This is a genomic window from Puia sp. P3, from assembly GCF_050632245.1.
Classification (GTDB): Bacteria; Bacteroidota; Bacteroidia; order Chitinophagales; family Chitinophagaceae; genus Puia.
On the sequence record NZ_CP192583.1, the window covers coordinates 6786898 to 6842242 of the forward strand.

Below are 55345 nucleotides of genomic sequence, written 5' to 3' on the forward strand. Positions count from 1 at the left end.
GCTGGTGACCCAGTTCTTCTCCAGGTAGTCGTTCGCATAGCCAGCCATGCTCCAGGTATGGCCATCCATGCTCACTTCCGCGTCGACGTAGAAGTTGTCGAACAGAACGAACTCCCGCGCTATCGCGTGCTGGTTCGGCGTAATATGCTCTCCGAACAGGACAAGACTGGTGTCGCCATTGCCTTCCTTCATATCCCCGAGTACCTGATCATAGGTCCTGTTCTCTTTGATAATATAAAATACGTGTTTGATCGGCGACGCGTCTCCGACCTTCATCGGTATCGGATTGCCCGCCTCTCCTTTTGCCTGCAGCTCGCCGTTCTTGGTATAGGGCGTGTTCTGATAGACCAGCGCCGAATAGTCTCCCAGCACCTTGTCGTCAGGTTCGGGGAAGATACTCATCGTGCCTTTGAATAGCCCGGCGATGTACTGAACCGGCTGAACCTTTCGCAGATCGCCCTGCTGATAGTTCACTTCCTGACGACGCCCCATCGGATTGGGGCCGAGCGGATTGGCCATAGAAGAAAAGCCCTTGCCGTTGGCGACCCAGACCTTACCACCGATGACCTTTACAGCGGTAGGATACCAGCCCACCGGGATAAATCCCTTCGAAGAGCCGGAGCCGGGATTGCTGACGTCAAATACCGCCAGACAGTTGTTGTCCGCGTTCGCCACATACAGGGTCTTGCTATCGGCGCTCAGCGCCAGTGCGTTGGTCGTAGATCCCGGAGGCGCGTCAGGGTACAGGGCCGCGTTCAGTGTTTCCACCACTTTTTGTTTCGGACGTCGATGACGGAGACGCTGTTGTCGTTGGCATTGGCCACATACATCCAGCGATCGTTGCCGGACAGACAGATATCGTTGGGATTATCCCCTACCGGGATCTCGCCCGAGAAACTGCGCGACTCCGTATTAAAGATCACCAGCTTGTCACAGCCCCAGCAGGTGATGTACAGCTCTTTTTGTCGCGCGACAACAGGCAGGTATAGCCTTCGCCTCCGAGTTCAAGGCGCTGGACCACCGACACTGGAGACCAGATCCACGATATAGAGGGAGTTGTTGTCTTTGGTCACGACATACAGCAGATGACGCTTGTCGTCGATCTCAAGGCCGGCGGGGGAGATCTTCTCCGGCCATCTTTTGCCCAGCACTATGCTGTCTGCCAGCACGAGGCCGCGATGTCCCTGAGAGGGCTGGCCGTTGACCGCGTATTTGAGGATCATGTTGTCGTTGCCTCCGGATGCATACAGGAACTTGTCGTCTGCGCTGAACTTCAGGCCCAGCCAGGACTTTGCAATGACCACGCTGTCGAGTAAGGACTCGTTCGCCACGTCGATGAGCTGCAGCGTCTGGGTGCTCTGGCCGTTATTGGTGACGGCGGCCCAGCGGCGCGAAGATGAGACGGCGATGTTCAGGGGAGGTCACCAAGCCGAAGACCATGACCGACCGGGGTCAGCGTCCATCCATTTGGTAACTGAACTTTTTTTGGAGAAGGGCTTCTTTCGTTTCCTGTGCATGAACGGTAGCAACCGTGCATCCTGCCGCCAGGAGAAATAAAAATAATCTGTTCATAAGCGTTAAAATTATTTATCCTGCCGCGCATGATCGTCCCCGCGTGAAAATTTAATGCATATATAATGTAGTCCCGGTTTCAGGGAAAAAGCGCTGCGGCCTTTTCGGCTGACTCCGGCCTGCCCACGTCGATAAGTCTGGACTGGCTGTGGTCGAAACCGCGGATCACGTGCCGGGAAGCCAGATCGAGGTACATATCTATCGTGGAAAACTTACCCGTTCGTGTTATAAGGGGGAAAATGGCGGGATCGATAATGTGAATGCCGCTGAAAGCCTTCTGAATGCTTCCTCCCTCGCGGCTAAGCCGCTCTTCGCCGGTGGTCACGTTCCGCCATCCGCAGAGTTCATCCCGCTGGTCAAATAAAAAATACCGGGAAGTGGTCCTGTTCGTCACCGCAAGCGTCGCCAGCGGATGGTGGTGGAAATGGTAGGCGATCATCGCACCAAGATCCATATCCGTCAGAATATCCACGTTCATCAGTACGAATGGGCCGTCGTCCATCAGGAGACTGGCCTTCAACAGCCCTCCGCCGGTCTCCAATACCATATCCGTCTCATCGCTGATGGTAAACCGGCTTCCCCAGCCCCGGTTCGATGTCAGGGCCTCGATGATCTGTCCGGCGTAGTGGTGGACATTGATGACGACGTCGTCGATACCATAGCTTTGGAGATATTCGACATTTCGCTGCAGCAGGCTTTTTCCGTTGACTGGCGCCAGCGCCTTGGGGTGCTGGTCTGTCCAGGGTTTGAAACGGGTACCCAGTCCGGCGGCAAGGATCATGGCTTTCTTAACAACCGTTTTGCTCATCAGAGAACGATATTTTGAAGTATTTCGCTTTTCCCGGTGTAATCGGTATTGTAGTGCAGTCCACGGCTTTCCTTGCGGAATGATGCTTCCTTCACGATCAGGTATCCGACGGTTATCAGGTTGCGCACCTCGCACAACTGAGGTGACACCGCCGTCGTCTCATACAGCGACTCTATCTCTTCGTGCAGCAGGTCCAGCCGTTTGCTCGCCCTCTGCAGACGGGTATTGGTCCGGACGATGCCGACATAGTCGCTCATCAATAGCTGCAGTTCCTTGAGACTCTGGGTGATAAGGATCATCTCCTGCGGCTCCATCGTGCCTTCCGCGTTCCATTCCGGTACTCCGTCCTTAAATTTGAGCTCCCCGACGGCCTTTATGCTGTCGAGGTAGCAGCGGTGGGAGAAGACCAGCGCCTCCAGCAGGGAATTGCTCGCCAGCCGGTTGGCGCCGTGCAGACCTGTAGAGGAACACTCGCCGCAAGCATACAGATTCCTGATAGACGTATGCCCCCATTCGTCGACCTTGATGCCGCCGCAGCTGTAGTGCGCGGCCGGCGCCACGGGTATCATATTCGCCGCTACGTCGATGCCGATGGACTTACACTTCTGGTAGATATTCGGGAAATGTTCGACGAACTTCACCTGATCCATATGCCTGCAGTCGAGAAAGACGTGCTCGGTACCCGCTTTCTTCATTTCGCTGTCGATGGCACGGGCTACGATATCGCGCGGGGCGAGGTCCTTGCGGGGATCGTATTTCTCCATAAATGCCTCCCCCTTGTCGTTGCGGAGTATGCCTCCGTCGCCCCGAACCGCTTCCGTGATCAGGAAGGAGGGGCTCACCCCGGGCTCGTACAGCGCCGTCGGATGAAACTGGATGAATTCCATATTCTCGATACGGCCTTTGGCCCGATAGACCATCGCCACGCCATCGCCGGTAGCGATCTTCGGATTGGTCGTCGTACGATAGGCCTGTCCGTTACCACCGGTGGCGAGCAGGGTGATCTTCGAAATTATGGTTACGATCTTATTGGTCTGGTGGTCCAGCGCATAAACCCCATAGCATTCGATATCGGGGGTCGACTTCGTGACGAGATAGCCGAGGTGGTGCTGGGTGATCAGGTCGAGGACAAACCAGTGCTTGACGACCTCGATATTCTTCTGCTTCCCTACCGTATCGAGCAGGGCCCGCTCGATCTCCTTGCCGGTGACGTCCTTGTGGTGGAGGATACGGAACTCGGAATGCCCGCCTTCCTTACCCAGCTTGTAGTCGCCGTCGGGGTCCTTGTCGAATCGGGTCCCCCATTCGATGATCTCCTGAATGCGCTCGGGGCCTTCCCTGACGACTATCTCTACCGTATGCGGATTGCATAGTCCGTCCCCCGCGATCAGGGTATCCTGTATATGCTTGTCATAGCTGTCGTGTTCGAAGTCTGTCACGCCGGCGATACCGCCCTGCGCGTATTTTGTATTGGTCTCGTCTGCCCTCGACTTGGTGATGACGAGTACCTTTTTGTCCGGGTGGCGCTGTGCAACCTTCAGCGCATAGCTGAGACCGGCAATGCCGGAGCCAATGACCAGGAAGTCTGTTTTAATCATAGCAACGGCAAATTTAACACAGGAAACGGATTTGAAGGGTAATAAAATTTTATACCTTTCGGGCAATACCATTCATCCATGAGACCCTTAATCCCCCTTTTCCTCCCACCCATCGTCCTGCTGGCCTGTCATTCGGCGCCGGCGCCCGTCGCGGGACTTACGTCAGCCTCTATGTATACCTTCGATTCCGTCAGGATCGCCGCCGTCGCGGGTGACGACAGAGATCAGGCCCTTGCCGAACTGGCCGGTATAGGTGCCCATTGTCTTTTGTGAAAGGGAGTCGGAAACGCCCGCAGGCAGGGCAGCGGCTGAAGAAGCCGGCCGCTCGTGACAGGCCCAGAATAAAAAAACCAGGAAAGAACTCCCTTCGGGTGGCCGCAGCGTTATTAGTATTCTATTTTATAGTTGAATTGTTTGGGATCCTTGAACACGTCGATGAGGTTGAATTTCATCGTGACGGTCTTCTTGTCGTCGGAGAGTTTGGCAAGCGGGTTGTCAACGTTTTTTACGGGGCGGGGCAGCACGATCATGGTCGTATAGTTGACTTCCATACCCATGTCCGCCGCCTGTTTGACCTGCGCCATCTGCGGATCGTTGGTCAGCGCTTTCCATTTTTCTTCGTTGACCTTTTTTGCCATCAGGCCGTCTTTGGCGGTAAAATCATAAATGCCGTTGAACTGGTCCATGCCTCCGGGGGTTGAGCCCTGGTCGCCGCCCAGTCCTCCGAACAGCTTGGCGTTGCCCAGGGTACCATCGCTCATCGCGCCATAGAGTTTCTGGAGATTGTCCTGGCTCGTGTAGGGGAACTGCATATGCGTCGTAAAGACCTTGGCGTCCATATCCATTTTAATATGGATCTGCCCCGGCCGAAGCAGCGCCTTCTTCTCCGCGCTGAGCGAGGAAACGGTATCGACAATATCTTTCATGTATACCGTCGTATCCATTTTTTGCATTCCCTTCTTGGCCATGTCTTCCTTGCTCATATAGTTTTGGAGCATTTCGAGCATCTGGCTCATGTCCATGTCCATGACCAGCTGACCGCTGCCGTCCTTTTTCACTTCAACATTCTCATTGATATCGAGACAGCCGGCAAAGCCAAATACGATAAGTACCGGCAGGATAAATTTCAGGAGCTTTTTCATTGATAGTCTTTTTTATTATGCGCCGGGAAATCCGGCGTGGCTGATAGCCTTTGGGGGGCAAATTACCGTTTTACTCGACAGAAACTTTATAACGTACAGTAAAAATTTGTGAATGGCCGGGGGCCGAGGATGAGCAGTCCCATTTTATTGTTAAAACAGTCCGGTGCAGCGCTGAGGTTCTCTATGGCAATGCTCTCACGAGTCGGAGGCGTGTAGATCTGCAGATAGGGATAGCTGGGGTCCGGGTAAAAGGAAACCCGCATTCCGGTTTCGGGATTGAAGATCTCGCAGGCCGCGCTGACGACCTCGGGCTTAACCGTAAAACAGTTGTCGAGAAAACTATCTCCTACCGGTTTGGGTGATTCGTATTCGCTGTATGGGGTCAGATGACCTGTCGGAATCAGGCGGTCATCGAAGTCGACGATCGCAGTAGAATGAAACTGCAACAGCCAGTCATTAACCTTTCCACCCAGCCTGAAATAGGGATGCCAGCCGTCGGCCATGGGAATGGCCTTCCCTCCGAGATTGGTCACGGTCGTCGACACTTCGAGTACGCTGTCTGCAAAGAGCATATATCTTATCTGGCAGCGGTAGTCGAAAGGATAGCCGTTGTCGTCCTTCCGGTAGACGTATTCCATTGAAACGATGCCCGTGGAGTCGTCGGCCTCCTCTTCCTTTACCACGAACGGTTTATTGTACAGCAACCCGTGTATTGCGTTGCCGTCTCCGAACAGTTGTTCGAAGCGATAGTCCTTGTTTTCGAATTCATATTTTCCGTAGGGGATCCTGCAGGGGAAGGGAGAAAGCTTGGGGCCTTTGAAGGATTTGTTCAGTTCGCTCTTCAGCTGGGCGAGGCTTTGGTAGCCGTCGATGACGTTGAATTTTTCGCCGTTCTTTTGGTTGACGGAAAAGCGGTGGAGGGTTGCCCCAAAATCCGGGATCAGGGCCACTTCGGTGCCATTGCTTTCATCTTTTATCACAACCAGCCGAAGCTCCTGTTCCGTGGTCTGCCGGATCGAGAATTTCATATGCGGATATATATTTTGTGCAAAATATCGAATATGTAGCGGAATCGCGCAGAAGAATGGACGTGAACCGCGCGGTTCACGGAACAGGGGATGGTTCACGGAAAGGGAATGGTTCACGGGTGGGGAAAGGTTCACGGAACGGATGATGGTTCACGGGTGGGAATGGTTCACGGGTGGGGGGTTTGTTCACGGGTGGGGTTGGTTCACAGGTGGCGAATGGTTCACGGAACGGGGCGGGTGACAGTATGTCAGTAGGCGGTATGGTGAGCCGCTAATTTTTCGGAAAGTTCGCGTATGTGTTCTTTCAGCGTTTCCGGCTGTTCCACGACGATCGCGTCGGTGTACATCAGCAGCCAGCGGGCAAAATAAACGAAGGAAGACGTGAGGAATTTCATCCGGAGACAGGTGCCCAGATCTTCTTCGGAGACAAAACCATTCAGGTATTTCTGCTCCACCAGATATTTTGCCGTATCCTTTCTTACGCAGACGATCGCCTCCTGCAGGTCTGAGCTTGCCCTTATCTGTCCGATGTATTGCTGTATCGAAGGGTGGGCGCCGGGGTCGAATGTGTTTTCGTCCAGTGTCACGCCCATCATCCGGCTCAACCGGAAATCGCGGTAGTCTTCGCGCAGCCGGCACCAGCCAATGAGATGCCAGGCCGACCCATAGTGCAGCAGCCCGATGGGTTCGACGGCCCTGCGCGTGACCTCTTCCTTCATATTCGACCGGTACTGCATGTGGACGATATTCTTGTGGACGACCGCCTGCTGCAGCTGCGAGAGGTATTGCTGGGGGGACTCCCTGTCGGGGTTACTGCGGGTCAGGATCTCGATGTGTTCGGTAAGAGAGTCGACGTATTCTTTGTCCGGCGAACGGAGGACCGCTTTTATCTTGAACAGCGCCGCGTTGAAGTGCCGCCTGACGGAGCCGTCCGTGAACTGTTCCGCCAGCTTGGCTCCAAGCAGCAGCGCGCTGGCCTCTTCCTGGGTAAACATGACGGGCGGAAGACGGTATCCTTCCATGATCGTATAGCCGGACCCCGCTTCGCCGATGACGGGCACGCCGGATTCGTCCAGGGCTTTTACGTCCCGGTATACCGTTCGCAGGCTGATATTGAAGCGGTCGGCCATCTCCTGCGCCGTCACCTTCTTCTTGCTCTGCAAATGGGTGAGGATGGCATGAAGTCTGTCAATGCGGTTCACCGGTAAAATTTTATTGAATTATATGTTCTCCTTCCGGCTAGTCGGCCTGCACCAGGGGGCTGGCGACCGGATCGATCCAGGCCCCGCTATCCTTCAGCAGAAGGATCAGTTCTTCCACCGCAATAGCGCTATCGACCCCTCTCTTTACGACTTCCTTTCCCCTGTAGAGGGTGATCTTCCCCGGACCGCTACCCACGTAGCCGAAGTCCGCGTCGGCCATCTCGCCGGGGCCGTTGACGATACAACCCATGATGGCGATCTTCACTCCCTTGAGGTGATGGGTCACGGCCCGAATTTTTGCAGTAGTCTCCTGCAGATCGAAAAGTGTTCTGCCGCAGGATGGACAGGAAATATATTCCGTCCGCGAGATTCGGGTACGGGTTGCCTGAAGGATCGAGAAAGACGTATTGTTGAGGAATTGATGATTGTTCTTTGTCTCCAGATAGGTGCGGCCGCTGACCCTGGTGTTGACGATCTTTTTCGGGTCGTTCATCAGCCATACTCCGTCACCCATGCCGTCGAGCAGCAGTGCCCCGGCTTCGGTCGAGAAATGGATCAGCTGTTCGTCGATGCTCGCGTCCTTGCTCTCAACCGCAAGGATAATGGGACAGCGCACGTCCCTTACGAACAGCTCCATGACCAGTCGCCGGACAGAAAGCATGGCGATGGGGTGCGTGGTGTATATACAGAGTACGATGGTCGCGTCGTCTTTGAGCGATTCGGCCAGGTCGGCCGATTCGTCGTCGGCGGCGTCCAGCGCGATAAAATTCAGCGTGTCCGAGCGCTCGCCGGCCCGGTCGTACTCTGTCCCCTGGTACAGGGGGATATATTTTTCCTGGTCGTCCAGTTCGAGCCATGCCGAATGGTCGCATACCGGCCTGAGCGTACCCGGCAGATCGAAGCCGATCGCTTTTTTGCCCGTGTAGATGAAGTCGGCGGCGGCGTCACCGATATTCCATTTGTCGCTGCCCGCGTCATAGCTGTAGCCGATGGCCCTGAGGTCGCCCCTTTCGATATGCCCAGCCTGCATGAAGTCGGCCATGACGACCGGTACGTGCTGGCCGCCGATGCCCGGAAGGGTCCGTGAAACGCGACGCCGGTATTCAAAGGGAGAATAGGGTATGTGCCCGATCGGGGGGATCTCCGCGGTGGGTGCCCCGATGGGGTGAACCGCCGAATTTTTCGGTCCGCCGTTCGCGTGAGGCGTCAGACTTCCGGCGTCATCCCGCCGGGTGTATCTTTTCACCAGGTCCTTACACACCGGTATCTCGAACTCGGGGTCCTCTGTCAGGGAAACGCGGATGGTATCCCCGATGCCGTCTTCCAGCAGCGTGCCGATGCCGATAGCGGACTTGATGCGACCGTCCTCTCCGTCACCCGCTTCCGTGACGCCGAGGTGCAGCGGGTAACAAATCCCAAACTCGTCCTCCATCTGACGGATCAGCAGACGGTAGGCCTGTACCATCACCTGCGGATTGCTGGACTTCATGCTGAGCACTATATTGTGATAGCTCTCGTCCCCTGGCTACCCGAAGGAATTCCATCGCGCTCTCCACCATGCCTATCGGCGTGTCGCCGTAGCGGCTCATGATGCGGTCGCTCAGCGAGCCGTGGTTCGTACCGATGCGCATGGCGGTTCCGTATTCCTTACAGATCTTCACCAGCGGCGTAAAGCGCTGACGGATGCGGTCGATCTCCTCGTTGTATTCCGCGTCGGTATATTCGATCAGCTCGAATTTCTTTTTGTCGACATAGTTTCCGGGATTGACCCTCACCTTCTCCACGATACGGGCCGCGATCTCGGCGGCGTTCGGCGTGAAGTGAATATCGGCCACCAGCGGGGTTTTGTATCCCCTGCGGTGAAGCTCGTTCTTTATATTCAGCAGGTTCTCGGCCTCTTTCTTACTCGGCGCGGTGATGCGCACGAGCTCGGCGCCAGCCTCGATACAACGGATGGACTGTTCCACCGTGGCAATGGTATCCATGGTATCCGTAGTGGTCATCGTCTGCACCCTGATGGGGTGGCCGGCGCCCAAATACAAGTCTCCGATCTTTACTTCGAGGGTCTTTAGCACTGGAGTACTTCGTCAGGGAATTACAATACAGCTGCATAAGGGGATAAAGGTACGATAAAGCGGCCAGCCAGGGAAGGGTTGCCGCCGAAACGCGGGGCCGGTGAACATCGTGATGGTGGGCCGGTGAACCGCGGGATTGTTACCAGTCCTTCTCGGGCTGATTCGGCGCCTTTATCTTGTTCTGATTGAGCTTGTTCTGCAGGTCGTTCTCCTTCTGCTGAAGCGCTTTCAGCAGCTGTTCCACCTGCTGCTTGTTCAGGCGGCTGGGCTGGGGCTTTGGTTCCTGCTGCTGTTGCTGGTCTTTCTTATCCTCTTTTTTATTCTTTTGCTCTTTCTTCTGCTGTTGCTGCTGCTGTTGCTGTTGTTGCTGCCGCTTCAGTTCCATCAGCGCCTTTTCCAGATTCTCTCTTGCGTCGGCGTCGGTTGCGTCCAGCTTGAGCGCGGACTTCCAGGCATCGATACCCTCCTGGAGCTTTTTTTGTTTGATCATCGCAACGCCCTTGTTGTACAGCCCCTTCTCCTGCATGGCCTTGTCGGTCGTGTGGGAGACGCTGGCGTCATAAGATTTGGCCGCGTCGTCAAAACTATTCTTCCTGAACTGTGCATTACCCAGATTGTAATTCGCGGCAGGGTTGTCCGGGGCCTTTTGTACCGCGGACTGATACTGCTGCAGCGACTGGTCCAGCTGTTTCTTTTTGTAGTATCTGTTTCCGCTGCGGACCTGGGGATTACCGTCCTGTGCATCTGCCTGGAGCGTAACGGCCAGACCTGCGACGACGAGCAGCAGCACCTGGACAGGGAATGCCGCGGGCCTCGTTCTTTTCGGCCGGTGGCGCTCGCCAAGGAAGAATTCCCCAGCAACAGCAGCAGCGCAGCCGCCATAAACCACTGGAAATAGCTCTTATAATCGATGAATTCGGCGTCGCTCATGGACTTCTTCTCGGCGCTCTCCAGCTGCTGCGTCATGGTGATCAGGGCGTCGTCGACGTTATCCAGCCGGAGATACTGGCCGTTGGTCGTGTTGGACAGCTGCTGCAGCTCGGCCTCATTCAGCCTGGACATCACCGTCTGCCCCTGGTCGTCCTTCTTCAGGTCGCCCGTCGCCGGGTCCACGATGGGCGAGCCCTCGGGCGAGCCGATACCGACGGTATTGATCATCACCCCGGCCTGCGCCAGCTGTTTCGCTACATCCTGCGCCTCCGGATCGTGGTCTTCCCCGTCCGAAACCAGCAGTATCGATTTATACTTTCGTTCCTTTGAATTAAAAGCGGTATTCGCCATCTTAAGCGCTTCTGCGATAACGGTGCCCTGCGTGGGAACGGCTTCGGGACCCGCCTGCTGGATATACATTTTCGCCGCGCCGTGGTCGGTCGTCAGCGGCATCTGCATATACGCGCGGCCCGCAAAAAGGATCAGGCCGATACGGTCGTTGTCCAGCCTGTCTGTCAGTCGCAGCAACAGCTGTTTGGCCTTTTCCAAACGGCTGGGTTTGATGTCCCTCGCCAGCATACTCTTGCTGACGTCCAGGACTAGCATGACGTCGACTCCCTTGCGCTTGACGTTCTCCATCGCGCCTGGCATCTGGAGATTCGAGGCGCCGAGCACAAGGAGAACGAATGCCACCAGTGCCAGTCCAACCTTGATCGTAAAACGAAGAGGAGAAAAATTGCCGGTCAGCTGACCCACCAGCACCGGATCGCCTATCCTGGCCCTTTGTCTTTTTTTCCAGGTCAGAAAGAGCCACAGCAGGAACAGGAGTAGGGGGAGGCCGGCCAGGCCGATGAGGAAATCAATATGTTCGATGCGGTATTTCACAGTTGGTGCAAGATAGCCATTCAAACCTGCAAAAAAAGCCAAATAACTGCCGCCGGTGGGTTGGCCCGGGGCAGCCCTACTTCTTCCCTTCAAAGAAACCCATCGGCCCAAGAATATTTTTTACAATATGTAAACCGATCGGACCTAAGTCTTTGTCGGAAGCTTCCGCTTCCATGTTGACCACAAAGAAGTACGGGTGTTTATTCTCCTCAACCCATCCAAGCACCCAGCCCAGGGCGTGTCCGTCCTCTTTTACGACCTGACCGGTCTTGTAGACCAGCCGGTAGTTCGAATTGGTTTCGGTTGGCATGATGCCGCGCACCAGTTGCTGGGGGCGGTTGAAGAAGGGCAGCTGATCGAAATAGAGCCGTTTGGTCAGTCCCAGCTGCTCGTCGGCGGTTACTTTGAGGTGGTTGTCGAGCCAGCAACTGTCGATCGGTCCGCTGATATCCTTGTTGCCGTAGCGAAGGCTGTCGATCCATTTTTTCAGCGTATCCTTTCCGATCCGCGCCGCAAGACCGACAAAATCGATATCGCCCAAACGCGCCGGATCCCGGAAGGCCGCTTTAAGGCTTCTCAATCCCTTCGCGCTGGTATCTCCTGCAATGCCCGGATAGGGAAGGGCAAAAAAAGATGTCCATACCAGTCCGGAGGTATCGTCCTTTATCACTCCGGTCTGCAGGGCCACCAGCGACTGTACGATATCAAAAGTTCTTCCCGGCGCATAGACGCTATCCTTATACCGCGGCAAATTATAGATCGTAAAATGCCCCTGGCCGTTGTCAAACAGCGCAAAGCTGCCTTTTACCCCGGCCGAATCAAAATACCGCTGAAGGCTGTTATCGACGGTTACGTTATTTGGCGAGCAGGCGGCAAAAAGAAGGGCCGCCGCAAAAAGGGCAACGAGGGTCCTGGACATTCTGTAAATTTTTGCAAAAATAGGGGACCGGGGTTAATCACCAGGCAGAACCTTTGACTTCTTCGATCACGGGGTAGTGTGTTACCCGCGGGACCTGGTCTATTCTTTCGGCAGATTGTACTGTCTGATCAGCCGGAGCAAGACCCCGTTGGTCCAGCCAAAGCCGTCCTGCGCCTGGGTATTCGCCGCCGCCGGCGTCCTGGTTGATATCGACGACGTTGTATTTCTCCATCAATTTGCCGGTTTCCTTATAGACCTTTTCATTGAGTTTCACCCAGCGCGCGGCAATATCCGCCGCCAGCTCTTTCTGCCCGCAGCGATCCAGCCCCCAGATGGTCATCCACTCCAGCGGCGCCCATCCATTGGGTGCGTCCCACTGTTCTCCCGTATTGAATTCCGAGGTGGAGATGCCTCCGGGCTTCAGCAGCTTGTCCCGGATGACGGCCGCGACCTGTCTGGCGAGGAGGCTCATATAGTCGGGGTGTTCGTTGATAAAACAAAAGGGATACATCCCACCCGGATTGATATGATTGCTTTGTTTCTGTGTCCTGAAATTATAGTCGGTATAGAAGCTGCGCATCTTGTTCCAGCAGTATTTGTCGATCAGTTCGCCCCTGCGTATGGCTTTGCGCCGGTAGTCGATATAGCTGCTGTCCTTGTTCATGAGCCTGGCCTTGGAAATGGCCCATTCGAGGTGATAGAGCAGCGCATTCAGATCGGGGGGAACCATATCGCTCGTACGGATGGTGATCAGGTTCTTTCCGTCCCCGAACCACCTGCTGGAAAAGTCGATCCCGCTCTCTGCCGCCGCCCTCAGCTGTTCATACATCTCAATTTTGTCCCTGCCGGACTTTTGCGCCGTCAGCACGTCTTCCCGCCAGCTCTCCTGCCGCGGTACGGTGGCGTCGTCCCAGTACCGGTTGAGGACCGCGCCGTCCTTCAGCCGCACTACCCTCCGGTAGGCTTGTCCCGGCTTGAGCTTGTCGCTGCCATCCATCCAGAACTGATATTCTTTCTCCATCGCAGGAAGGAATTCCTGGTAGATGCTATCGCCTTTGGCTTCCGCGAGCAGCGCCACCATCACGGAAAAGAAGGGCGGCTGACTCCTGCCCAGGTAATAGGTGCGGTTGCCATTCGGGATATGCCCGTAGTTCTCTATCAGGTAGGCGAAGTTCTTTACCATATTGTCGATCATTTCTATCTCTCCGCTCTCTTTGAGACCGAGCATGGTAAAATAGGAGTCCCAGTAGTAGACTTCGCGGAAGCGGCCGCCGGGAACGATATACGGATACGGGAGGGGCAGCAGCGAACTTCCCTCCACGGGCTTGTCGGGAGTACGTTTGAGTACCGCCCAGAGATTGCGGATATGGGTAACCACATCCTCGGAGGTATTGGTTTTGTAGTTGTCGGTGGGAGAGCCCGGAACTTCGAAGTTGTCCTGCACGAACTTCTTCAGGTCAAAGCCGGCCGCGGACTTCGCGGTCTCATAGTCCGCCAGTATCTCGGATGGTTTCCGCTTCGGTATACAATCGACAAATGTCTTTCCATCCTGGAAGACCCGGCCCATCTGGACGTCCACGAACAATTTTCCATAGATCTTGTCAGGGGGAGTTGTGACCGGGGGCTGTCCAAAAGAAAGGAGGGAGCTTACTACAAAGAGTAAAATTAATCCGGATCGGTTCATAATATGACAGGATATATATAAAAATAATGAAACCCCGCGAAGAGTCGCGGGGTTTTTGCTTGCTTTTGCTTATAACCAAGAAAAAAGTATCGTTACGGGCGGCGTCCGCCCGGACTTATGTCTTTTATTCGGCGCCGTCGGTCTTTGCCCTGTTGACGGCGGCATTACCTACGTTCTGTCCGACGGTCCGGCCCGCGTCGCAGTCGATCGCGTAGTGGATACCGGCATATACCCGCGAATTGGCCGCCTCCTGCGCCATGGCAGTATAGGCGCTGGCCCGATCGGGGATGATATGACCCAGGACGGTAGCCGCCGCAAAGCTGAACATGGAGTGTCCCGATACATAAGACGGAAAATTCGGGATGCCGGTTAACGTTTTTATCCGGGGATCCATCTGCGTTGGTCGTGGATTGAAATAATAGTATTTGATATCCCAGCAGGATATGGCGGCATCCATCTCCGCCATGTTCAGCAGCGCAAAATTCCGTGCCCACCTGACCTCGCTGAAGTTCCTGGTGACGAAGTCCTCGGCTGCAATGGCGTTCCAGTGCCCCGGAGGAGTATAGGTCCCGATCCCGTCCGCCCAGAACTGCACGATGCGCATCTGTTCGCGGCTGGGGTTCTTTATCGTATTGTAGGCATCCAGGGTCTGCTGTTTCAGCTGGTCGCTGCTGGTGGACGGAGGAGGTCCGGGACGCAGGGCGACGATCGCCGCCGAGTCGCACAGAAAGCCCTTTACCTTGCCGAACAACGGCAGCTGGGGCGGTCTGGCCGGCGCCTCAAGGCTGTACCAGGGCGTCTGACCCTTTGTCTGTGTGACTGTGACAAAATTATTCCAGTCCGTAGATGTCCCGATGGCCTTTCCGGCATTGTCGCCCCTTCCGCGGGCAATAAAGACCTCTGCGATCTGACGACCCAGGGTCTCACCCGCCAGGACGTCGCTGCGGGTCGATGTACCCGAAGCGATCAGGGCCAATTCCTGGTCCTGCAGCTTCTGCTGGATATTTGCGATCTCATCCGGGAAAAGCAGCTTCATCATTTCGGCGGTCACGCCGGCAAGAACGGCCCCTTCAGAGGGATAGGAAGGAAGGGTGCTCCTGCCAGCCATTGCTTTGATGGAGGAGTCCACTATATAGGGCGCGGGCCGGTTGTACTGGGTTTTGTAATGCCAGCACGCCACCAGCGCGTCGTACTGCGCCGCACTGACATAGGCGTACGCCCTCGCTGCATAAGGAGGGTTGGAGAAGGGGAACACCGGATAGGCGAAAGGATTGGCCGAGTTGGGAGCCGGATAGGTTCCGTCCGGATTCTGGTAGGGTGCGATGTTGTACTTCGCCATAAGCTCGCGCATCACCTCATTCCACCGCAAGACCCCGCCCGCGCTCCAGTATTTTATCTTACCCTGCATATCGCCGCTGAGGTTCTTCTGATAGCCCTTGATCTCGTTGAGGTCTGCCACGTATAAGGGAGAGGTCGTCGCCACAGGCGCAGCCACCGCAAAGCTATCGGGTCGGGAAAGCAGAACGAGCTTCCAGTTGCCGGCATTCAGGTCCTGGTTGGCGGGCTGCAGCGGAGGCAGATCGGCCGTGCGGTCGGAAACCTTTTTATCACAGGCGCTGGCCATTACCATAACACCAAGCGCCAGTATCAGTATGTGTCGCATAATTATTTCATTTTTTTGGAATATGTGCCGGTGATCCGCTTCACCAAAAACCAGCAGATCTCCGGCAAACCGCTAATGATTGTCTTTCGGACGAGTCCCCTTTGGGAGCTTCGAAAAGTCAAGCGTATAGAACAGGGCAATGTCAAAGGCCTTCGACTGGCCGACGTTGCGGCCGGCCACGGTATAGTTGCCACCGCCGGTAACGAGCAGTCCTTTCGGGGATTTGAACTCGTATTTGAAATGCGCTCCGACCATGGTGGCGTTCATCTTGTTGCTCGGGAAGGGCATGTCGTTCTTCCGGATATCGAAACCTCCCGCCGTGGTCATATTCGACGCGACGGCCTCGAATACCATGTTGTTGCTGCGGTAGCCGGTCCTGAAATTAAAGGACCAGAGATTGGGCATGTCCACTCTGTTGGTGGCATGCAGCGAGGTCGTATAGTAGGCACTGCGGTCGATGGTGATATCGCTGCGCAGGGTATAAGTGCCCGATCCCGTTGCAAAGAAATGCCCCAGTTGGTAGTCCAGTATGATCCGGCCGGAAGCGGTCCTGCTGCGCAGCCCGATCGACAGCGGAAGATAGTCGGCGATATAATTGGTCAGCGGCACCGAGCCGCCTGCCACCGCATAGACAGAAACCGCGCCCTTTCCGATATTCTGTTGTACCGGCAGCCATTTTACCCAGCCGGAAAGGTCCTGGACGCCGTGCTGACCGTGCAGAGTACCCGCGGAGGCGTTGGTCCATACATAGGGCAGATTGCCAACGATATTCAGCTTCTTGGTAATGCCATAGATCCCCATCACTCCAAGCATCTGCGTAGTGACGGTCCCAAGGTTCTGGTTGTCCCGTTTGAACGTGCCTTCCCAGTAGTGGTCCCAGCTGCTATGGCTGTACATGGGACCGATGCAGATCTGCTTTTTATTCATCATGATCCCGTCCTCGTCGGTCTGGGCCCTGAGCGCCATGGGCAGCAGCAGGATCAGTGAGGCGGCAAATGCTTTTAATATATTGGTCATAAAGGATTTTTTTGGGTTTAGAACCGAATATTCATACCGATGTTGACTACATAGTCTGCGAATGCGGCGTCGCCATGCGCCGTAACGCCCGTCAGCCGAGTAGTGATCTTATCCGGAACGCTTCTGCGTGCGGTTGCGCACCAGCGCCACCGGAACAAAAGCATACAGGGAAACTTTATTCAGCACATAGGTCACGCCGGGCTCGGCGGAGATGATATAGCCCGGCCTTCTGAAGCCGTTGCTGCCGCCGACAAGATCGTTGACCGGCAGGCACTCGTCGCGTACACCGGCGGAGAAGGCCCACCGACCGGCCATTACGTTGACGCCAAGACGGGCCATCATCTGGTCGGGAACGCTCATGACGTCGCTGCCATTTTTGACGGCAGAGGCCGAAGCCGTTCCGCCACGAGCTGTAGAGGTCCCGTTGACCTCGCGCGGATTGGCCATATAGTAGAAATTGCCATAGAAGCCTACGGCGCGGGAGATGTTGTAGAAGGCATTCAGCTCGAAGGTAATGCCCGTACCGCCGTCACCCAGCTGGACGGACTGGTCCACGGGGCCCAGTCTTTTCGTGCTGTCTGTCACATGAAAATAGTCGGAGTAGTTATAGCTTCCCGTAGGCAGCTTGAGCCCGAGCCCCACCTGCACGTTCGCTTTGGGCATCTTCACCGGGTCGACGACCCAGGCATAGGCCGCCAGCCGGATATCGCCGATGCCAAAGGAATGGGTGGTAAAGCGGCCAAGGTTGGCGTGCTCGTACAGGGATGACCGCGAGTTGGCCAGGATCGGAACGTCGATCATGAGGGACCAGCGGGGATTCAGCAGACGGTAGAGCGCCATGTCGAGGGTATACTGATGATTGATGACCTCGGTACCCAGCGTCTGCCGCTGTTTTTGTTCGTCGGTTCCTACAAAGTGACGGAAACTGCGGAAATAGCGGTTGTTGGTGCTGAGCTGCCATTTGCTGATGGTGTCGATGTGTTCCTCTCCGCCGGCAGCGCAAAAGCCGCCGGTACTGCGGATGGCTACGCAGCCCTGCGCATTCGAAGTGTGATAAGTTGTAAGGCCGATAAGCAGAAGCAATGCAAGAATAATCTTTTTCATTTTGTTAGTTAGTTTTGATTGATGTCCTATTTAGCCGGGGCAACTTTATGTTAACCCCTGATCCGATCCCAAAGAATAAGGCCAGCAGACAGCCGTAGCTGCCACCCCGCTCGATCCATTCGAACAGCTCGTAGTGCGGGTAGAACAACTCGGTGCCCATTTTCCAAAAAAGCAGTACAAATAGCAGTGGCCATACCGGCCTCACCAGAACCGCCACTGCAGCCAGAATTTCAAAAAGACCCACGAAAAAAGCAGTCTTTGCGGGTTCGGGAAAGCCGAGACCCGAGTACTGCTGGAGCAGGGCCTTCTTTTCGATAAGGTTCAGCCAGCCGTGACCAAGCAACAGTAAAAAGACGGCGATACGAAGACAAAGAACAGCGTTTGCCCTGGCGCGTTCATCAGACTGCGCCGGGACACCGAGCCGGGCCCAGAGACTCCCCTTCCCCCTCAGATATTAAAAGAAGAGCCAGCGGCGCACCGTAATTCCCGGCCCGCTCGATCATCTCGGCAAAAGGCTCGCCGGAAAGAGGCCGCATGGTCGCGGTCACGAATCCCCAGATGACGAGCCACAACGGTACGATCCGCAAAGGATAGAATAAAAGGATAAGGCCCATGGTAATGTCCATGGCGCCGACCACCGGCATGAGTCGATAGGCCATGTCATGGCCGATGCCGACGACGGCGAAATAGTTGCACCAGACAGGTTTGGTGACGATCCCGAAGATCCCGTGGCCGATAAAACACATGGCCGACGCGATTCGCAGTGTGATATACATTCTGGACGCAGGCTCAGTTAGCCAGTTCCGGATGGAATTGTTCATGTAAAAGAGATGGATTACGCGAAAACACAGACCCTTTCCGGGTCATCAGCTGTCTTACAGGGAAGACAGATCAGGAGGCATTTCGGCAGTTGGAGAATAGCTGGAAGGAAGCTGCGAGGCAATCATCACGGCCGTTTTTGGGGCCGGTGCCGCTGCCGGATGCGGCAGCTCTACAGACATCGAGGTCGCGCAGTAGTCCTGCGAAACGCTCTTGTACTGAGTCGGGTGTGGCGCTTTTTTCTGACCATTGCGGGACAGGTCGTTGACCAGCTGGAAATAGCCGTCCCTGGCGTCCTTCAGGCGCATGGCCATCTGGTTGGGGATGCAGCGGTATTCGATGGAGTCCTGCAGGATGCGGCGTTCTACGTATTTATATTGTACACCTCCAACGTCTATCTGTCCGTCGACCCGCTGAAAATCGGTAGTACTATTATAATAGGAGAGAGAGGTTACGGCGACTTTGATGGAGACGAGCTGGTTTTCGTCGTAGTCTTTTCGGTCGATACTGGCCTCCAGCCTGCGGTCCGCGCGGTCTTGCCAGTAATTGGTAATCAACTGGTAACCATACCAGTTGAAGAACAGGATGCCCATTAGCAGTATAGTGGCAAGTCGTTTCAAGTGGGTACAAATTAGTGATTTTTTGGATACTCAGGGATTTTTTTCGACTCGCCCAAACTAACAATTGTTAGTTTTTGAGTAATTTAGCCTATGAGTTACACCCCACAACACAAGGTAAGACTGGTCACCGCTGCTGCACTATTTGACGGACACGACGCGGCTATCAATATCATGCGCCGGATCCTGCAGTCGAAGGGAGCCGAGATCATCCACCTTGGCCACAACCGGTCGGTGGCCGAGATCGTAGAATGCGCTATTGAAGAGGACGTACAGGGCATCGCAATCACGTCCTATCAGGGCGGTCACCTGGAGTTCTTCAAATACATGAAGGACCTGCTCGATGAGAATGGGTGCGGGCATATCAAATTATTCGGCGGCGGCGGCGGCACTATCCTGCCCCGCGAGATTGAAGAGCTCCACCGGTACGGGATCACCCGGATCTATTCCCCGGATGACGGGCGGAAGATGGGGCTGGAAGGCATGATCGAAGACGTTATCCGGCAGTGCGACTTCCCGCTGAACGGCAATCCGGCCAATTTCAAGGGAGAACTCAGGCTTGACGAGTGGAAAGATGTAAGGAAGATTGCCAGAGCCATTTCAAATGCGGAGAATGGGGCCGCGGTTAACGGGAAGGCGGTGGGTGAAGCGGCCACGGGGACTCCGGACGGCGGAGCGGCCGCGGAAAAAGCCATCCCTGTCGTCGGAGTTACCGGCACGGGCGGGGCCGGCAAATCCTCGGTAACGGACGAGCTCGTCCGTCGTTATCTCAACAGTTTCCCGGACAAGACCCTTGCCGTCATATCGGTCGACCCTTCGAAAAAACGCACGGGCGGCGCGCTGCTCGGCGACCGGATCCGCATGAACGCTATCTCCAGTCCCCGCGCCTATATGCGGAGCCTCGCGACCCGCGAAAGCGACAGGGCGCTGAGCGCCCATGTGCAGGAAGCCATCGACATCTGCAAGGCAGCGGGATACGACCTCGTTATCCTCGAGTCGGCCGGTGTGGGGCAAAGCGATGCTTCTATCCTCGACCACGCGGACGTGAGCGTATATGTCATGACCCCGGAATACGGTGCGGCGTCACAGCTGGAAAAGATAAATATGCTGGACTATGCCGACCTTGTGGTCCTCAATAAATTCGACAAGGCTGGCGCGCTCGACGCCCTCCACGATATCCGCAAGCAATACAAACGGAACCATGCTCTCTGGACGGCCAAAGACGGCGATCTCCCGGTCGTCGGCACTATCGCCGCCCAGTTCAACGACGCCGGCGTCAACGAGCTGTTTGAAAAACTGGTCATTGCCATAGAAAAAAGACGGGCATCCGGTATGGCGACCTGCCCCTGCACGCCCATACAAATGATACTACCACGCGCTCACAGATAATGCCGCCGGCAAGGGTACGCTATTTGTCGGAGATCACCGCGGCCGTGCGGGACTACAACCGGAATACGGATGAACAGTCGGCTATCGCCACAAAGCTCTATCAGCTGGACGGTGTGCTCGGCGACCTGCCCGCCGATTCGAACGCAAGACCCGCGCTGGAACGACAGCAAAAGCAGCTGGAGCAACGGCTTCTCCCGCTGTGCAAAAAGCTCATCGATGAATGGCCGGCCACCAAAGAACTTTATCAGCAGGAATCCTTCGGCTACGACGTCCGGGGAAAAGAGATCCGTCAGCCGCTGTTCAGCCAGTCCCTTTCCGGCACCAATATTCCGCGCATCAGCGTACCCAGGTATAAGGACTGGGGTGACGTGCTCCGCTGGCGGCTCCAGGAGAACTTCCCCGGAAAATATCCCTATACCGCAGGCGTCTTCCCCCTGAAAAGGGCGGAGGAAGACCCCACCCGCATGTTCGCCGGTGAAGGCGGCCCTGAACGTACGAACAAAAGGTTCCACTATGTTTCGTCGGGTCAGCCGGCCAAGCGGCTGAGTACAGCTTTTGATTCGGTGACGCTGTATGGCGAAGATCCGGACAACCGCCCGGATATTTATGGGAAGATCGGCAATGCCGGGGTGAGCATCGCCACGGTAGACGACGCCAAAAAACTATACAGCGGGTTTGACCTCTGCGACCCGCGAACCTCGGTAAGTATGACGATCAACGGCCCGGCTTCTATTGTGCTTGCTTTCTTTATGAATGCGGCCATCGACCAGCAGTGCGAGAAATGGATGACGGCCAATGGGAAGGCGGCGCCGGGCGGTGGAACCAGGCCCGAGTACAATAATCCTTCTTTTCCTGGCGTACTCCCGGACGGTAACGACGGACTGGGACTCGCGCTGCTGGGATTGAGCGGCGACCAGGTATTGACCAGCGATGTCTATGAAAAAATAAAGGCCGACACTCTCTCCCAGGTAAGGGGGACGGTACAGGCTGATATATTAAAGGAGGACCAGGCCCAGAACACGTGCATCTTCAGCACCGAATTCGCGCTTCGTTTGATGGGCGACGTTCAGGAATACTTTATTAAGAACCAGGTACGAAATTTTTACAGCGTATCCATCAGCGGGTATCATATCGCGGAAGCCGGCGCGAACCCCATCACCCAGCTGGCCTTCACCCTGTCCAATGGGTTCACCTACGTGGAGTACTACCTGAGCCGGGGCATGGCGATCGACGATTTCGCGCCCAATCTCTCTTTCTTCTTCAGCAATGGCATGGATCCCGAATACAGCGTCATCGGCCGGGTCGCCCGCCGCATCTGGGCCAAGACGATCAGGCATGTCTATAAAGGAAACAGCCGGTCGCAAAAGCTGAAGTACCATATACAGACCAGCGGCCGCAGCCTCCACGCGCAGGAGATAGACTTCAACGATATCCGCACCACTCTGCAGGCGCTGTACGCGATCTATGACAACTGCAACAGCCTGCACACAAACGCCTACGACGAGGCGATAACGACGCCGACGGAAGAAAGCGTCCGCCGCGCCATGGCCATCCGGCTGATCATCAACCGCGAACTGGGCAGTGTAAGAACGGAGAATTTTGTCCAGGGAAGCTTTGCCCTGGAAGAGCTCACCGACCTGGTGGAAGAGGCCGTGCTCACGGAGTTCGACCGGCTGACCGAACGCGGCGGTGTGCTGGGCGCTATGGAGAGAATGTACCAGCGCAACAAGATACAGGAAGAAAGTCTCTACTATGAAAGCCTCAAACACAGCGGCGAGCTGCCGATAGTGGGCGTCAATACTTTCCTCGATAAGAAAGGGTCTCCCACGGTGCTGCCCGGCGAGGTGATACGGTCTACCACGGAAGAAAAGGACCAGCAGATCGCCAACCTGCGAGCCTTCCGGAAACGCAATTCCGGCGAGAGGGCTCAGCGTCTTGCCAGCCTGAAGGAAGTCGCTATCAGCAATGGCAATCTGTTCGAAGAACTGATGCAGACGGTAAAATACTGCACCCTTGGGGAAATAACCAATGCTTTATACGAAGTTGGCGGTCAGTACCGGCGCAACATGTAAATTTGTATATGCCAGTACCGATCGCGTTCAGACAAAAGCCCGGAGACTTCCAGGAGACGATCACCCTCCTCGCTGCCGATATCGGCGGCACGAAAACGAATATTGCCCTCTATCAGGCCGGCCCGGATGGCGTCGTCTCCCTGCGGGAGAAAAGATACGTTTCCAAAGACCATTCCTCCTTTATGGAGATCATCCGCGACTTCACGGAGACGATCCGCGAGCTCACTGCCGGAAGGGCGCCCGAACGCATCGCAGCTGCAGTGGCGGGTCCCGTCGTGGAAGGAAAGAGCAAACTCACCAACCTGCCCTGGATACTGGACAGCGAAGCCATGAGTAAAGAGCTGGGCGTTCCCGTGCGATTTATCAACGACCTCGAGGCCACGGCGTATGGTCTTGCCGGTCTGGGCGACGACGAGCTGGCCACGCTGGCTGCCGGTGACGCCCATGCGAAAGGGAATATCGCTATCATCGCGCCCGGCACCGGTCTGGGTGAAGCCGGCCTGTACTGGGACGGGCAGCACTACCATCCTTTTGCAACGGAAGGCGGGCACAGCGATTTCGCCCCAGGACAAAGACGGACGTAGACCTTTTCTGGTTCCTGCAAAAACAGTACGGTCACGTCAGCTGGGAACGCGTGGTATCCGGCATGGGTATCCGAAATATTTTTCATTTCCTGACTGAAGGACGGCAGCAGGATATACCCGAATGGCTGGCGCAACGTCTAAAGGATGAAGACCCCGCGGCGGTCATCAGCGAAGCCGCCATAAAACACGAAGACCTGCTTTGCGCGGAGACGATGGAGCTATTTGTCCGCTATCTGGCGACGGAAGCGTCGAGCCTCGTGCTCAAGCTGATGGCGACGGGCGGTCTCTATGTGGCAGGAGGTATTCCGCCCAAGATTCTTCCTTTACTGCAGTCTGACGGCTGGGAAAAAAATTTCGACAACAACGGCCGCATGCACGATCTCTCCGATAGGGTGCCCATACACGTTGTACTCAACGATAAAATGGCCTTGCAGGGTGCGGCATGGTATGGCGCCTACGATATGGTGATCAAAAATTAATTAGGGCCGTATCAAAAAAATACTACCTTTAGTACGCTTACTCACACCCCTTAGTTCAACCTTTTCTTCAAGGCCAAATTAGTACATCCATCTAAGGTCCGTCCAATCAACACTCTTATTACGTAGCTAGCTAGCACTGGACGCAATTTCCATTTCCAAACTTTTTTCGGGCTCACGCCCGAAGAGGGAACCTATATTTTTTAACTTTCTAAATCCAAACTAAAAATGGATCAGTATCTCGCCACCATTCTATTATGGCCTTGTAATTTTGCACCCAACGGCTGGGCATTCTGCGCCGGACAAATCCTTCCCATTGCACAAAACGCCGCCCTCTTCTCTCTTATAGGCACGTTCTACGGCGGAAACGGAACGACCACGTTCCAGCTGCCCGACTTCAGAAGCCGCGTGCCCATTGGCGTCGGACAGGGTCCCGGTCTCTCCAACTACGAGATCGGCCAGGTCGGCGGATCGGAGAGCGTATCGATCCTGACGAACAACATGCCAACTCACTCTCATACTTTTACCGTCTCGGCCAACAGCACCAATGCAACGGACAGCACGCCCAAAGCAGGCTATTCTCTCGCTGCACCCTATGACTCGGTGAACTTCCTTTCCATCGGAGGCTATGTCAACGCCGCCCCCGACACACAGCTGAATATTGGCACAGGCACCACCAGCACAGCCGGCAACAACATTCCGGTCGGTATCACCCAGCCCTATCTCGCCGTAAACTATATCATCGCCCTCACTGGTATTTTCCCTTCGCGCGGATAATCCCGGGAGCAAAAACAGAATGAAAAAGCTAAAACTAGGCTGGCTGATCCCTTATTCAGGGATTTTCAAAGAGCTTCGGAAAGACTTGCAACAGGGATTGGATACCGCTATTCAAATGGAAGGGGCCGGCGTCAGCATCGAATCATTTTCAGAATTCATACAGTCTGCTTCTGTAAAAAGCACGGAAGACGCGCTGAAGAAACTGCTGCTCTACAACCAGGTCGATCTGGTCATGGGCGTAGTAGGCACAAAGACGGCGACAGCCATCATTCCCGTGCTCGACAACCACAGGACGCCGGCCCTTCTCCTTAATCTCGGCGCTGACCTGCCCGGACAGCTTGCTGAGCTCGGACTATCTTTTCTACAACAGCCTCCACCTCTGGAAAAGCCAGTGGGCGATCGGTAAATGGATGCAGGACATCTACAAAGGCGAGCCTTCTGTCAACCTCTCTGTGTATGAAAGCGGATACGGCCTGCAGGATTCCTTCCGGATTGGCGCCGGCGCCTCTGGAGCGACGACGCTAAAAGTCAATCTGGTCCGCAATATCAGCGGTCCTCCGGATACCATGCCGTTGATACGGTACATCCAGGAACAACGATCTACCCATATCCACGCGCTGCTCTCAGGGAAAGAAGGCGAACAGTTCCTGCAGCTATACCAGGAGCATATCGGACCCAGCGGTGCCGGGATAAGCGTCAATCCTTTTATGGTGGAAGACGACTTCGACGTCTACACTGGCTCCCGGTCTCGACCTCTTCAATGCCAGTACCTGGACCCGCACCCTGAACACACCCGACAACAATATCTTTATCCGCGCATACAAGGCCGACTGGGATGAACTGCCCAACGTCTTTTCCATGCTCGCCTATGAGGCGGGATTGGTGCTGGCCACCGCGCTGGAAGGAAATGACCAAAAGATCAGCAGAGCATCTCTGACGGCAGCGCTCGGCAAAACCCATGCTGTAGGGCCACGCGGCGTCCTTTCCGTATCGACGCGTCCGCTGCGGACGACACTGCCGGTCTATATCCGCAAACCCATACCGTCATCCCATACGGGAAGACCGGAAAACGCCATTGTCACAACCTCTTCCGGAATAGAATGGGACGACCCCGCGCTGTCGCCAGCGCAGTCCTCTCTGGCCGGATGGCAAAATCCTTATTTATGCGTATAATTCTATTCTCGCTTCTGCTGCTGACTTTCGAACGGCTTTCCGCCACCGGCCCCGTCGTCGGGACCACCACCTTCAACAATAATTTTTCGGCGGCGGTGGGTATCCTTTCCCCCACGCCATCCCCGGGCACAGCTACGGACGTCGGCACCACATTGCATTCCGGTTGGGACTTCACGATCACCGCTCCCACCGCCACCGTAACCATATCCGCGATCGCGGGAGGCGCCAACCCCGGAGGTGCGACCGATTTCTGTGTACGGCTGGCCAGTACTACCGCGGGCGTCGGGGTGCAAACCGTTGCCGTAAAATCCAATGACGCCTCGACATTCAACCTTCAGTCGGTATTCCTTAGGCTAAATATAGTCAGTGGGTCCGCTGACATGACCATCGCCGGCTATCTCTCCGGCTCACCCGTAGCAGGAGCCACGAAGACGGTCACGGGCATAGCCACCGGCGTCTGGACCCAGTTCGACGTCAGCGCCATGTCGCAATTCGGGGGTATAGACGAGTTCCGATTTACACAGGCAGCCTCCAGCTTCCGCAACGATGACCTTTGAGGTCGTCGACCAGATCACCACTGTCGCGGGCAGCCTGCCTCTTACGCTCATCGATTTTAGCGCGCTCCATACCGGGAATGACGCCAAGCTCCAATGGACGACTGCGTCCGAACAAAATACGTCCGGCTTCGAGATCCAGCGTGGCGACAACAGCGGCGATTTTGCGACGGTCGGCCGCATGCCAGCAGCGGGTCATAGCGAAGCGACGCTCCACTACAACTACACCGACCGTCTGCCGGCGACGGCGACACCGGCCTGGTTCTACCGTCTGAAAATGGTCGACCTCGACGGCGCGTTCACGTATAGTCCAATTTTAAAATTCAATGTCTCGGGCCCGGGACCCGTGCTTTCTGCCTGGCCCAATCCTTTCCGCGGGCAGCTGACCGTGACGCTGGAAGCGGCAGAGGCCGACAAGGGCCGGCTCAGCATCCGCGATCCCGGCGGAAGACTGGTGATCGGCCAGGACCTGTCGATACAAAAAGGTACGAACAGCATACCGCTGAATTCCCTAGGCGGGCTCGCCAAAGGAGTGTATCTGTTGAATATTGCTACTTCGCGCGGGCAGGAGACTTTGCGGGTCTTGAAGAGCGACTAGGCCTGGCGGCGGTCGCCTTCTTCCGCGGCAACACATACAATTTCTGACAAACTTCACAATAAAAGGCCCGCCTGCGGGCCTTTCCCATATGTTTTACTTTTATCAGCGGCACGTGATCCCTCGGGCACTGTGTCTTCGTGTGCGCCAGCCAGTGCGCTCTCAGGACAAACTCTTTCTTCCATTTCAGGAAGTCAAAGCTATAGTTGCGGGCCTCGTTGATCATTTCGGTCAGTTTGCGGGGCGGCAGCGCACCGATCTGGCTTTCGGGATGAACCCTGATCCTAAACAACACCTCGTTCTTGATGATATTCCCGACTCCGGCGAATATGGCCTGGTCGAGCAGGGCGTCGCAGACTAGCGTTTCCGGGGCGGTCTTCAATTTTTTCCTGGCTTTTTTGGCGTCCCATGCGTCATTCATTACGTCCGCGCTCCAGTCGTAAAGCTCATCGATGTTTTCCTCCAGCAATTTAATGGAACAGGTATAAAAATAGAGGTCGCCGTTTTCGAATTTCAGGTGCAGGCGGGGGTTGGGCTTTGTCTGCTGGTTGATGCTGTAAGATCCGAATAGCAGGAAATGTATGCGTACGGTCAGCCCGGGGAGACGGATCAAAAAATGTTTTCCCCAGCTGCTGAAGGCGAGGACCTTCTGTCCGGTCATGATATCCTTGTCCACCTTTGTATTTCCTGTGGCGGACAGGATCAATTTTCCGCTGAAAGCGGCAACCTGTTCCTTTAATATGACTATGGATGGTCCCTCGGGCATAGTATCAGAATAGCAAATCCCGCACCTTCAGTCATGTTCTACATAGCCGGTAAAAGATCCGTAAGGATAAACTCTAAAGAAAACCATTAGCGTGGATAAAGATGGGTGCAATCCCATCGCGTTGCCAGTCCCGTTGCTGTATTTTTACCCTCTCTGAAATCACTTACAAGACTCCTTAAGGCACCCTGATTATGACCCAACCCACAAAAGAAAACATGGAAAAGGCGAAAGCCTTGAAGAAGCTCATGAAGAAATGGCTTACCACGCAGGAAACACAGGAAAAAGCTGACCTGCTCCTGGCGAAAAACCCGCACATCAAGGTCCGGAAGCCTGTTGCGGCGCGGAAGGCGTTGTAGAATCGCGTCCCGTGGTTCACGGTTCGCGAGTGCACCACTAGAACAGCATCATCTGTCGTCCTTTTGTCTGGTCCGCCGGAGGCTTCTCCCTGCCAAACACGGTTCGGCCTCCATATTTCCAGGAATCCCTTCTTTCCTTTTCGATATATTCTTCCAGCCCGCCGGCAGGCGTAAAATCCTTTTCCGCCTTCTGCGCCAGTGCCGACAGTTTGCGGACAGCGTCCAGCTTGTCGCTCTGGCCTATTTTGGCTTTCCGTACCGCAGTCTGAAGGATGCCGATCGTCTCGTCGTATACCGCCGTCGGGACGGGGAAAGGATGGCCGTCCTTGCCCCCATGCGCAAAGGCAAACCGCGCCGGGTCGCGAAAACGCGATGGCGTACCGTGGATGACCTCGCTGACCAGCGCCAGCGACTGCAGGGTCCGCGGACCCACGCCCTCCAGCATGATCAGCTCTTCAAAGTCGGATGGTTTCCGGTCGTGGGCGAGCCAAAGCACCGCCCCGAGCCGCCGCAGATCAACGTCCTCCGTTCGCACGTCGTGGTGTGCCGGCAGCACCAGACGCTGAATGTCCTGCATCATCAGCTCGGGCTTTTCGTGTGTCAGCGAAAGCACACCCTGCTGTGCCGGACCGGCCTCTTTGTCGGCAAGGTTGAGGATCGGCCCCTGGTTGACACCGCACACGGCGGTGTGCGGCTCGTCTACAAAGGATCGCAGGTCGGCAGAATGCCAGTGATACCTCCGGGCCATGGAATTGCCCGCGCTCATCCCCTGCTGAATAACGGTCCATTGCCCCTCGTCGCTGAGGACAAAACAGTGCATGTACAGCTGAAAACCGTCCTGGACGACGGTATTGTCGACCTTTGCGCTCAGCTTGCTGCTGCGCACCAGTTGAGCGGCATCCAGCCCCGTACTCTCGCAAACTTTTGTGATCTCCTCCGGCGCCTGCCGCGAAAATTTACCCTTCCCGCCGCAGATATAGATGCCCAGCTCCCGGGAATGCGGGTTGATCGCCCGCTTGAGCGCGCCCATGACGGAAGCTGGTGATCCCGGACGAATGCCAGTCCATTCCCATCACCGCACCAAGACTCTGAAACCAGAACGGATCGGCCAGCCGGCGGATGACCTCCAGCTTCCCATACTCGGCCAAAAGGACCTCCGTAACAGCCAGCCCGAGTTTGGCCATCCTTTCGGCCAGCCATTGCGGCACATAACCATAATGAAGGGGAAGATCAGCAGCACCGGATCGTTTCATACGCCTCTTGTTTGCTAACAAAGTTAGCGAATCCGCGTCATTTGATAAACGGCGCGACAAAACCTCCCGAAAAATATATCTTGTCGCCCACAAACTCTGATTATGAAGGCCTCTTTACTCGTCCTATCCCTGGTATTCTCCCTTGCCGGCAACTGCCAGGAGAACCTCCCCTCTGACTATCTTTCCAAATCTTTCCACGCCGGCAGAAGGGAAGCCCTTCGGGCCATCATGCCCGACAACTCGGTAGCCGTGATCTTCGCCTACCCCACCCGGACCTTCAGCAATGACGTGAGCTACCCTTATCATCCCAATCCCGATCTCTACTATTTCTCCGGATATAAAGAACCGCAGGCCGTTCTCCTCATCTTCAAGGAGCCCCAGAAGGCCCCGGGCGGCGGGACCTATAAAGAACTTTTCTTCATCCAGCAGCGCGACCCGCAGGCTGAACAGTGGACGGGACGCCGCCTTGGCGTGGAAAAGGTGAAGAGCGAGCTGGGTTTCGACAGCGTATACAACGGCAGCGCCTTCGCCGACTATCCCGTCGACCTCTCGGGCTTCAGCCGGATCCTCTTCGCTGGCCTGCCCGACGACGTGCACGACGACAACAGCGACCCCGCCGACCTTTATGACCTGATTCAGGCTTTTAAAAAGAAAGCGGCGCTGCCCGACAACTATGACGCGCCCACCTATGAACTGCTGGGCTCGCTCGCGGAAAGAGCCACGCCCGCCAACCTTAATTATGCGATCCGGTATTTCAACAAGCGCGTCGAGGCCAATCCCCGGATGCGCGACGACGAATACGTAAAGGCTTTCTCCGGCGTCAAAGACTCGGTGGGACTCTCCGCCTTCCGTCAGAAATTCTCCGCGCTCAAATGGAACACTTATCTCTATAATAAACTGGTGGCTTCGCTCAGGGAAATAAAAACGCCCGAGGAAATGGTGCTGATGCGCAAGACGGTCTCCGTTTCCTGTATGGCTCACGCCGAAGTAATGAAGGCCATCCATCCGGGTATTTCGGAAGGCGAGCTGCAGGGCCTGCAGGAATATGTCCACAAGAAACTGGGGGCGGAATGGGTCGGCTATCCATCGATCGTCGGCGGCGGCGCCAACGGATGCATCCTTCACTATGAAGAGAATAGCCGGCTCAACGTCGGCAACGATATGGTCCTGATGGACGTCGGCGCGGAATACCACGGCTACTCGGCCGACGTCACCCGCACGGTCCCGTCGACGGGCAAATTCAACCCGCAGCAAAAGGCGATATATGACCTCGTCTATGAGGCGCAGGAGGCCATTTTCCCGCTATGCCGGGAAGGAGTGCCTTTCGACTCGCTGAATAAAAAGTCGACGGAGGTCCTCGCCGCCGGACTGATCAAACTCGGCATCATAAAAGACAAGTCGGAAGTGCACACCTATTACCCCCATGGCTGTTCGCATTTTCTCGGCCTCGACGTCCACGATATGGGCAACTATGACCAGACCCTGAAGGAGAATATGGTGATCACGGTGGAACCGGGCATCTACATTCCCGCCGGCAGTCCCTGCGACAAAAAATGGTGGGACATCGGCGTCAGGATCGAAGACGACGTGCGTATCGGAAAAGACAAATTCGAACTCCTGTCATGGCAGGCGCCGCGCAAATCCGAGGACGTCGAAAAGATGCACGGGCGCCCTAATTATGCGCGGTAGTCGCGTGGCGCCCTTCCCCAATCTCTTCGATCATTTTTTTATTGAAGGCCTCGAGGTCTTTGGGTGACCGGCTCGTGACCAGGCCGTTGTCGGTGACGACCTCCCTGTCGGCCCATATCACTCCAGCGTTCTCCATATCGGTCTTCAGGGAAGGATATGACGTCATGTTACGGCCTTCTATCAGCCGCGTCTCGATCAGCAGCTGCGGGCCATGACAGATAGCCGCCACGGGTTTGCCCGATTCCATGAACTGTTGCGCAAATTCCACAGCTTTGCGGTTCGTCCGCAGTTTGTCGGGATTCAGCACGCCGCCGGGAAGCATCAGGGCGTCATAGTCATCGGAATCCGCGTCATCCAGCTGCTGGTCGACCGTCAGTTCGATCGACCAATGATCTTTATCCCATGCCTTCACCTTGTCCTTCTGCGGCGAAACGATCTTCACTTCCGCCCCGGCGTCTTCCAGTGCTTTCTTCGGGCTGGTCAGCTCAACTTCCTCAAAACCATTCTCGGTGAGGATCGCAATCTTCTTTCCGGCTAACGATGTCATAGATAGTTTTTTGATCAGTTCCTCAAAAACAATACCCCGAAGGCGGCTCCCCAACCGGCAAATATTAACTATTTTTATATGAATGGGTGAATCGAGGCCCACTGTGGCCTCACCTTTGTAACACTGGCGCAGTTAGGCATGACCTGCTGGATTTATATTACCTAAACCAGGAGCATATGTTTCTACGACTATCGGTGTTCACGATCTTCGGCCTTGGACTTCTCGCCACGACGGCATGCGCCCAGGACAGCGCTACCCGGCAGCTGCCTACCCGCTGGGACCTGCAGACCTGTCTGGACTACGCCAAAAAGAACAATATCCAGCTGAACAGCCTCCGGCTAACCGCGAGAACGGCCCAGCAGAATTATCTCCTGTCCCGCGCGCAGCGCGAACCCAATCTGCAGGCCGGAGCCGGGCTCACCTATACGCACAGCAAGAACGCCAACCCCGTGGTCGGCGGGTTCCAGACCCAGTCTTCCTTCAGCAATAGTCTCAGCCTCAGCTCGGGCATGACACTCTACAACGGCGGGTATATCAGCAACGATATCAAACAAAAGAACCTCGAGATCGAATCCGCCAACCTGAATATCTTACAGACAGAGAACGATATCACGCTCTCCATCACGCAGGCCTATCTGGCTATCCTGCTGGCGAAAGAGAACGTCGTGTACGTACAGGACCTCGTTACCACGTCCATGGCGCAGGTCGATCAGGGAAGAAAACAATACGAAGCCGGAAGCATCGCCCGCAATGCCTATATCGAGCTGCAGGCGCAGATGGCGACGGACAAATATAATTTCGTTACCGCCCAGAACGCGGTCCGGACCAACAAGATCACTCTCAAACAGCTGCTCCAGCTGTCGATCACGGACTCCTTCGATATCGTCACGCCGGATACCGTTATGTCCAAAGAGGCCGTACCGGCGCTGGATCAGGTAGTAGCAACGGCCCTGAGAGACCGGCCGGAAATAAAGAACGGCGAGCTCGGCATCGAGATCTCCCGATACGACCTGCTGAAGGCAAGGGCCGCCTATCTCCCGATACTAACGGCCTCGGCCAACCTCTCCAGCGGCTACTCCAACAACCAGCACGACGACTATTTCAAACAGCTGGACAATAATTTCTTTCAGCAGGCAGGGCTGTCGCTGTCCATCCCCATCTTCAACAGGCGGGTAGCAAAGACCAATGTAGAGAACGCGAAGATAGAGATCGAACAGTCGCAGCTGAACCTGAAGAACGTGCAGACCAGTCTGGCGCTGACGATAGAACAGGCGTATATCAACGTAGTAAACGCCCAGGGACAGTACGACGCCGCGGTCGAAGGCCTGCGGGCCAACCAGGAGAGCTTTCGCATCGCGGGCGAGCAGCTGAAAGTGGGTGCGGCCAATATCGTGGACTATCTGCAGCAGAAGACACAGTATACGCAGGCCTTCCAGGTGTATATTCAGGCCAAATACAACGCCGCGCTCAGTATCCGGATCTATGATTTCTATATGGGAATAGCAGTCAAACTATAAATGTCCTTCGTATGCCCAAACTCAGAGTGGTCATTATCATCGTGATCGTCCTTCTGGCAGGAACCGCCTTCTGGTATTTCCGGTTCAGGAAGGAGGAAAAGCCGTTGGTCCTTCAGACCGAGCAGCCCCACTATGGCTATATTTCGAAAAGCGTGACGGCAACGGGCACGGTCCAGCCCGTCGATACGGTGGCCGTCGGCTCTCAGGTATCGGGTACGATAAAAAATATCTATACGGATTTCAATGCCAAGGTCAGAAAGGGACAGCTCCTCGCCGAACTGGACAAGTCTCTCTTCGAAGCCCAGACCAACCAGTACAGGGCCAACCTCGAAGTGGCCAAAGCGTCGCTGGTCTATCAGAAAAGCACGTTTGACCGGCAGACGCTGCTGTATAATGCCGGAGCCATCAGCAAGGCGGATTTCGAGAACTCGCAGAATCAATACCTGGGAGCAAAGGCCAACGTCCAGAGCGTGCAGGCACAGCTGGATGCGGCCATTAAAAATCTTTCCTACGCCAGCATCTATTCGCCGGTGGACGGGGTTGTGATGACGCGTAATGTGAGCGTGGGGCAAACGGTCGCTGCCAGTTTCAATACGCCTACTCTTTTCATCATTGCAAAGGATATCACCAAAATGCAGGTGCAGGCGGCTGTCAGCGAGGCGGACATCGGCGACGTGCGCACGGGCCTTCGCGCAGCGTTTACGGTCGACGCCTATCCCGATATCTCGTTCAACGGTACGGTCAACCAGATCAGGCTCGAGCCCGTCGTCTCTGCCAATGTCGTCACCTATTCCACGCTCATCACCGCCCCCAACCAGGACCTGAAGCTAAAGCCCGGCATGACGGCCAATATCTTCATCTTTACCAGAGAGGTGGACAGCGCGATGTTAATTTCGGCGAAGGCCCTCAAATTCAAGCCGGACTCGTCCATGACCAAACAATTCAGGATCATACCCGATACCAATGCCGAACGCGAGCTTGCGGCGCGAAGCGCGCCGGGCTTCCAACGCTGGCCCCACTGCTCCTCCCCGCCACCGGCACGACTCGGCCTCGATACAGATAGACTCGGCGCCGAACACGGGCACGCCCGCCTTTGTATGGGTCAGAGTGGGAGACAGCCTGATGGAAAAAAGGTGACGACGGGACTTAACAACGATACACAGGTACAGATACTAAGCGGACTGGACAACGACGACGAGATCGTCGTTGCGGCGGAGGTCGAGACCAGGGCGGAGGCGAAGAGTGGTGCGGTGAGAAGCCCCTTCATGCCCGCACGACGCGGTGGTGGCAGCAGAGGCGGGGGAGGTGGTGGTGGCAGACCGGGAGGCGGCGGCAGATAAATCTAAACCCATGAGCAATCAAAAAATACTCGAATTAAAGGATATCAAAAGAGAGTTCCGCATGGGCTCCGAGATCGTCAGGGCCCTGAAAGGGGTCAGTTTCGACGTCGAGGCCGGTGAGTTCGTCACCATCATGGGAAGCAGCGGTTCCGGCAAGACGACTTTGCTGAATACCCTCGGTTGTCTGGACAAACCCACGGAAGGCACCTACCTGCTGGACGGGGTAGACATAAAGAAGCTGGGTCGCAACGAGCTGGCGCGCCTCAGGAATCATAAGATAGGTTTTGTCTTTCAGTCCTACAACCTTTTGCCCCGTACCTCGGCGCTGGAGAACGTCGAGCTGCCGCTGATGTACAACCCCGAGTTCAGCGCGAAAGAAAGAAAGGAGCGGGCCATAAAGGCGCTGGAAGCAGTAAATTTGGGTGACCGCCTCGACCATACTCCCAACCAGCTGTCCGGCGGCCAGCAGCAACGCGTAGCCATTGCCCGCGCCCTGGTGAACGAGCCGGTGATGATCCTCGCCGACGAGGCGACCGGAAATCTCGACTCCCGAACCTCGTACAGCATCATGGCCCTTTTCCAGGAACTGAACTCCCGGGGAAAGACCATCGTCTTCGTGACCCACGAACCGGATATCGCCTCCTTCAGCAGCAGGACTATCATGCTGCGCGACGGCAAAGTGATGAAGGATAGTGTTAATGAGAATAGGAAGTCGGCGAAAGAGGTGCTGGCATCACTACCGAAAACAGAGGATTATTAAATTCTTTTATTATGAGCCTGTTCAACCTTCTCCGGATCGCGTTGAAAGCCCTGCAAAGAAACAAGCTGAGGGCTTTTCTCACCATGCTGGGCATCATCATCGGCGTGGCGTCTGTCATCGCCATGGTAGCCATCGGACAGGGCTCGAAACAAAGCATCCAGCAGCAACTGTCGGGCATGGGCTCGAATATGATCATCATCCGGCCCAACAGCAATGTCTCCGCCGGCGCCCGTCTCGACGCCACTTCCGTCCAGACCCTCACCCTCGACGACGTAAAAGCGCTGCAGAAACAGGCCCCGCACCTCAGCGCGGTCACCCCGCTGGCGAGCTCCAAAGGACAGGCGATCTATGGCAACAACAACTGGCCGACCACCATTCAGGGCGTCAACCCGCAATACCTCGACGTCATCCGCCAGTGGCCCCTGAAAGACGGTATTGCCTTTACCGACCGTGACGTACAGTCCCAGAACAAGGTGTGCCTGCTCGGACAGACCGTCATCACCAACCTCTTCCCCAACGGCGAAAACCCTATCGGGAAATATATCCGCTTCGGAAAAGTACCCCTGCTGGTCATCGGCACCCTCAGCGCCAAAGGCGAAAGCGCATTCGGCCAGGACCAGGACGACGTGATACTCGCCCCTTTTACCACCGTGCAAAGACGCATTCTCTCGACCATCTACCTTCAGAATATCTATGCCTCCGCTACGGATGAAAAATCAACTACTGCTGCTACCGACGAGATCTCCGGGATCCTTCGCGCGACCCACCGCCTGAAATCCACCGACGAAGACGATTTCGCGGTGCGGACCATGCAGGAGCTGATCAATACCTTCAGTTCGACCAGCCAGCTGCTGACCGTACTGCTGGCGGTGATCTCAGGGATATCCCTGCTGGTCGGGGGTATCGGCATTATGAATATCATGTACGTCTCGGTCACGGAGCGGACGAAGGAAATAGGACTTCGCATGTCGATCGGGGCCCGCGGGATCGACATTCTCCTGCAGTTCCTGACCGAGGCGATCCTGATCAGCATTACCGGCGGGATCATCGGCGTCGTGCTGGGAATTACTTCCGCGCGGCTGGTCACGGCCTTCCTTTCGTGGCCGACCCTGGTGACGGAATACTCCATCATTCTGTCCTTTCTGGTATGTTTTATTACCGGTGTCTTTTTCGGGTATTATCCGGCGCAGAAGGCCTCGCGGCTGGATCCGATAGAGGCGCTACGCTATGAGTAGGGGGCGGGAAGCCGGCAGTCTGACCGCGAGAACCATGTGAACCGCGCATGGGGGAGGAAGACCGGTGTGAACCGGGGCGCGGGCGCGTGGGAGGTGACGCCGGCGCGTGGACCGACGGAAGGGATGGGCTCCTGGCGGGGCAACCCTTTTTCCCGATGTCGGAAACTACGTCGCGGCCGCACCACCCCAAAATGTGTTATCTTTGTCCCCCCATGAACAGAAAAGAAGAGATCCTTCAGGATGTCGTCATAAAATTCGCCGGGGACTCCGGCGATGGCATGCAGTTGACCGGAAGCCAGTTTACCAACAATACAGCCCTTCTGGGCATCGATCTGGCCACCTTCCCCGATTTCCCCGCCGAGATACGGGCCCCGCAGGGGACCCTTCCGGGCGTCAGCGGGTACCAGCTGCGCTTCTCGAGTGACAAAGTATATACCCCTGGGGATGAATGTGATGTACTGGTAGCCATGAACGCGGCCGCCCTCAGGGCCAACCTCAAAGGCCTGAAAAAAGGAGGAAAGATCATCGTCAATACCGAAGGCTTCGACGCCAAAAATCTCCGGCTGGCCAACTACCCCGACGGGGCGAATCCCCTTGAAGATTCTTCGCTCGGGAGCTACTCCGTCATCCGGATGGATGTGACAAAAATGACCCGGGAAGCGCTGAAGGATATCACCATGGGCACGAAGGAGAAAGACCGGGCCAAAAACATGTTCGTCCTCGGCTTCCTATACTGGATGTACAACCGGGACATGGGGAATACCATCCAGTTCCTGAAAGATAAATTCGGCAAGAAGCCGGAGATACTGGAAAGTAATATCAGGGCGCTCCAGGCCGGCTTCAACTTCGGGGATACCACCGAGACGTTTACCACTACCTACAAGGTGGAAAAGGCGAAAATGACCCCCGGTGTTTATCGCAGCATCATGGGCAACCAGGCGCTGGCCTATGGGCTGATCGCCGCATCACAGAAGAGCGGTCTTTCGCTCTTCCTCGGCACCTATCCTATCACGCCGGCCTCCGATGTTCTGCACGAGCTGAGCCGGCACAAGGCATTCGGCATCCGCACCTTCCAGGCAGAGGACGAGATAGCCGGCATCACCGCGGCCATCGGCGCCTCCTACGGCGGTTCCCTCGGCGTGACGACGACCTCGGGCCCAGGCATGGCACTCAAATCCGAGGCGATGGGTCTCGCCGTTATGCTCGAAATTCCTCTTCTGATCTGCGATATCCAGCGCGGCGGCCCCTCGACCGGCCTCCCGACAAAAACGGAACAGAGCGATCTCCTGCAGGCCTATTACGGACGCAACGGAGAATGCCCCATGCCCGTCGTCTCCGCATCGACGCCCAGCGACTGTTTCGACGCGGTCTATGAAGCCGTCCGCATAGCGGTTCAGCATATGACACCCGTCATCTTCCTGAGCGACGGTTATATCGCCAATGGCGCGGAGCCCTGGAAATTCCCTAAAAGCGCGGACCTCGCGCCTATCGAAGTAAAATTCAAGACCGAGCTAGGTCCCGACGAAGAGAAATTCCAGCCCTACCTGCGCGACGAGAAACTCGTCCGCCCCTGGGCCATACCCGGCACACCCGGACTGGAACACCGTATCGGCGGCCTCGAAAAACAGAATGTTACCGGCAACGTCAGCTACGACCCGGAGAACCACCAGATCATGGTGAGGATCCGCGAAGAGAAAGTTGCCCGCATCGCCGACCATATCCCACTCCAGGCCCTCGACAGCGGCCCCGAAAAAGGCGACCTGCTGGTACTCGGATGGGGAAGCACCTACGGCTCGATCAAAAGTGCCGTGGCCGAACTGCAGAAGGAAGGTTTTGCCATTGCCCACGCACATCTCCGCCACCTGCGCCCCTTCCCGGCCAACCTCGGCGAGCTGCTCCACAACTACAAGCACGTGCTGATCCCCGAGATCAACAACGGACAGCTGATCAAGATCATCCGCGACCAATTCCTGATCGACGCAAAAGGATATCATAAGGTGATGGGCGTCCCGATCACGAAGGGCGAGCTGGTGACGAAGATCAGAGAGGTGTTAAAATAACGGAGTATAGCCTACTTCCTGCGGCGTCGTGAGTGCCGAGTGCAGCGGAGCGCTCAGCTTTTCGATATCCGCGGCGACTTTGACGATGAAATTGAACTGATCCGCTATCGGCTTGAATTCCGATAGTTGCCTGCGCGTATCGGTCATAGCGAACTTCGTCGGAGCGTCGTCCCTCGCTCCTTCTCGTTCGTTCCCTTCGCTTCGCACTGGGAACGCCGGCGTCGAGTTCGTCCCTGCGCTGTTCCATCAGCCTGTTCAGTCGGTCGTTCAGCACGCGCAGCTCTTCTTTCGGCACCGCCGTTGCCTGAGGCAAGGCCTCGTCTTTCAACACCGCCACCGCGCACCGCAGCCTTCTGAACGATATCGTTTACCAGCGGCTCATAAGCCCCGTCGGCAAATTTTGCCGCAAAAGGATCGACATAGTAGGCCAGAGTGGCCGTATGCGACGTAAGCATGTGGTTGGAGACGACGAACTGGTGCATGTCCGTGATCCTTTTCTGCTGACGGCGAGGCTCCGAGAGCATTCGTCCGAATGCGTCCGAGAGATTGGCGAGCGCAACGAAGGCCTTTTTTCGCGAAAGTTTGTATTGGTGTACGGTCGAAGGCCGGCCGAGGAAAGCGCCAGCCACGTCCCTGAAATAGTCGATATTGGCTTCGATCGCCCCGGTCATATAGTCCGTTATCCGCTCGTGCTCCCAGGAAGGTATGATCAGGATATTCGCCAGAAAGGCAATGACAGAGCCGATCACGGTATCGATGACCCTGTCGGTCAGAATGGTCCTAAAATCGATCGGATACAACAGATGGAACAACAGCAGCACATAAGGTGTGGTAAATATCACGGCGGCCAGGTAGTTGGTCCGGAGAAAGACATAGGTGCCGATCATGAACAGGATCATCAGCACGAACAGGACGCGCGGGTCCTTTATGAAATACAGGATCACCAGCCCCACCAGCGCCCCGCCAAGGGTTCCCATCAGCCGCTCGAAATTGCGCTTCTTCGTCAGACTATGGACGGGTTTCAGTCATAACGATGATCGTTAGCAGCATCCAGTAGCCGTGTCCGAACGGAAGGAATCCGGAAATGATATAGCCCGTGATCGTCGCGATACTCACGCGCATGGAATGCCGGAACATATTGGACTTGATGGTCAGGTTTTCGAGCAGCAGCGGGGTCTATATCCTGATGCGAGACGAAGGCCTCGAAGTCGACCTCCGAATTGAAGTCCTTGCTCAGCTGGCGGTCAAAAGTGGTATATCCGTGTAAGGGTATGCAGCCGGTCGCTGATGTCCTGGATGCTGTCCAGTATGTTCTTCAGTCCGATAAATCCTTCGACGTTCTCGGCGGTCCGGTGCCTGTCCCTGTAGGCGTTTAGTTTTTCTCTTGTCTGCCGGATGCGGGCCGCGAGCTCTCCGTTCTCTTCGGAAGCGCTTGCCGCTCATAAGGGCAATTCCGATCTCGTCGAGCTCATCGGCCAGGCCGAGTATCAGCCGGTGAAAGTCTTCCATCAGGCCGCTTCCGTCGAAGATGCGGTGCAGCAGCTGATAGTCCTGCTGAGAGGTCATGATCCTTTCGAAAAGATCGATAATGTCAAGAAATATCATCACCAATACGCGTCCCGTATGGGTAGATTCCTGTACGATATTACGGCTCTTGAACAGCAGTTCCCGGACAAGGTCCTGTTTCTCGTGATTGGAGACCTGGCTCTCGACGAGCTGCCGGTAGCTTTTGTCGTAGTCGATGTCGGGCGAATAAAAAGACGCCTTGATCCGCAGGTATCCTGCGGTGGACTGAATGGATTCGCCAAGTACCTGCCGCACCAGCCGGTATGGCCTGAAGCTATACAGCGCCAGGCTCAGCACCGTATACCATATACCACCCGCCAGTACATAGGCGGCGTTGATGATCACGTCCCATCCGTGACGCTGCCGGTCGATATTCAACACCATGACCAGCAGGGCGTTGATACCGATGGAACTGGCCCTGGCGCCATAGATGCTCATAAAGGAGAAGACGAAACAGAATAGAAATACCAGGATCCCCGTCATCCATTCCGAGCCGGAAGCCCAGCCGGTAAGCAGGGTGACCAGAAAGATGATCAGCACGCAGGCGATCATTCCATTCCGACGGTGATGGATAGGGCCGGGATTATCGGTGTTGCCCACACACATCGCGCCGATGGAAAGTACGACGCCGGCAGACAGGTTGTGAAGCCAGCCCAGCAGGATGGAAGGAAGAAGAATGCCTGCAGTGATACGTATTGCGCCATTCAAATAATGGCTGTTTATAAAACTCTTATATTGCCTGATATAATCCATGTAGACCGACCCAATAAAATTTAATCCCTCAATTTTACAAACTAGTTTTGTGGCTTCGAAAAAAATCGCTTTTTTCGAATAAGGTATTTACAGGCAGGCCATCGAACCTTAAACGCCTATATCAAATGAGAATTCTTCTACCTTTGGTCCTATTGATCATCCTATCCTGTGAAAGCCTGAAGGCCCAGCAGATAAAAGGTTTGATCGCGGATACTCAGGGGAAACCATTAGCCGGCGCTTCCGTTGCCCTAAAGAAAAGTAAGGATTCTTCTGTAGTAAAGCTAAGCATTTCGGATAGCAATGGGCAATATGAATTTTTGACCGTTACGCCCGGAAACTACTTCATCTCGACTTCGCATATAGGTTATAGCCCGAGAAATTCCGCAGCATTCGATCTGGGCGCAGGCGCCGCGGTGCAGACGCCCGTGATCGGTCTCGTCCGCGACACCCGCGAACTGAGGACTGCGGAGGTAGCCGGCACCAGACCACTGGTAGAAGTCAAACCCGACAAGATCGTCCTCAATGTAGAAGGCACCATCAACGCGATAGGAGAGGACGCGCTCGGCCTGCTTCGGAAATCTCCCGGCGTCACAGCAGACAAGGACAACAATTTAAGCCTCAGCGGCAAGAACGGCGTACAGGTATACGTGGACGGACGCCCCACCTATCTTTCCGGCGCTTCCCTTGCCGGCTATCTCAGGACCATACAGTCCTCTTCGATAGAGTCGATCGAGATCATCGGCAACCCCGGAGCGAAATACGACGCAGCGGGTAACGCAGGCATCGTCAATATCCGGCTGAAGAAGAACAAGGCCTTCGGTACCAACGCAACGGTCAGCGCCGGATACAATATCGGGATCTACAGCAAATACAACGGCTCGCTGTCCTTCAACCACCGCAACGAACACCTCAACGTATTCGGCGACTACGCCTATAACCACTCGCTCAACGAAACCTATGCAACGATGTACAGGACCCAACTGGATACGCAGTTTCTCCAGAACACGGTGCTACAGTCCAGGTACAGTAACCCATAATTACAAGCTGGGGATGGACTATTTTATCGACAGGCAGAACACCATTGGCTTCGTCGTCACCGGGGTCTTTGCCGGCTATGGCTATCGCAGCAACAGCGCGACGCCGATCGTCTTTATCCCGACCAATGAGACGGACCGGGTGCTGCACGCCGACAACCATACCGAGGGCCGCAACGACAACATAAATGTCAACGGCAGCTACCGGATGGCCGATACCAGCGGCCACGAGCTGAATATCAACGCCGACTATGGATACTACCGCCTCCGCAGCGACCAGCAGCAGCCTAATAACTATTTCGACTCGACCGGCAAGAATCTCCTGTACAGCCATAATTACAATATTCTGTCGCCGACGGATATCCATATCTATAGTTTAAGGCTTGACTATGAGCAGAATTTTCTGAAAGGGAAGCTCGGCACTGGGCGGGAAGTCCCTCGTATGTCACCACGGCCAACGACTTCCGTGAGTACGATCTCGGCCAGTCGAGGATCCTCGACACGCAGAGCAGCAACAATTTCAGCTATGAAGGAGAACATCAACGCCGTCTACGCCAGCTATACCCGAAGCCTGAAAGGCTGGATACTGCAGGGCGGCCTCAGGGCAGAGAACACCAACTCGAAAGGCGTTTCCGACGATTCGACTTTTACGCGCCACTATACCGATCTGTTCCCAAGCGCCTCCGTCACCTCGGAACAGGAACCCGGCGAAACAGTGGACCCTCAATTACAGCCGCAGGATCGACCGCCCGGCTTACCAGGACCTGAACCCTTTCGAGTTCAAGCTGGATGACTACACCTTCTCAAAGGGGAATACGCTGCTGCGACCACAGTATACGCACAGCGCCGGTCTAACCTTTATGTATAATTACAAACTGACCGCGACCCTGAACTATAGCCATATCAAAGACCTGTCCACGACCCTCGTTGACACGACCCAGCAGTCGAAGGCGATCGTTTATAAGAAGAACCTGGCCACCCAGGACATCACAAGCCTGAACATCAGCTATCCCTTTCAGTACCGGCGGTGACAGCGCCTTTTTCAATATCAACGCGTCGTATTCTTTTAAACAGGGCGGATTTCGGTGTTGGCCGGGTCATCGACCTGAACGTCTTCAATACGACGATCTACAGCCAGCACAGCTATAGTTTTGGCAAGGGGTGGACGACTCAAGCTGACCGGGTAGCTTTGTCTCCCCCAATATCTGGCAGGCCACCCTCCGGAGCCGGTCCATCGTGAGAGCCTCGACGCCGGTCTGCAAAGACCATCCTGAAAGGGAACGCCACGCTGAAGGCCTCGGTCACGGATATCTTCAGGACCCTGCACTGGACGGCCACCAGCGATTTCGCCGGGCGAGTATATACGGACCACCCGGAGGGTACTGAGAGCCGCCAGCTGCAAGCTGTATTTCACCTGGCGCCTCGGCAACAAGCAGGTGAAGGCTGCGCGCAAACACCAGCTGGGAGCAGAGGAGGAGAACAAGCGCGTGGGCGGGTCCGGAGGCTCCGGCGTGACTCCCTAGTTACCCCGTTTTCCAGTATCTTTGCCGGCCATGCAATCCATTCTAGACAGCATCAGGATGCTATTCGCCTCCTACAACGCCGCGGTAGTCATTACGTCGATCGACAAGCTTCCCCAGTCGGGCAGCAACCGTATCTATTTCCGGGTCCATACCGCGGGCGGCTCGTATATCGCTACCTACAATGACAATGTTCGGGAGAACCGCACGCTCTTCTACTATTCCCGCCATTTCCGCCGCGCGGGCAGTCCTGTCCCGGAAGTCCCGGCCGTCAACGAAGAGGAGACCATCTATATTCAGGAAGACTTCGGAGACGTCTCTCTCCTTAATGAGCTGGAAAAGCAGGGGCGCAACGACTCCGTCTACTCCCTTTTTCAAAATAGCCTGGACGAGCTGGCGCGTCTGCAGATCCGCGGAGACCACGAGCTGGACTATAACTGGGCCATCACCAGCAAGGAGTTCGGAAAGCAGGCTATCCTCAGTGACCTGCTCTATTTTAAATACTATTTCCTCGACACCCTGCAGATCCCCTATGACAAGGAAAGGCTGATCGACGATTTTGAAGCGCTGAGCACCTATCTCACCCATGTGGACCATAAATATTTTATGTTCCGGGACTTCCAGAGCCGGAATATCATGATCCGCGACGGGAAGCCGCATTTCATCGACTACCAGGGCGGGATGAAAGGCGCGCTGCAGTACGACGTTGCCTCTCTGCTATGGCAGGCCAAGGCGGAGCTTCCCATCGAATGGAAGGACGGACTGCTGGAATACTATATGGACAGGGTGGAGACCATCCTCGACAAGACGATCGACAGGACCAGATTTATCAGTCAGTACAACGGCTATGTACTGATACGCCTGCTGCAGGTACTGGGCGCGTACGGTTTTCGCGGGCTCTTTGAAAGGAAGGCCCATTTTTTGATCAGCATTCCGCTGGCGCTGCGCAACTTCAGTGGTTCATGAGCAACAAGCAGGTGGGTATCGTGCTCCCGGAATTCGAGCGGCTGCTCGGACTGATGGTGCACGAGGAAGTCATCAACAGATTTGAGCCGGTACAGGCCGACGAGGGAACTCCGCTGGTCGTGCACATCAAAAGTTTTTCCTATCGCAAACAGATACCCGAAGACCATAGCGGCAACGGCGGCGGCTTCGTATTCGACTGCCGCGGCATCCTCAACCCCGGCCGGATCACGGAATTCAAGACGCAGACCGGCCGCGACAAGGAAGTGAAGGACTTTCTCGAGCAGCAGACCCGCATGCCCGAATACCTCAACAGCATTTACAATATCGTCGACATCTCCGTGGAAGACTATATCAAAAGAGGTTTTGACAGTCTGTCGGTCAATTTCGGCTGCACCGGCGGACAGCACCGCAGTGTATATGCCGCCGACGCCCTGGCAAGACATCTTCGAAACAAATTTCATGTAAAGATCGACCTGCATCATGTCGAGCAGGAAGCAAAAAACTGGATCAACTGAAAAACCGGATCAACTGACGGGTATTATGTATTATTTGATCTACCCTTTATTATACCCTCGCCTCGCTGCTGCCGATGTGGCTGCTCTACGGCCTGTCGGATGTGCTTGCGCTGCTGCTGTATGGCGTATTCCGATACCGGCGGGGCGTGGTCATGACCAATCTAACAATCGCGTTTCCCGAAAAGACCGACCGCGAACGTGCGGCGATTGCAAAATCGTTCTATCGCAATTTCACCGACAGCTTCATGGAGACCATGAAGTTGCTTTCCGCCAGCCCGGAATATCTGCGCGAACATTTTGTCCTCGATAACCCCGGGGTCCTGGAACAGTACTATGAGAAGGGGCAGAAGGTACAGCTGCACCTGGGTCATCTGTTCAACTGGGAAATACCCGGCGCCGCGATGCCGCTCTGGACGCGCTTTACTTTTATCGTGATCTATATGCCGCTGGATAATAAAGCGTTTAACCGGCTGTTCCTCCATCTCCGCGGCCGGTTCGGCACTGTCCTGCTGCCCGCGACCAATATGCAACGGGCTGTCCTTCCCTACAGAAAGAAACAATACCTGATCACTCTCGTTGCGGATCAGGCACCGGCGGGGCCGGACCGCTCATACTGGCTGAATTTCTTCGGTCAGCCTACGCCTTTCTTCAAGACGCCCGAGCGGGGAGCGCGTATCGCAAACATCCCGGCGGTATTCGTAAGGGATATACAAGGCTTCGCGGGGCCACTACAGGGCGGAGTTGACGACTATTTCCGACCAGCCCGCCAGCCTGCCGGAAGGAGAGCTGACCCGGCGCTACCGGGATATGCTCGAAGACGCCATTCGCCGGCAGCCTGATTCTTACCTGTGGAGTCACAAACGGTGGAAGAGAGTCTGGAAGGACGAATATGCCTCGCTGTGGATAGAAGAATCCCATTAAAAAGTATACTGATTTATGGCTTTCGGGAAAATTGTAATACATTTACTATAACCCGAAAGACGCCTCCTCCTATCCGTTACTTTTTGGATCTTACTCGCATAAGCCGTTACTCTTCCAAGGCCCCGGAAGGGCCTGTCCTAAGGACAATAGTTAACATTGATCGTCCCTGGTAGTTACATAACCCCAAACCTCATCAGATGATACCTATTAAACCTGGAGTCGTGCTGGTCGACGACCACGTCCTACTTCGCAACGGGCTTGCCGCGCTGATCCGCAGTTTTGGACAATACGATGTACTTTTCGAAGCTGGTGGAGGCAAGGACCTCATCAGACAACTCAAGAACTTTCGCCGCCCCGACGTTATCCTCCTCGACATCAATATGCCGGAAATGGACGGTTATGAGACCGCCTGCTGGCTCAAACGCCACTATCCCGAGATCAGGGTTCTGGCGCTATCCATGTACGATACCGACAGTGCCATTGTACGCATGCTGAAGAACGGCGCCAAGGGTTATATCCTGAAGGACATCGACCCGGGCGAGCTCAGGCTGGCGTTGGAATCCATTATAGAAAAAGGGTACTACTATTCAGACCTCGTCACCGGCAAGCTCATACATACGGTCAGCCATATGGACGAGCCGGAGCACCGCGTGCACCACCTGATGACGCTCAACGAGCGCGAGCTTGAATTTATGAAGCTGGTCTGCACGGAATGGACGTACAAGGAGATCGCCGACCGGATGTATCTCAGTCCCCGGACCATCGACGGCTACCGGGATGCTCTATTCGAAAAGTTGAACGTGAAGACGAGGGTTGGGCTCGCCATGTACGCCGTCCGCAACGGCATCGTCAATCTCGACACCATCGGTACGCTCGCCCGGGAGAGCCAGGCGGAGCCGATGAGGCTACGCAAGCCGAGTCTGGTCAAGCGGTGACGGGGTTGTCGGGCGGGGCCAGAGACCCCGGGGTCGGGCGGCGGTTACCGTTGGGGGTTAGTTCAGTATACTTTTTCTTTTACGGTCTCTATGCCTTTCTGGTCTTTGATCTTTCCCCATCCTCCGGTGACATTCCTCAGGTTGTGAATTCCCTGCCGTTTGAGCATAGACGCTGCGATGACGCTGCGATAGCCGCCGCCGCAGTGGACGTATATATTGTAGTTCTCCTCGAGGTTGGCCATATTGCCGGGATCGGTGAGGTCCTGAAGAGGAATATTGAGGGCGTCTTTTACGTGTCCGTCCGCGAATTCTGTTTCGCGCCTAACGTCGAGTACGACGAGATTTTTATCAAAGGGTATATCCATCGCCAGCTCGTCGGGTTCGACGTCGATGATCATATCGATGGGCTCGCCGGCGGTCAGCCAGGCTTCATAGCTTCCTTCCAGATAGCCTTTCATCTTGTCAAAGCCAACGCGTGCCAGGCGGATCACGCTTTCCTCTCTTCGCCGGGGGCGGTCACCAGGACGATGGGCTTGTCGAAAGGCAGGAGACTGCCGGCCCATTCCGCAAACCGTCCGTTGAGACCGATGCCGATCGACCCGGGAACAAAACCCAAAACAAAAGACTCGGGCTTGCGGGTATCGAGCAGGATGGCACCGTTGTCGATCAGCTCTTTCAGCGATGCAATATTCAATGGTTGCATCCCCGCCTCGAGCACGCCTTCGAGGCTTTCGTATCCTTCTTTATTGATACGGGCATTGATAGAAAAGTAGCTTGGTGGCGCGTCCAGACCGTCGGTCACGGCCTTTACGAACTCTTCGCGGGTCTGTTCTTTCAGTGCGTAGTTGGTTTCCTTCTCCTGGCCGAGCGTGCTGAACGTACTCGGACCGAGATTTTTGCCGCAGCTGCTGCCGGGGCCGTGCGCGGGATAGACGACCAGGTCGTTAGGGAGGGGAAGTATTTTGGAATGTAAGGAATCATAGAGCATGCTCGCCAGTTCTTCCCGGCTGAGGTTACCGCTGCTGAGGTCGGGACGGCCGACGTCCCCTACGAAGAGCGTATCGCCCGTGAACAGGGCCTCGGGCTTCCCGTCTGCTGAGCGCACGAGATAGCAGGAAGACTCTACCGTATGGCCCGGTGTATGCAGGACCTCGATAGTGCTTTCACCCAGCCGGAATTTCTCGCCATCCTCCGCCTTGTGTATTGGAAAATTCGTCTCCGTCTTCGGACCATAAACTATCGGCGCACCGGTTGCCTTCGCCAGATCGAGATGGCCGCTGACGAAATCTGCGTGAAAGTGAGTTTCAAAAATATACTTGATCGACGCGCCCCTCTCCTTTGCCAGAGCGGTATACGCGTCGATGTCGCGGAGGGGGTCGATGATAGCCGCTTCCCCTTCACTTTCAATATAATATGCTGCTTCGCTGAGACAGCCGGTATATAATTGCTTAATGAACATTGCCTTGCATTTTGTGCAAGGTAGTCATTATTCCCGACCGGTCTTCGTCAGCATGCCGACAAATGGATCAATCAATTATCAATTAGTCGATCAGCTCGTCGACACATTTCATGATCTCGCTGAGGCGATCATGGTTGATGATGTAGTAAATAAATTTTCCGTCGCGCTGGGTCTTTACAATTCCAGCTCGCCGCAGGATAGCCAAATGCTGTGAAGCGACGGACTGTTCGAGGCGAAGATGTACGTAGATCTCAGTTACCGTGAGTTTCTTATTCTCATCCAGCAGACGGATGATCTGCTGACGAAGTTTGTGATTCAGTGCTCTCAGGATCAGTGCGCCTTTCTTAAGATTCAAAAAATCAACCTTCACAGGGGCGCCTTCGGAGCCCTCTGCGTTTACTACCATCCAATAGCTATTATTGTTCATCGTTAAGCTCATGAGCGATTACCGTTTTAAGGATTTCAAGAAGATACGTGACAGGTTAGAGCAAATTTATAATCACTATTTGAAAAAAAGTGAGCAAATTTTGCTAATATGATGATATAGTCATTTTCTTGTATGAGTGTAGAATTCTTTGGTATAAACGGGCTCACTGTAAGCCAGACCGGTGAATTCCTTTCGCAAATATCGTAAAAAAGATAAGATACCCAGATACCCGGCATGATCCTTGACCTGAATGAAACTCGCATTGGCTGAGGATATTATGGGTTTACACTTATCGGCACCAGAGCCAAAGAACGACATACGACGAGTTGTCAGGTAGCCGGTGAACGGATTTTGGTCCATTATCATTGCTGTGGAAGGAAGAAGGACGGACAGGTCTTTTTGATATACGGCGGTGAAAACCTCCATGCGGCGGGCGTCCAGCATGGGGCATAAAAGGTCCGCATCCGGACACTGCTCGCTAGCGGCAAATGCCATCATTTTTAGCTTGTCCTCTGTGAGCAGGGGCAGGTTGAGAGCATAGCAAAACCCTTTGGCAGCGGCCATTCCCACTCGCAGGCCCGTATAGGATCCTGGCCCCGAGACGACAGCTATGGCCTGCAGGTCGGATAGCCCGTAGCCTGTTTCTGCGAGCATTTTTTCGATGGCCGGATGCAGCCAGGACGCATGGTCTTTTTGCTCTTTGTTCTCCGCCAGCGCAAGGGTCTTTCCGTCTTTCGCCAGGCAAATTCCCGCCTCTTCCGTCGCCGTGTCAATATTCAGTATCAATGCCATGTTATCACCTTCTTACATTTATAATTTTAATCATATTTTAACGATTTAGCCGCCTCAAGGAGCCGTTCGGAAGGGGTATATCGCTCGTTTTCCCTGCCCAGAACGGTCAGCAGCCCTGCGATCTTATCCAGCCCGATCCGCTGTCCCCATTCGAACGGACCCATCGGATAATTGGTTCCCAACTTCATCGCGGTGTCGATCTCTTCCTTTGTGCTGACCTCTTCTTCCCATGTATACCAGGCCTCGTTGATGATCGTCGCGAGTATGCGTGCGCCGATCATACCTGGCGTGTCCGGCACGATTTGGTATTCGCGCCCCAGTTGCGTGTAGAGCTCTTTTATCTGGTCGGGTTTGTTTGTGACCAGCTCGTGGACGGACCGTTCGGGAAAGCCCGGCCAGCCGTTGATCCGCGTAAATGGATACCCCAGCTGCTCAAGCGTTTCGGTCACTGCGTTTACTATTACCGGTTTTGGCAGCAGGCCGCTCAGTGATAGTATGCGGGCCGTGTCGTTGGTAAAGTCCAGGTCGATGTATAGCTCCGCATCTGGATGGCCTTTTGCCTGGTCTACGGTCTTTACGCCGATCAGTTGATTGTTCGGGGCGGGGTACAACGCCCGGAGGCTTTCTTTGTTGCGGTCGCGGAGATAACAACGATCGTCATGTATCTGGTTGCAATTATTTGCGGCAAAGTTAACTTTAAGCAATATATATTTACCCCATGGAAAAAAGATCATCAATACGCCCAACGCTCCCGCCCCCATCGGACCGTACAGCCAGTGCCGTACAGACCGGCAATCTGTTATTCCTTTCCGGACAGATCGCCATCGACCCGGCCACGGGCAAGATCGAAGCTACCGATATCATCGGAGAGGCCCACCAGGTCATGCAGAACCTTCGCGCGATCCTCACGGCCGCCCATATCACCTTCGATCATGTGGTGAAGACGACCATCCTGCTGAGCGACATGTCGCTGTTCGGCGACGTCAACGAGGTGTATGGAAAATATTTTTCCGGCGACTTCCCGGCGCGAGAGACCTATGCGGTGAAGACGCTGCCGAAGAACGTGAATCTGGAGATCAGTATGGTTGCGTGTATCACCCTTTAGGCGAGCATGTAGATCAGCAGATTGGGTAAGCCGACAGCTACACCCACGCCATACATTAAGTCCAGCCAGAAAAAGCTGCCCAGAGAACCGAGATAGATCAATCCTACGATCGGGTAGGCAATGAACTTGACCAGCGGTGAGGTACCCGGATCTTTAACCGAGTTCCAGATGACATTGGCGTCCCCCTGCTCGGGAAAGCGTGCATCGCAATAGACACCCCAAGATAGATAAGCACATAGTCGAGCGGCGTGGCCGTATGAAAACGAAATATCGGCAATACAGCCGGCATTGAGACCAATGCCCCGATCACTGTATTTACGATGAAAGGCCCGATGCTGATCATGATCCCCCTGGGCCTTATTCTTCACCGCCTCATGCATCACGTAGCCGGCCGGGTTGCCCAGCTGAAAATAGACCACTTCGAAAACGGGCACTTTATATAAACGGCAGAACAGCTGGTGAGCAAACTCATGTACGATCACGCCGGGAAAAGTGAGCAATGTAATGACGAAGCCGGGTATAAACATGTCGGGTGTTTTTGTAGTGAAGACTAGTCTCTGAATTTTTCTTTGTTGGTAACTACATCTATTGCGTAGCGAAAGATCTCCCGATCGGATGAATCCGCAGTCGCAGCGGCAATAGTCGCTTTTTTGATCAGGTCGTCCCTGTCTGTAGCGAGACCATTGAAGTGATACGCCAGGATCAGCGTAGTCTGCGAATAGAGGTCTTTATTTCCGAGCTCATACCCTTCCCTTGCAAGCGAAAGTGCTTCCTTGTCCCGCCGCAGCAGCAGGAGGGTCCTTGCCTTGGATTCCAGGCCATCAGGCAGCTCTTTATTGATCGCCAGAAGCCGCTCATTGTAGTATAGTGCGCTATCCAGCTTGTGCTGCTTTCGTTTGACCGCGCTCAACATCCCGAAGGCTCCCCCATTTTCTCTATCCAGCAGAAGTATTTGGCGCATACAGCTGTCGCAAAGCTCATACCTGCCCGATTCATAAAGAATATTCCCATAGAACGACAATGCAAGAATGTCATGCGGATTCCTTCCCATATAATTCTTCCAGCTGGTATCCGGCAACAGCTGCAGATCCGGGTGAGCCTTTCGGAATTTAGGAAAGGAATCTGTGCTGTCTACAAAAAAGAGGGAAGATTTGCTCATCACGTAGTCGATCTGGCCCACCAGTTCATGATCGTCAAAACCGGAATAACGGACATACTCATACTGTTCACCCATAGCATCATAGTCGCGATTGTAAAACGCATCGATGATCAAATGTCCGCGAGCCTCCACATTACGGGGGATCTTTTCAAGGACGTCTTCCATTTCCCGCTGGGCAGTGACGTACTTTTTTTCCTTCTCCGCCTTTTTTCCCTTCTCAAGCGAGATAGCCGCGGAAATGTTTTTCGGAAACGTATAAAGGGAGAATAGAACGAGAATGACGACAGCGCCCGCAAACGCTCTGACCCAGTGGGGGATAGGAAAGCGGACAAAATGGTCGCGGCAGTCCGCGCACAATGGCGTAGGATGGTCTCCCGGCATTGCAGACTGGCCACAACTGGCGCAGTTCCTGCCAGGGAAAAAGTCTCTTCCATGGTCTGGTTAGGGTCACCGGGTTTTGTCCGGCGGGGTCACAAGATGCCACTAATTCTTCAGAACACCAAGGTCCTTTCCGACCCTGGTGAACGCCGCGATCGCCTTGTCGAGGTGCTGCTGTTCGTGTCCGGCGCTGAGCTGCACACGGATGCGTGCCTGTCCCTTCGCAACGACGGGGAAGAAAAACCCGATCACATAGATCTCTTCGTCCAGCAATTTAGCGGCGAAGTTCTGCGCGACTACCGCATCGTAGAGCATGATGGGGACTATCGGGTGCTCGCCGGGCTTGATATCGAAACCGGCGGCGGTCATCTTTGACCGGAAGTATTTGGTGTTGTATTCCAGTTTGTCCCTCAGCTCGGTGGTCTCGCTCAGCATATCCAGAACCGCGATGGATGCGCCGGTTATCGAAGGCGCGAGACTGTTGGAGAAAAGATAGGGCCGGCTCCGCTGGCGCAGCATTTCGATGATCTCCTTTTTCCGCTGGTAAATCCGCCGCTCGCTCCGCCGAGCGCTTTGCCCAGCGTGCCGGTGATGATATCGATCCGTCCCATCACGCCACGGTACTCGTGCGTCCCTCGCCCCGTCTTTCCCAGAAAACCTGAGGAGTGAGACTCGTCGATCATGACGATGGCGTCATAGCGATCCGCCAGGTCGCAGATCTTGTCCAGCTGTGCGATGGTGCCGTCCATGCTGAACGAACCGTCGGTGACGATGATCCGGCTGCGGGCCCCGGCGGCGGCTTTGAGCTGCTCTTCCAGGTCGGACATGTTGTTGTGTTTATAGCGGAAGCGCTGTGCCTTGCAAAGTCGGACGCCGTCGATGATGGACGCGTGGTTCAGCTCGTCGGAGATGATGGCGTCCTGATCACCGAACAGTGGTTCGAAGACACCACCGTTAGCATCAAACGCAGCGGCATACAGTATGCTGTCTTCCGTGCCGAGGAAGGTGGCTATTTTTTGTTCCAGTTCTTTGTGAATGTCCTGCGTTCCGCAGATGAAGCGGACGCTGCTCATGCCGTAGCCTCTCGAGTCCACCGCCTTGTGCGCCGCTTCGATGACCCTGGGGTGGGAAGAAAGACCGAGGTAGTTGTTCGCGCAGAAATTGAGCACTTTCCGGCCGTTGACTTCGATCTCAGCGCCCTGTGCGCTGGTGATGATTCGTTCGGTTTTGAAAAGGCCGGCGGCTTTTATCTCTTCCAGCTCGGCGGCGATGCGTTTCACAAAGGAGGAATTCATAGATAAAAAATTTGAGTTTTTATGAGGACCGGATTCCTGGTCCGGTTTGGGGGCCCAAAGGTAAGTAGTTGAACCATCACCTGTTAGGTTGATCGGCTAAATTTTTGCCTTTCTGTAACAAATAATTTATAACTTCGCGCTATAATAGGAGAAGCCCTAGCTGTCATGCCACGTAAACTCATCATACGCCTATCAGCCCTGGTACTTGCCGTCTCGGTAAGCCTGATGCTTTTCTCCTATGTCCGTGCGCGGGCATCCCACCAGGACGATCCCAACAACGAATGCGGTAACAAATGCGGCAAGAAGGCCCAGACCGAGTACATCCTTTGGGAGTCTATTACTCATAATTTATTGATGGTCAAGAGGTAAATACCTCTTTTTCGTTTTTTCCACGGAATTGTAACTTTCCCGTCTATCCATCGTATTACCGTGAACCATTGGCCGCGGCAGTATCCTGCTTTATGACAGAAAAAGAATACAATGAATGTGTGCGACAATATGCGGACAACGTATACCGCTTCATCCTGAAGAACCTTCGGCAGGAGGAGGACGCCCGGGACGTGGTGCAGTCGTCGTTCGAGAAGCTTTGGAGCAACCGGCATAGTGTGGATACGGAGAAAAGCAAGTCCTATCTCTTTACGATTGCCTATCACCAGATGATCGACCATTTGAGGAAGAGCAAACGGGTGCAGCTGCGCGACGAGTTTCGGGAGGAAATGCGCATTGCGGACAGGCCGGTCCACCAGTTGAAGAGAACGTTGGAAAATGCGCTGTCGAGGCTGAATGAAACGCAGCGCTCGCTGGTCCTGCTGAAGGACTACGAGGGCTATTCCTATAATGAGATAGGACAGATCACCGGGCTCAACGAGAGTCAGGTAAAAGTTTATTTACACCGGGCGCGGATCCAGTTAAGGAACTATCTGGTCAGCCTGGAAAATATAATCTGACATGATCACGAGAGAAAATTATCAGGAATTCTTTCTGCTCTACGTCGACAACGAGCTTTCGGCTGCCGACGCAAGTGCTTTGGAAGAATGGGTTGCCGCCAACCCCGACCTGATGGAGGAATGGGAATCCCTGCAGTTTTGCCGGGTCGACCCGGACGAGAAGGTGATCTTCCCCGGGAAGGAGGGTTTGCTGCGCGCGGGAGATGATGGGATCGCGGGGATCGGAGAGGATGAGGTCGAGGGGATCGGAGAGGATCGGGTCGAGAGGATCGGAGAGGACCGGGTCGCGGGGATCGGAGAGGATGGCCTGTTGTGGGAGGCTTCGCCGACGAGCGCTGGCGGCTACCCCGGGTATCTGCTTTCCTATATCGACGGAGAGCTCGGCCCTGCCGAAAGAGAGCAGGCGGAAGCCCGGATCGCAGCCAGAGCGTCGGATGCCGCCGAATTGCAGCAGTTGTTGATGACCGTTAGTAAGCCCGACATTTCGGTCATTTTCCCGGATAAGAGTAGTCTCTACAGGAAAGAGAAGGACCGTCGGGTCATCGAACTTCGTCGGAGCGTCGTCCCTCGCCCCTTCCCGTTCGTTCCCTTCGGGCCTTCGGTCCCCTCAGGAATACTACGTGCGGTGGCGGGTGCGGCGGCTGTTATATTGATCGCGGTGCCGCTGCTGATAAAAAAACCAGCGCATCCTGTAACTCCGGGTGGTGCTGTAGCGTTACAAGATAAGAAGGCCGGGGGCAGCAGCGTGAAGCCAATAGTCAGGACCCCGGGGTGGTGCGTGAACCGCAGATACAACGTGGTTCGCAGACGCAGAATGACCCTAAAGTCATCGCGAAGATTCAGGACACACGTTCCATGCGGGAAGCAGGCGTGCGGCAGGAAGCAGGGGCGCGGCGGGAAGCACGGGTGCGGCGGGATCCGGGGCTGCGGCCGGAAACAGGGCTGCGGCGGGAAACAGGAATACGGCGGGATCCGGGAGCGAAACGTGAACCAGGGTCACAACGTGAACCGCAGATGCAGCGTGACCTTCAGGGGAGGCGTGAAGCACCCGTCTCACATGAACCACGGCCTGCGACGGGCGTCGCCGAGACTGCGGCTCCGCCCGATCAGGCAGCAGAAGCGAAATCAACCGGTATGGCGATAGCAGCCCGGCAGGTGGATATCCCCAAAGATCAATCCTCTTTTGCCACCCAGGCCCTGCTTCGGGAAGACGATGAAAAAGCGCTGGCCACCGCCAACCAGCCTGCTCCGCCGGGTAAAAGCAAACTCCGGGGGTTCTTCAGAAAGGTAACCCGCACCTTTGGTTCGACGGCGGAACGCGACGGCGACGGGCGACAGGAAGTGCTCATCAGCGCCTTCCAGGTGGC

The 55345-nt window shown here is 55.3% G+C and carries 62 protein-coding genes and 5 pseudogenes (2 of these 67 running past the window's edge); 30 read left to right on the plus strand and 37 right to left on the minus strand.

Translation table 11 applies throughout. The features are described 5' to 3' along the window. The 5 genes from ACQ86N_RS42855 to nadB all read right to left on the minus strand — a co-directional run. On the minus strand, positions 1-768 hold the 5' end (the start) of the coding sequence (locus ACQ86N_RS42855) for a bifunctional YncE family protein/alkaline phosphatase family protein (RefSeq protein WP_431212389.1). Its footprint begins 879 nt before the window's first position; only the first 768 of its 1647 coding nucleotides appear in the window; the start codon lies at positions 766-768; the stop codon falls past the left edge of the window. Beyond that, on the minus strand, positions 756-923 hold the full coding sequence (locus ACQ86N_RS42860) for a hypothetical protein (RefSeq protein WP_431212390.1): 168 nt from the start codon (positions 921-923) through the stop codon (positions 756-758). The genes ACQ86N_RS42855 and ACQ86N_RS42860 overlap by 13 nt, the downstream gene beginning before the upstream one ends. Positions 924-1004: 81 nt before the next feature. Continuing rightward, the gene (locus ACQ86N_RS42865; protein ID WP_431212391.1) at positions 1005-1331 is read right to left on the minus strand and encodes a hypothetical protein; all 327 of its coding nucleotides are present in this window, start codon (positions 1329-1331) and stop codon (positions 1005-1007) included. A gap of 320 nt (positions 1332-1651) precedes the next feature. Continuing rightward, a complete protein-coding gene (locus tag ACQ86N_RS42870) occupies positions 1652-2380 on the minus strand; it encodes a sugar phosphate nucleotidyltransferase (protein ID WP_431212392.1) in 729 nt (242 codons plus the stop codon). Next, the gene (gene nadB / locus ACQ86N_RS42875) at positions 2380-3978 is read right to left on the minus strand and encodes an L-aspartate oxidase (protein WP_431212393.1); all 1599 of its coding nucleotides are present in this window, start codon (positions 3976-3978) and stop codon (positions 2380-2382) included. The genes ACQ86N_RS42870 and nadB overlap by 1 nt, the downstream gene beginning before the upstream one ends. Before the next feature lie 78 nt (positions 3979-4056). Between nadB and ACQ86N_RS42880 the strand changes: the two genes are divergently transcribed. Beyond that, positions 4057-4251: a hypothetical protein gene (locus tag ACQ86N_RS42880; protein ID WP_431212394.1), complete on the plus strand. Its 195-nt coding sequence runs from the start codon at positions 4057-4059 to the stop codon at positions 4249-4251. A 113-nt stretch (positions 4252-4364) separates the two neighbouring features. Here ACQ86N_RS42880 and ACQ86N_RS42885 read toward each other — a convergent pair whose 3' ends face one another. From ACQ86N_RS42885 to ACQ86N_RS42960, 16 genes and pseudogenes are all read right to left on the minus strand, one after another. Then, positions 4365-5120, minus strand: coding sequence for a hypothetical protein (locus tag ACQ86N_RS42885; RefSeq protein ID WP_431212395.1), 756 nt, complete (start codon positions 5118-5120; stop codon positions 4365-4367). A gap of 86 nt (positions 5121-5206) precedes the next feature. Beyond that, the gene (locus ACQ86N_RS42890; RefSeq protein ID WP_431212396.1) at positions 5207-6148 is read right to left on the minus strand and encodes an aldose 1-epimerase; all 942 of its coding nucleotides are present in this window, start codon (positions 6146-6148) and stop codon (positions 5207-5209) included. A 248-nt stretch (positions 6149-6396) separates the two neighbouring features. Then, a complete protein-coding gene (locus ACQ86N_RS42895) occupies positions 6397-7350 on the minus strand; it encodes a helix-turn-helix transcriptional regulator (RefSeq protein ID WP_431212397.1) in 954 nt (317 codons plus the stop codon). Between the two features lie 37 nt (positions 7351-7387). Beyond that, positions 7388-8839, minus strand: coding sequence for a flavodoxin-dependent (E)-4-hydroxy-3-methylbut-2-enyl-diphosphate synthase (locus tag ACQ86N_RS42900; protein ID WP_431212398.1), 1452 nt, complete (start codon positions 8837-8839; stop codon positions 7388-7390). Further along, on the minus strand, positions 8724-9425 hold the full coding sequence (locus ACQ86N_RS42905) for a flavodoxin-dependent (E)-4-hydroxy-3-methylbut-2-enyl-diphosphate synthase (protein WP_431212399.1): 702 nt from the start codon (positions 9423-9425) through the stop codon (positions 8724-8726). The genes ACQ86N_RS42900 and ACQ86N_RS42905 overlap by 116 nt, the downstream gene beginning before the upstream one ends. A gap of 139 nt (positions 9426-9564) precedes the next feature. Next, positions 9565-9951: a hypothetical protein gene (locus ACQ86N_RS42910; RefSeq protein WP_431218042.1), complete on the minus strand. Its 387-nt coding sequence runs from the start codon at positions 9949-9951 to the stop codon at positions 9565-9567. A gap of 81 nt (positions 9952-10032) precedes the next feature. Beyond that, positions 10033-10314 (minus strand): annotated as a pseudogene (locus tag ACQ86N_RS42915) (tetratricopeptide repeat protein); the annotation flags it as partial. Between the two features lie 290 nt (positions 10315-10604). Next, positions 10605-11006, minus strand: a pseudogene (locus tag ACQ86N_RS42920) (VWA domain-containing protein); the annotation flags it as partial. 310 nt (positions 11007-11316) lie between these two features. Further along, positions 11317-12159 carry a penicillin-binding transpeptidase domain-containing protein gene (locus tag ACQ86N_RS42925; RefSeq protein WP_431212400.1) on the minus strand — a complete coding sequence of 281 codons (843 nt, stop codon included), beginning with the start codon at positions 12157-12159 and terminating at the stop codon, positions 11317-11319. 37 nt (positions 12160-12196) lie between these two features. Next, positions 12197-13738, minus strand: coding sequence for an alpha,alpha-trehalase TreF (gene treF, locus ACQ86N_RS42930; RefSeq protein ID WP_431217829.1), 1542 nt, complete (start codon positions 13736-13738; stop codon positions 12197-12199). 229 nt (positions 13739-13967) lie between these two features. Next, positions 13968-15506 carry a phosphatase PAP2 family protein gene (locus ACQ86N_RS42935; RefSeq protein ID WP_431212401.1) on the minus strand — a complete coding sequence of 513 codons (1539 nt, stop codon included), beginning with the start codon at positions 15504-15506 and terminating at the stop codon, positions 13968-13970. Positions 15507-15578: 72 nt separating this feature from the next. Further along, complete coding sequence (locus tag ACQ86N_RS42940; RefSeq protein WP_431212402.1) at positions 15579-16523, minus strand: hypothetical protein; 945 nt, start codon at positions 16521-16523, stop codon at positions 15579-15581. A 108-nt stretch (positions 16524-16631) separates the two neighbouring features. Beyond that, positions 16632-17627: a hypothetical protein gene (locus tag ACQ86N_RS42945; RefSeq protein WP_431212403.1), complete on the minus strand. Its 996-nt coding sequence runs from the start codon at positions 17625-17627 to the stop codon at positions 16632-16634. A 4-nt stretch (positions 17628-17631) separates the two neighbouring features. Then, positions 17632-18078 carry a DoxX family membrane protein gene (locus ACQ86N_RS42950; protein WP_431217830.1) on the minus strand — a complete coding sequence of 149 codons (447 nt, stop codon included), beginning with the start codon at positions 18076-18078 and terminating at the stop codon, positions 17632-17634. Further along, positions 18026-18448 (minus strand): hypothetical protein, encoded by a 423-nt coding sequence (locus ACQ86N_RS42955; RefSeq protein ID WP_431212404.1) that lies wholly within the window; start codon positions 18446-18448, stop codon positions 18026-18028. Before ACQ86N_RS42955 ends, ACQ86N_RS42950 begins: the two co-directional genes overlap by 53 nt. A gap of 54 nt (positions 18449-18502) precedes the next feature. Continuing rightward, a complete protein-coding gene (locus ACQ86N_RS42960; protein WP_431212405.1) occupies positions 18503-19066 on the minus strand; it encodes a hypothetical protein in 564 nt (187 codons plus the stop codon). Positions 19067-19156: 90 nt separating this feature from the next. On the opposite strand from ACQ86N_RS42960, the gene ACQ86N_RS42965 reads away from it, so the two are divergent. From ACQ86N_RS42965 to ACQ86N_RS43005, 9 genes and pseudogenes are all read left to right on the plus strand, one after another. Next, complete coding sequence (locus ACQ86N_RS42965) at positions 19157-20452, plus strand: cobalamin-dependent protein (RefSeq protein WP_431212406.1); 1296 nt, start codon at positions 19157-19159, stop codon at positions 20450-20452. Further along, complete coding sequence (locus ACQ86N_RS42970) at positions 20452-22524, plus strand: methylmalonyl-CoA mutase family protein (protein WP_431212407.1); 2073 nt, start codon at positions 20452-20454, stop codon at positions 22522-22524. Before ACQ86N_RS42965 ends, ACQ86N_RS42970 begins: the two co-directional genes overlap by 1 nt. A gap of 8 nt (positions 22525-22532) precedes the next feature. Next, a pseudogene (gene glk / locus ACQ86N_RS42975) lies at positions 22533-23587 on the plus strand (glucokinase). Between the two features lie 225 nt (positions 23588-23812). Then, positions 23813-24361, plus strand: a complete 549-nt coding sequence (locus tag ACQ86N_RS42980) for a phage tail protein (protein WP_431212408.1) — start codon at positions 23813-23815, stop codon at positions 24359-24361. Between the two features lie 19 nt (positions 24362-24380). Continuing rightward, on the plus strand, positions 24381-24767 hold the full coding sequence (locus tag ACQ86N_RS42985; protein WP_431212409.1) for a hypothetical protein: 387 nt from the start codon (positions 24381-24383) through the stop codon (positions 24765-24767). Next, on the plus strand, positions 24700-25200 hold the full coding sequence (locus ACQ86N_RS42990; protein WP_431212410.1) for a hypothetical protein: 501 nt from the start codon (positions 24700-24702) through the stop codon (positions 25198-25200). Before ACQ86N_RS42985 ends, ACQ86N_RS42990 begins: the two co-directional genes overlap by 68 nt. A gap of 19 nt (positions 25201-25219) precedes the next feature. Then, positions 25220-25534, plus strand: a complete 315-nt coding sequence (locus ACQ86N_RS42995; protein ID WP_431212411.1) for a hypothetical protein — start codon at positions 25220-25222, stop codon at positions 25532-25534. Further along, a complete protein-coding gene (locus tag ACQ86N_RS43000) occupies positions 25525-26091 on the plus strand; it encodes a hypothetical protein (RefSeq protein WP_431212412.1) in 567 nt (188 codons plus the stop codon). Before ACQ86N_RS42995 ends, ACQ86N_RS43000 begins: the two co-directional genes overlap by 10 nt. Beyond that, positions 26081-26686 (plus strand): T9SS type A sorting domain-containing protein, encoded by a 606-nt coding sequence (locus ACQ86N_RS43005; RefSeq protein ID WP_431212413.1) that lies wholly within the window; start codon positions 26081-26083, stop codon positions 26684-26686. Before ACQ86N_RS43000 ends, ACQ86N_RS43005 begins: the two co-directional genes overlap by 11 nt. On the opposite strand, the gene ACQ86N_RS43010 is transcribed toward ACQ86N_RS43005, so the two are convergent. Next, positions 26640-27449, minus strand: a complete 810-nt coding sequence (locus tag ACQ86N_RS43010) for a DNA-formamidopyrimidine glycosylase family protein (protein ID WP_431212414.1) — start codon at positions 27447-27449, stop codon at positions 26640-26642. The two genes, ACQ86N_RS43005 and ACQ86N_RS43010, sit on opposite strands and share 47 nt — an antisense overlap. Before the next feature lie 215 nt (positions 27450-27664). On the opposite strand from ACQ86N_RS43010, the gene ACQ86N_RS43015 reads away from it, so the two are divergent. After that, positions 27665-27805, plus strand: a complete 141-nt coding sequence (locus ACQ86N_RS43015) for a hypothetical protein (protein WP_431212415.1) — start codon at positions 27665-27667, stop codon at positions 27803-27805. A 37-nt stretch (positions 27806-27842) separates the two neighbouring features. Here ACQ86N_RS43015 and ACQ86N_RS43020 read toward each other — a convergent pair whose 3' ends face one another. Next, positions 27843-28835, minus strand: a complete 993-nt coding sequence (locus ACQ86N_RS43020; RefSeq protein ID WP_431212416.1) for a DUF763 domain-containing protein — start codon at positions 28833-28835, stop codon at positions 27843-27845. Then, positions 28762-29058 carry a DUF763 domain-containing protein gene (locus ACQ86N_RS43025; protein ID WP_431212417.1) on the minus strand — a complete coding sequence of 99 codons (297 nt, stop codon included), beginning with the start codon at positions 29056-29058 and terminating at the stop codon, positions 28762-28764. The genes ACQ86N_RS43020 and ACQ86N_RS43025 overlap by 74 nt, the downstream gene beginning before the upstream one ends. 102 nt (positions 29059-29160) lie before the next feature. Here ACQ86N_RS43025 and ACQ86N_RS43030 point away from each other — a divergent pair, with 102 nt between their 5' ends. After that, positions 29161-30747, plus strand: coding sequence for an aminopeptidase P family protein (locus ACQ86N_RS43030; protein WP_431212418.1), 1587 nt, complete (start codon positions 29161-29163; stop codon positions 30745-30747). Here the strand turns inward: ACQ86N_RS43030 and ACQ86N_RS43035 are convergent. Further along, on the minus strand, positions 30731-31294 hold the full coding sequence (locus tag ACQ86N_RS43035; RefSeq protein WP_431212419.1) for a type 1 glutamine amidotransferase domain-containing protein: 564 nt from the start codon (positions 31292-31294) through the stop codon (positions 30731-30733). The two genes, ACQ86N_RS43030 and ACQ86N_RS43035, sit on opposite strands and share 17 nt — an antisense overlap. A gap of 176 nt (positions 31295-31470) precedes the next feature. Here ACQ86N_RS43035 and ACQ86N_RS43040 point away from each other — a divergent pair, with 176 nt between their 5' ends. From ACQ86N_RS43040 to ACQ86N_RS43060, 5 genes are all read left to right on the plus strand, one after another. Next, positions 31471-32811, plus strand: a complete 1341-nt coding sequence (locus ACQ86N_RS43040) for a TolC family protein (RefSeq protein ID WP_431212420.1) — start codon at positions 31471-31473, stop codon at positions 32809-32811. 11 nt (positions 32812-32822) lie between these two features. Then, positions 32823-34151, plus strand: a complete 1329-nt coding sequence (locus ACQ86N_RS43045; protein ID WP_431212421.1) for an efflux RND transporter periplasmic adaptor subunit — start codon at positions 32823-32825, stop codon at positions 34149-34151. A gap of 10 nt (positions 34152-34161) precedes the next feature. Further along, entirely contained in the window at positions 34162-34911 is a 750-nt protein-coding gene (locus tag ACQ86N_RS43050) for an ABC transporter ATP-binding protein (RefSeq protein WP_431212422.1), read from the plus strand. 11 nt (positions 34912-34922) lie between these two features. Further along, entirely contained in the window at positions 34923-36146 is a 1224-nt protein-coding gene (locus ACQ86N_RS43055; protein ID WP_431212423.1) for an ABC transporter permease, read from the plus strand. A 212-nt stretch (positions 36147-36358) separates the two neighbouring features. Then, complete coding sequence (locus ACQ86N_RS43060) at positions 36359-38206, plus strand: 2-oxoacid:acceptor oxidoreductase subunit alpha (protein ID WP_431212424.1); 1848 nt, start codon at positions 36359-36361, stop codon at positions 38204-38206. On the opposite strand, the gene ACQ86N_RS43065 is transcribed toward ACQ86N_RS43060, so the two are convergent. From ACQ86N_RS43065 to ACQ86N_RS43080, 4 genes are all read right to left on the minus strand, one after another. After that, positions 38198-38353, minus strand: a complete 156-nt coding sequence (locus ACQ86N_RS43065) for a hypothetical protein (RefSeq protein ID WP_431212425.1) — start codon at positions 38351-38353, stop codon at positions 38198-38200. The two genes, ACQ86N_RS43060 and ACQ86N_RS43065, sit on opposite strands and share 9 nt — an antisense overlap. Next, positions 38350-39231, minus strand: coding sequence for an FUSC family protein (locus ACQ86N_RS43070; protein WP_431217831.1), 882 nt, complete (start codon positions 39229-39231; stop codon positions 38350-38352). Before ACQ86N_RS43070 ends, ACQ86N_RS43065 begins: the two co-directional genes overlap by 4 nt. Then, positions 39215-39343 carry a hypothetical protein gene (locus ACQ86N_RS43075; protein ID WP_431212426.1) on the minus strand — a complete coding sequence of 43 codons (129 nt, stop codon included), beginning with the start codon at positions 39341-39343 and terminating at the stop codon, positions 39215-39217. Before ACQ86N_RS43075 ends, ACQ86N_RS43070 begins: the two co-directional genes overlap by 17 nt. 96 nt (positions 39344-39439) lie before the next feature. Next, on the minus strand, positions 39440-40480 hold the full coding sequence (locus ACQ86N_RS43080; protein WP_431212427.1) for an FUSC family membrane protein: 1041 nt from the start codon (positions 40478-40480) through the stop codon (positions 39440-39442). 188 nt (positions 40481-40668) lie between these two features. On the opposite strand from ACQ86N_RS43080, the gene ACQ86N_RS43085 reads away from it, so the two are divergent. The 8 genes and pseudogenes from ACQ86N_RS43085 (at position 40669) to ACQ86N_RS43120 (ending at position 46416) form a co-directional block, all read left to right on the plus strand. Then, complete coding sequence (locus ACQ86N_RS43085) at positions 40669-41562, plus strand: carboxypeptidase regulatory-like domain-containing protein (protein ID WP_431212428.1); 894 nt, start codon at positions 40669-40671, stop codon at positions 41560-41562. A gap of 13 nt (positions 41563-41575) precedes the next feature. After that, complete coding sequence (locus ACQ86N_RS43090; RefSeq protein WP_431212429.1) at positions 41576-42352, plus strand: outer membrane beta-barrel protein; 777 nt, start codon at positions 41576-41578, stop codon at positions 42350-42352. Next, positions 42300-42590, plus strand: coding sequence for an outer membrane beta-barrel protein (locus ACQ86N_RS43095; protein ID WP_431217832.1), 291 nt, complete (start codon positions 42300-42302; stop codon positions 42588-42590). The genes ACQ86N_RS43090 and ACQ86N_RS43095 overlap by 53 nt, the downstream gene beginning before the upstream one ends. 522 nt (positions 42591-43112) lie before the next feature. Then, the gene (locus tag ACQ86N_RS43100; protein ID WP_431212430.1) at positions 43113-44045 is read left to right on the plus strand and encodes an aminoglycoside phosphotransferase family protein; all 933 of its coding nucleotides are present in this window, start codon (positions 43113-43115) and stop codon (positions 44043-44045) included. After that, a complete protein-coding gene (locus ACQ86N_RS43105) occupies positions 44042-44560 on the plus strand; it encodes a RapZ C-terminal domain-containing protein (protein ID WP_431212431.1) in 519 nt (172 codons plus the stop codon). Before ACQ86N_RS43100 ends, ACQ86N_RS43105 begins: the two co-directional genes overlap by 4 nt. A 74-nt stretch (positions 44561-44634) precedes the next feature. Further along, positions 44635-45147: pseudogene (locus ACQ86N_RS43110) on the plus strand (lysophospholipid acyltransferase family protein); the annotation flags it as partial. Between the two features lie 154 nt (positions 45148-45301). Next, positions 45302-45481, plus strand: coding sequence for a hypothetical protein (locus ACQ86N_RS43115; RefSeq protein WP_431212432.1), 180 nt, complete (start codon positions 45302-45304; stop codon positions 45479-45481). Between the two features lie 197 nt (positions 45482-45678). Further along, positions 45679-46416 carry a response regulator gene (locus ACQ86N_RS43120; protein ID WP_431212433.1) on the plus strand — a complete coding sequence of 246 codons (738 nt, stop codon included), beginning with the start codon at positions 45679-45681 and terminating at the stop codon, positions 46414-46416. Between the two features lie 62 nt (positions 46417-46478). Here ACQ86N_RS43120 and ACQ86N_RS43125 read toward each other — a convergent pair whose 3' ends face one another. From ACQ86N_RS43125 to ACQ86N_RS43145, 5 genes are all read right to left on the minus strand, one after another. Then, entirely contained in the window at positions 46479-46907 is a 429-nt protein-coding gene (locus ACQ86N_RS43125; protein WP_431212434.1) for a rhodanese-like domain-containing protein, read from the minus strand. Continuing rightward, complete coding sequence (locus ACQ86N_RS43130; protein WP_431212435.1) at positions 46904-47875, minus strand: MBL fold metallo-hydrolase; 972 nt, start codon at positions 47873-47875, stop codon at positions 46904-46906. The genes ACQ86N_RS43125 and ACQ86N_RS43130 overlap by 4 nt, the downstream gene beginning before the upstream one ends. 82 nt (positions 47876-47957) lie before the next feature. Then, entirely contained in the window at positions 47958-48314 is a 357-nt protein-coding gene (locus ACQ86N_RS43135; protein ID WP_331579425.1) for an ArsR/SmtB family transcription factor, read from the minus strand. Between the two features lie 108 nt (positions 48315-48422). Beyond that, on the minus strand, positions 48423-49094 hold the full coding sequence (tsaB, locus tag ACQ86N_RS43140) for a tRNA (adenosine(37)-N6)-threonylcarbamoyltransferase complex dimerization subunit type 1 TsaB (protein WP_431212436.1): 672 nt from the start codon (positions 49092-49094) through the stop codon (positions 48423-48425). Positions 49095-49120: 26 nt separating this feature from the next. Then, the gene (locus ACQ86N_RS43145; RefSeq protein WP_431212437.1) at positions 49121-49798 is read right to left on the minus strand and encodes a 3-hydroxyacyl-CoA dehydrogenase family protein; all 678 of its coding nucleotides are present in this window, start codon (positions 49796-49798) and stop codon (positions 49121-49123) included. Between the two features lie 14 nt (positions 49799-49812). On the opposite strand from ACQ86N_RS43145, the gene ACQ86N_RS43150 reads away from it, so the two are divergent. Beyond that, positions 49813-50199: a Rid family detoxifying hydrolase gene (locus tag ACQ86N_RS43150; protein ID WP_431212438.1), complete on the plus strand. Its 387-nt coding sequence runs from the start codon at positions 49813-49815 to the stop codon at positions 50197-50199. On the opposite strand, the gene ACQ86N_RS43155 is transcribed toward ACQ86N_RS43150, so the two are convergent. From ACQ86N_RS43155 to kbl, 3 genes and pseudogenes are all read right to left on the minus strand, one after another. After that, on the minus strand, positions 50196-50726 hold the full coding sequence (locus tag ACQ86N_RS43155) for a DUF3267 domain-containing protein (protein WP_431212439.1): 531 nt from the start codon (positions 50724-50726) through the stop codon (positions 50196-50198). The two genes, ACQ86N_RS43150 and ACQ86N_RS43155, sit on opposite strands and share 4 nt — an antisense overlap. A gap of 23 nt (positions 50727-50749) precedes the next feature. Further along, a complete protein-coding gene (locus ACQ86N_RS43160; RefSeq protein WP_431212440.1) occupies positions 50750-51715 on the minus strand; it encodes a tetratricopeptide repeat protein in 966 nt (321 codons plus the stop codon). 126 nt (positions 51716-51841) lie between these two features. Beyond that, a pseudogene (kbl, locus tag ACQ86N_RS43165) lies at positions 51842-53031 on the minus strand (glycine C-acetyltransferase). A gap of 165 nt (positions 53032-53196) precedes the next feature. On the opposite strand from kbl, the gene ACQ86N_RS43170 reads away from it, so the two are divergent. The 4 genes from ACQ86N_RS43170 to ACQ86N_RS43185 all read left to right on the plus strand — a co-directional run. Then, positions 53197-53400 carry a hypothetical protein gene (locus ACQ86N_RS43170; protein ID WP_431212441.1) on the plus strand — a complete coding sequence of 68 codons (204 nt, stop codon included), beginning with the start codon at positions 53197-53199 and terminating at the stop codon, positions 53398-53400. A 119-nt stretch (positions 53401-53519) separates the two neighbouring features. Next, the gene (locus ACQ86N_RS43175; protein WP_431212442.1) at positions 53520-53978 is read left to right on the plus strand and encodes an RNA polymerase sigma factor; all 459 of its coding nucleotides are present in this window, start codon (positions 53520-53522) and stop codon (positions 53976-53978) included. 1 nt (position 53979) lies between these two features. After that, positions 53980-55122, plus strand: coding sequence for a hypothetical protein (locus ACQ86N_RS43180; protein WP_431212443.1), 1143 nt, complete (start codon positions 53980-53982; stop codon positions 55120-55122). After that, positions 55113-55345, plus strand: partial view of a hypothetical protein gene (locus ACQ86N_RS43185; RefSeq protein ID WP_431212444.1) — the 5' portion only. The gene runs 10 nt beyond the window's last position; only the first 233 of its 243 coding nucleotides appear in the window; the start codon lies at positions 55113-55115; the stop codon falls past the right edge of the window. The genes ACQ86N_RS43180 and ACQ86N_RS43185 overlap by 10 nt, the downstream gene beginning before the upstream one ends.

Coding starts and splice junctions, on each gene's coding strand:
- ACQ86N_RS42870 (WP_431212392.1), bottom strand. CDS start 2,380: ATGAGCAAAACGGTTGTTAAGAAAGCCATGATCCTTGCCGCCGGACTG.
- nadB (WP_431212393.1), bottom strand. CDS start 3,978: ATGATTAAAACAGACTTCCTGGTCATTGGCTCCGGCATTGCCGGTCTC.
- ACQ86N_RS42880 (WP_431212394.1), top strand. CDS start 4,057: ATGAGACCCTTAATCCCCCTTTTCCTCCCACCCATCGTCCTGCTGGCC.
- ACQ86N_RS42885 (WP_431212395.1), bottom strand. CDS start 5,120: ATGAAAAAGCTCCTGAAATTTATCCTGCCGGTACTTATCGTATTTGGC.
- ACQ86N_RS42890 (WP_431212396.1), bottom strand. CDS start 6,148: ATGAAATTCTCGATCCGGCAGACCACGGAACAGGAGCTTCGGCTGGTT.
- ACQ86N_RS42900 (WP_431212398.1), bottom strand. CDS start 8,839: ATGAAGTCCAGCAATCCGCAGGTGATGGTACAGGCCTACCGTCTGCTG.
- ACQ86N_RS42910 (WP_431218042.1), bottom strand. CDS start 9,951: ATGCAGGAGAAGGGGCTGTACAACAAGGGCGTTGCGATGATCAAACAA.
- ACQ86N_RS42925 (WP_431212400.1), bottom strand. CDS start 12,159: ATGTCCAGGACCCTCGTTGCCCTTTTTGCGGCGGCCCTTCTTTTTGCC.
- ACQ86N_RS42935 (WP_431212401.1), bottom strand. CDS start 15,506: ATGCGACACATACTGATACTGGCGCTTGGTGTTATGGTAATGGCCAGC.
- ACQ86N_RS42940 (WP_431212402.1), bottom strand. CDS start 16,523: ATGACCAATATATTAAAAGCATTTGCCGCCTCACTGATCCTGCTGCTG.
- ACQ86N_RS42945 (WP_431212403.1), bottom strand. CDS start 17,627: ATGAAAAAGATTATTCTTGCATTGCTTCTGCTTATCGGCCTTACAACT.
- ACQ86N_RS42955 (WP_431212404.1), bottom strand. CDS start 18,448: ATGAACAATTCCATCCGGAACTGGCTAACTGAGCCTGCGTCCAGAATG.
- ACQ86N_RS42965 (WP_431212406.1), top strand. CDS start 19,157: ATGAGTTACACCCCACAACACAAGGTAAGACTGGTCACCGCTGCTGCA.
- ACQ86N_RS42970 (WP_431212407.1), top strand. CDS start 20,452: ATGCCGCCGGCAAGGGTACGCTATTTGTCGGAGATCACCGCGGCCGTG.
- ACQ86N_RS42980 (WP_431212408.1), top strand. CDS start 23,813: ATGGATCAGTATCTCGCCACCATTCTATTATGGCCTTGTAATTTTGCA.
- ACQ86N_RS42985 (WP_431212409.1), top strand. CDS start 24,381: ATGAAAAAGCTAAAACTAGGCTGGCTGATCCCTTATTCAGGGATTTTC.
- ACQ86N_RS42995 (WP_431212411.1), top strand. CDS start 25,220: ATGCTCGCCTATGAGGCGGGATTGGTGCTGGCCACCGCGCTGGAAGGA.
- ACQ86N_RS43000 (WP_431212412.1), top strand. CDS start 25,525: ATGCGTATAATTCTATTCTCGCTTCTGCTGCTGACTTTCGAACGGCTT.
- ACQ86N_RS43005 (WP_431212413.1), top strand. CDS start 26,081: ATGACCTTTGAGGTCGTCGACCAGATCACCACTGTCGCGGGCAGCCTG.
- ACQ86N_RS43010 (WP_431212414.1), bottom strand. CDS start 27,449: ATGCCCGAGGGACCATCCATAGTCATATTAAAGGAACAGGTTGCCGCT.
- ACQ86N_RS43015 (WP_431212415.1), top strand. CDS start 27,665: ATGGAAAAGGCGAAAGCCTTGAAGAAGCTCATGAAGAAATGGCTTACC.
- ACQ86N_RS43020 (WP_431212416.1), bottom strand. CDS start 28,835: ATGGGCGCGCTCAAGCGGGCGATCAACCCGCATTCCCGGGAGCTGGGC.
- ACQ86N_RS43025 (WP_431212417.1), bottom strand. CDS start 29,058: ATGAAACGATCCGGTGCTGCTGATCTTCCCCTTCATTATGGTTATGTG.
- ACQ86N_RS43030 (WP_431212418.1), top strand. CDS start 29,161: ATGAAGGCCTCTTTACTCGTCCTATCCCTGGTATTCTCCCTTGCCGGC.
- ACQ86N_RS43035 (WP_431212419.1), bottom strand. CDS start 31,294: ATGACATCGTTAGCCGGAAAGAAGATTGCGATCCTCACCGAGAATGGT.
- ACQ86N_RS43040 (WP_431212420.1), top strand. CDS start 31,471: ATGTTTCTACGACTATCGGTGTTCACGATCTTCGGCCTTGGACTTCTC.
- ACQ86N_RS43045 (WP_431212421.1), top strand. CDS start 32,823: ATGCCCAAACTCAGAGTGGTCATTATCATCGTGATCGTCCTTCTGGCA.
- ACQ86N_RS43050 (WP_431212422.1), top strand. CDS start 34,162: ATGAGCAATCAAAAAATACTCGAATTAAAGGATATCAAAAGAGAGTTC.
- ACQ86N_RS43055 (WP_431212423.1), top strand. CDS start 34,923: ATGAGCCTGTTCAACCTTCTCCGGATCGCGTTGAAAGCCCTGCAAAGA.
- ACQ86N_RS43060 (WP_431212424.1), top strand. CDS start 36,359: ATGAACAGAAAAGAAGAGATCCTTCAGGATGTCGTCATAAAATTCGCC.
- ACQ86N_RS43065 (WP_431212425.1), bottom strand. CDS start 38,353: ATGACCGATACGCGCAGGCAACTATCGGAATTCAAGCCGATAGCGGAT.
- ACQ86N_RS43075 (WP_431212426.1), bottom strand. CDS start 39,343: ATGTTCCGGCATTCCATGCGCGTGAGTATCGCGACGATCACGGGCTAT.
- ACQ86N_RS43090 (WP_431212429.1), top strand. CDS start 41,576: ATGGACTATTTTATCGACAGGCAGAACACCATTGGCTTCGTCGTCACC.
- ACQ86N_RS43100 (WP_431212430.1), top strand. CDS start 43,113: ATGCAATCCATTCTAGACAGCATCAGGATGCTATTCGCCTCCTACAAC.
- ACQ86N_RS43105 (WP_431212431.1), top strand. CDS start 44,042: ATGAGCAACAAGCAGGTGGGTATCGTGCTCCCGGAATTCGAGCGGCTG.
- ACQ86N_RS43120 (WP_431212433.1), top strand. CDS start 45,679: ATGATACCTATTAAACCTGGAGTCGTGCTGGTCGACGACCACGTCCTA.
- ACQ86N_RS43130 (WP_431212435.1), bottom strand. CDS start 47,875: ATGTTCATTAAGCAATTATATACCGGCTGTCTCAGCGAAGCAGCATAT.
- ACQ86N_RS43135 (WP_331579425.1), bottom strand. CDS start 48,314: ATGAGCTTAACGATGAACAATAATAGCTATTGGATGGTAGTAAACGCA.
- tsaB (WP_431212436.1), bottom strand. CDS start 49,094: ATGGCATTGATACTGAATATTGACACGGCGACGGAAGAGGCGGGAATT.
- ACQ86N_RS43150 (WP_431212438.1), top strand. CDS start 49,813: ATGGAAAAAAGATCATCAATACGCCCAACGCTCCCGCCCCCATCGGAC.
- ACQ86N_RS43155 (WP_431212439.1), bottom strand. CDS start 50,726: ATGTTTATACCCGGCTTCGTCATTACATTGCTCACTTTTCCCGGCGTG.
- ACQ86N_RS43170 (WP_431212441.1), top strand. CDS start 53,197: ATGCCACGTAAACTCATCATACGCCTATCAGCCCTGGTACTTGCCGTC.
- ACQ86N_RS43180 (WP_431212443.1), top strand. CDS start 53,980: ATGATCACGAGAGAAAATTATCAGGAATTCTTTCTGCTCTACGTCGAC.